The organism is Parabacteroides sp. Marseille-P3160, assembly GCF_900162725.1.
Classification (GTDB): domain Bacteria; phylum Bacteroidota; class Bacteroidia; order Bacteroidales; family Tannerellaceae; genus Marseille-P3160.
The window spans coordinates 3426260-3483930 of sequence record NZ_LT799418.1 but is presented as its reverse complement, the minus strand read 5'-3'; the positions used below and the strand labels follow the sequence as shown (position 1 = coordinate 3483930).

The following is a 57671-nucleotide window of genomic DNA, read 5'->3' as shown; positions in this document are numbered from 1 at the left end:
CAAATTCCAGCGGCAGGAATTGATCGATTCTTTCATAGAGGAAGAAAAAACGCGCCAGGAAAAGCGTACGCTTCCCGAATCGGCGGAACTGGGAAAGGAATCGTCTGATGAAGAGGACGAAACGAGCGGAGCAGGCGGCCTGGACGATTCTTTTTTCACCGAAACTTTAGCTCATATTTATGTAAAGCAGAAGAGATATGAAAAAGCGCTGCAAATTATTAAAAACTTGTATTTGAAATATCCGGAAAAAAATGTTTACTTTGCAGACCAAATAAGATTTCTTGAGAAATTGATTATTAACTCTAAAAAAACAGAATAAAATGTATGTGTTCATTTCGATCTTGATTCTGATCGCTGCGATACTTTTAATATTTATCGTACTCATCCAAAACTCTAAGGGAGGAGGATTGGCTTCCGGATTTTCTTCCTCTAACCAGATCATGGGTGTTCGCAAAACCACGGATTTTTTGGAAAAAGCGACTTGGGGATTAGCAGCTGTGGTTGTATTTTTAAGTATTATTGTTACTGTATTTATTCCTTCTTCACAAAAAACTAACCAATCGGAGATCCACCAACAAGTAAATGAGGCCGTTACTGTCGATCCGAATACTATAGCCCCTGATTTCGGCACGGCGCAACCGGCTCCTTCGCAACCAAGTACGGCAACACCTCCATCCAAGGAAGAAAAACCGGCGGAATAAGGAAATATCTATCTATATATAGATAGAATTGATGTAAAGAGAGCGAAGAAAAAAAGACTTTTCTTCGCCTTTTTTTTTATTTTTACATACTCAATAAATAACAATCATATGGAATATATACATTTGGAGGGATTGGGTATCGGCGTTATGACTTTTCTGATTATCGGTTTGTTTCATCCGCTGGTCGTGAAAGGTGAATATTACTGGGGAACAAAGTGCTGGTGGATCTTCCTGATTATGGGGATCGTAGGTCTCGTTATCTCTTTGTTCCTGGAGAACGTCTTTATCTCTTCCCTTTTCGGAGTATTCTCTTTTTCCTCTTTTTGGTCGATCAAAGAAGTTTTCGAGCAGGAGGAAAGAGTCTTGAAAGGCTGGTTCCCGAAAAATCCGAAACGGACTTATCCCGACGGGAAAGGCTGAAGTCGGGCGATTCGGAGTCATTGATTTATTTCCGCAATTCTCTTATGGGTTTGTGGATTTTATCTATCTTTGTATCGCATTTAAAACAAAGAGAATTAATGGAAGAACTTAAACACGAGTGCGGTGTTGCTATGGTGAGGCTATTAAAGCCGTTGGAATATTACCATGAGAAATACGGCACTTGGATGTATGCGCTCAATAAGCTCTATTTATTAATGGAAAAACAGCATAACCGGGGGCAGGAGGGAGCCGGTTTGGCTTGTGTTAAATTAGAAGCAAATCCGGGAGAAGAATATATGTTCCGGGAACGGGCGTTGGGGACGGATGCCATTACCGAAATATTCAATGCGGTGCATATGCTTTATAAAGACATTCCTCCCGATAAAGTATATGATCCTTTATTTGCCAAAGCGAATCTCCCTTTTGCCGGAGAATTATATATGGGGCATCTTCGCTATAGTACGACCGGTAAATCCGGCCTTTCTTATATCCATCCGTTCCTTCGGAGAAATAACTGGAGAGCTAAAAACCTCGCTCTCTGCGGGAATTTCAATCTTACCAACGTTGATGAAGTCTTTCAGGAGATTACGGCTATAGGGCAGCATCCGCGTAAATATGCCGATACTTATATCATGCTGGAACAGTTCGGACACCGGTTGGACCGGGAAGTCGAACGCCTCTACCGGGAATGTGAGACGGAAGGATTACGGGGGATGGATATTACTCATGCGATAGAAGACCGGATCAATATGGCAAATGTCATTCGCCGGACGGCGACCACATGGGACGGAGGTTATGTCATATGCGGAATCACAGGAAGCGGAGAATCGTTCTGCGTCCGCGATCCTTGGGGAATACGTCCGGCTTTCTATTATACGGACGATGAAATCATGGTGGTTGCTTCCGAACGTCCGGTCATCCAAACGGTCATGAATGTGAAGATCGGGGATGTAAAGGAGTTGAATCGGGGAGAAGCCATCTTCGTCAATAAAAAGGGGAGCGTATGGACTTCCCAGGTTCTTGAACAAAAAGAAAATAAAGCCTGTTCGTTCGAACGGATCTATTTTTCCCGCGGAAGCGATGCCGATATTTATCAAGAGCGGAAACACTTAGGGCATAACCTGGTCGAACCAATCTTGAAAACTATTGATTATGATTTAAGAAACACCGTCTTCTCCTTTATCCCAAATACCGCAGAAGTCGCTTCGTATGGAATGATCGAGGGGCTAAACGATTACCTGAACGAAATAAAGAGAAAGAAGATTTTTGAAAAAGGCGGTTCCCTGACAAAAGAGGAACTGGATGATATCTTATCGATGAGGGTACGTTCGGAGAAGGTGGCGATTAAAGATATCAAACTCAGGACATTCATTGCGGAAGGAAACCGGCGCAATGACCTGGCGGCGCATGTTTATGATATCACTTGGGGGAGTATCGTACCTTATAAGGACAACTTGGTTGTCATCGACGATAGTATCGTACGGGGGACGACGCTAAAACAAAGCATTATCGGCATCCTAGACCGGCTAAATCCCAAAAAGATCGTCATCGTATCTTCATCGCCGCAGGTGCGCTATCCGGACTGTTACGGCATAGATATGTCGCGCATGAGTGAATTCATTGCATTTAAGGCGACGATCGAGTTGTTGAAGGATAGGGGGATGCACGACGTGATCCTTCAGGCCTACCATAAGGCCAGAGCCCAAAAGGCTGCCGACGGGATAGAAATAGTTAATTATGTGAAAGAATTATATGCGCCTTTTACTCCGCAGGAGATCTCCACTAAAATGGCGGAATTACTGACACCGAAAGGAACAAAGGCAAAAGTAGAGTTGGTTTACCAGGATTTGGAAGGCCTGCACGCTTCCTGTCCGAACCATCCGGGAGACTGGTATTTTTCGGGAGATTATCCGACTCCCGGAGGTACAAGACTAGTCAATCAGTCTTTCATAAATTATATGGAAAAAGAATATTTAGCAATATGACATTCATAGATACATTATGCAATTAGAACGAACAGCAACTTTGATTTTAGATGACGGCAGTGTTTTTCAGGGGCTAAGTTTCGGATATGAAAAACCTGTGGCGGGTGAAGTCGTTTTTAATACGGCAATGACCGGTTATCCGGAAAGTCTGACCGATCCTTCTTATTCAGGACAAATAATGGTGCTAACTTATCCTTTGATTGGGAATTACGGTGTACCTCCCCGTACCTTCGAACCGAATGGCCTCTCGACTTTCCTGGAAAGCGAAAAGATCCATGTGGAGGCGATGGTAGTGAGTGATTACAGTCATGAATATAGTCATTGGAACGGTGTGGAGAGTTTGTCGGATTGGTTGAAAGATGAAAAAATACCCGGTTTGTATGGAGTCGATACCCGTGAGATAACCAAGTTGCTTCGTGAAAAGGGAAGTATGAAAGGCAAGATTGTTTTGGATGATCCGAAAGAAATCGAATTCTGTGACCCGAACGCAGTCAATCAGGTGGCTCGTGTTTCTTGCAGGGAAGTTATTACCTACGGAGCCGGAGAGGGAAAGAAAAGAGTCGTCTTACTCGATTGCGGAGTGAAGCAAAATATTATCCGCTCCTTATTGAAACGCAATCTGACGGTGATCCGGGTACCTTGGGACTATGATTTTAATGAATTGACCTATGATGGACTGTTTTTGACGAACGGGCCGGGCGACCCGGATACCTGCGATGCAGCCGTGCAGAATATCCGCAAGGCCTTGCCGGGAGATAAGCCCATCTGCGGAATATGTATGGGGAACCAACTGTTGGGCAAAGCGGGCGGAGCAAAAATCTACAAGTTGAAGTACGGGCATCGCAGCCATAACCAACCGGTTCGGATGGTTGGAACAAACCAATGCTTTATTACCTCCCAGAATCATGGTTATGCAGTAGATAACAGCACGCTTGGCGATGAGTGGGAACCTTTGTTCATCAACATGAACGATGGGACGAACGAGGGAATCAGGCATAAGACGAAACCTTTCTTTTCGACCCAGTTCCATCCGGAAGCATGCAGCGGGCCTACAGATACGGACTTTATATTCGATAAATTCGCGGAAATGCTATAATCCTCCAAACCCACAGAAAAGATGAAAGAAAACATAAAGAAAATACTGGTACTCGGTTCGGGTGCGTTAAAAATCGGAGAAGCAGGTGAATTTGATTATTCCGGTTCACAGGCCTTGAAGGCAATTAAGGAAGAAGGAATCCGGACTGTTTTGATCAATCCCAATATTGCGACGGTACAAACATCCGAAGGAGTAGCCGACCGGGTTTACTTCCTGCCGGTAACTCCTTTTTTTGTAGAGAAAGTAATCGAAAAGGAACGTCCCGACGGAATTTTACTCGCTTTCGGTGGGCAAACGGCTTTGAATTGTGGAGTTGCCTTATATAAGAAAGGAATTCTTGAGAAATACAAGGTGCGTGTACTAGGTACGCCGGTGCAAGCGATCATGGATACGGAAGACCGGGAATTGTTCGTCCGGAAACTGGATGAAATCCAGGTAAAGACCATCAAGAGCGAGGCGGTTGAAAATGTAGTCGACGCTCGCCGGGCGGCAAAGGAGCTGGGTTATCCGGTGATTGTGCGGGCGGCGTATGCCTTGGGCGGCCTGGGTTCCGGATTCTGTGACAATGAAGAGGAATTGGACGTTTTGGTGGAAAAAGCCTTTTCTTTCTCTCCCCAGGTACTTGTGGAAAAGAGTCTGAAAGGTTGGAAAGAAATAGAATACGAGGTGGTCAGGGATCGTTTCGATAACTGTATTACGGTTTGTAATATGGAGAACTTCGATCCGCTGGGGATTCATACGGGTGAAAGTATCGTCATAGCCCCTTCGCAAACGCTGACCAATTCGGAATACCACAAACTCCGTGAGCTGGCCATCCGGATCATCCGGCATATCGGGATTGTGGGCGAATGTAATGTGCAATACGCTTTCGATCCTATGAGCGAAGACTATCGGGTGATCGAGGTGAATGCCCGTTTGAGCCGCTCTTCGGCTTTAGCTTCCAAGGCGACAGGTTATCCTTTGGCTTTCGTGGCGGCTAAATTAGGCTTGGGTTACGGATTGTTCGATCTGAAGAATTCGGTGACCAAAACAACTACCGCTTTCTTCGAACCGGCATTGGACTACGTTGTCTGCAAAATACCCCGTTGGGATTTGGGTAAATTCCATGGTGTCGCCCGTGAATTGGGGAGCAGCATGAAATCGGTCGGAGAGGTCATGGCCATCGGACGTACCTTTGAGGAAGCCATTCAGAAAGGACTTCGTATGATCGGACAAGGCATGCACGGGTTTGTCGCCAATAAGGAGCTTAAAATTCCGGACATAGAGAAATCTCTGACCGAACCGACGGATCGCCGGATCTTCGTTATCAGCAAGGCTTTTAACGCCGGGTATACAATCGACCGGATCCATGACTTGACCAAGATTGATAAATGGTTCTTACAGAAATTATATAACATCATTCGTACGGCAAACGAACTGGAAACGTACGACGATTTGACGAAACTGCCGGATGAATTGTTGCGCCGGGCGAAAATACAGGGATTCTCCGACTTTCAGATCGGACGTTCGGTCTTGAAAGAGGAAGGAACGGACATGGAAAGCGCGATCCTCCTGGTTCGCCAGGAACGGAAAGCCCGTGGAATCCTGCCGGTCGTAAAACAGATCGATACGTTGGCTGCGGAATATCCCGCGCAAACTAATTATTTGTACCTGACCTATAGCGGAAGTGAAAACGACGTGCATTATCTGGGGGATCACCGTTCTGTCGTCGTATTGGGATCGGGCGCCTACCGGATCGGCAGTTCGGTGGAATTCGACTGGTCGGGCGTACAGGCTCTCAATACGATCCGAAAGGAAGGGTGGCGTTCGGTGATGATTAATTATAATCCCGAAACCGTATCCACCGATTACGATATGTGCGACCGCCTCTACTTTGACGAACTGACCTTCGAACGGGTCATGGATATCCTGGAATTGGAAAATCCCCATGGGGTGATCGTTTCCACCGGGGGGCAGATTCCCAATAACCTGGCAGTACGTCTGGACGAACAAAAAGTTAACATCTTGGGAACTTCCGCGAAAAGCATCGACAATGCGGAAGACCGCCAGAAATTTTCCGATATGTTGGACCGGATAGGCGTGGACCAACCTCGGTGGAAGGAGTTAACGAGCCTGGAAGAGATTGAATCGTTTGTGGATGAAGTCGGCTATCCGGTACTGGTCCGTCCGAGTTATGTGTTGAGCGGAGCTGCGATGAATGTCTGCTCCAACCAGGACGAACTGGTACGTTTCCTACAACTGGCCGCTAATGTGAGCCAGAAGCATCCGGTCGTTGTCAGCCAGTTTATTGAAAATGCGAAGGAAGTGGAAGTCGACGCCGTAGCGGAAAAAGGTGAGATCATCTCTTATGCCATCAGCGAACATATCGAGTTCGCCGGCGTCCATAGCGGCGATGCGACCATTCAATTCCCTGCACAGAAGCTATATGTGGAAACTTTGCGCCGCATCAAACGAGTGAGCCGCCAGATTGCCAAAGAGCTGGATATCTCCGGGCCTTTTAATATCCAGTATCTGGCTAAAGGTAATGAAATCAAAGTGATCGAATGTAATCTACGCGCTTCCCGGAGTTTCCCCTTTGTCAGCAAAGTGTTGAAAATAAACTTTATCGAGATAGCGACACGGATCATGCTCGGCTTGCCGGTTGAAAAACCGAAGAAGAGCGCTTTCGATCTGGATTATGTCGGTATCAAAGCCTCCCAGTTTTCCTTTAACCGGTTACAGAAGGCCGATCCGGTCTTGGGCGTTGATATGGCTTCGACCGGGGAAGTAGGCTGCATTGCGGATGATACCTCGGAAGCGGTACTCAAAAGTATGCTTTCGGTCGGTTATCGCATACCGGAAAAGAACATCCTGCTCTCTACCGGTTCCGCCCGCCAGAAGGTCGATATGCTGGAAGCCGCCCGTCTATTGCAGGACAAGGGCTATAAGTTGTTCGCCACCGGCGGAACACATCGTTTCCTGAAAGAGAATGGGATCGAAAGCACGTTGGTTTACTGGCCGAGCGAGGTGGGACAGGAACCGCAGGCCTTAAAGTTGTTGCACGAAAAGAAGATCGACATGGTCGTGAATGTACCGCGGGATCTGACGGTAAGTGAGTTGACGAACGGCTATAAAATCCGGAGGGCGGCCATCGACCTGAATATTCCGTTACTTACGAATGCACGTTTGGCAAGTGCCTTTATCACCGCCTTTTGTACTTTGAGCATGGATGATCTGCAAATCAAGAGTTGGGACGAATATAGATAAAAAAAGATCCCGGCTACCAATGAAACAGAGGTAGCCGGGATTTTTTTTGCTTTACTATGGGGTATTTAAAGAATACGTCCGGTCAGTCTAAGCGATACAACCGGATAAATCGGTATTTTCTCTAACGTTTCGTTAACGCCTTTCAATTCTGATTCGATCATCTTTTGTATGTTTTCGTTCGTGCTGGTCAGCTTTGCCTTGCCGTGATAGAAAACGCCTAAGTCAAATGCAACGCCGATCCGTTTTTTAGGAATAGCCCGTCCGAAGCCAATACCCAGATAAGGTTTTACTGCATTCGCTTCAAAAGAGGCATTGATGTTTCTAATGTCACTGCCTTTGAGTTCATAGTCTCCCCCTTCGCCCTCATAGAGTACCTGGTTTTCATAATTCGAATAGCCGTTAGCTTTCAGGACATCTAATATTTCGACGATCTGTTCCATTTTACCGGTCGTGGTAATCCATTTATCTCTTCCGATATATAATCCGGCGGTTAAATGGAAAGAACGATCCGCCCAAGGATGGTAATCTACCAGTATTTTCCCATTAAACATCTTTAATTTGGCCTTGATATCGACATCCGAACTGATTTCGGACGACCTGGTCGGCAAGCCTTCTTTCTCTAACTGGCTTTTAATATCCGGCTGACTCATGACATTGTCCAATTGGCTAAAGGCGTCTTCGTCGCGATTTACCGAAAACTTGTCTTTGTAATTATACGGCAATAGAGATATCCCGCCCCGCAAGGTAAAATTAGAACTTAAAGGAGTCGACAGTTCCGCTCCGATGCCGGTCGTACTTAAAAGTTCCAGGCTCACTCCCAAATGGCTAAATGCCTTTGCTCCGCCAGACGCTTTTTCAAGGGAAAGATTTTCTTGTGATATGCCATTTACATATGTCATGCCACAGCATATGAGTATAAAAAAAGCTTTTCTCATAATGGATATAATTAAAATGTGTATAATTTGCTTTACGCAAAGCCTAACTAAGAGCCTGTTTAAATTTTACCGAAATATTTCCTTATAAGATACAGAGAACATTCTTTGCTATTTTTTTAGGCTCTTTTAGGCATCTTTTTCGCGTTTTCCTCTTGATTTAGCCCGCAAATCTGCAAGTATAATGCGAAAATCTATCTCAAAATAGCTCAAAAAAAGATAAGCAATAAAATTTAAACAGGCTCTAAGCTTGGTGTAAATATATGTAATAAAAGATAAATTTCAGCTTGTATATGTAATAGATATGATTTATAGAGAAATAAATGTAATTTATATGGAAATAAATTTACTGTCCTGTCCTTTTGTGTCTGCAGAAAAAGGATGGGTCCGGAAAGATATTAAACCCGAATTGTTTCTGGCAATATTTAATAAGGTGCCGGAAATCACCGGAATCAGACTTTTATTAACCTTTTCCGACCGGGTTATACCGCTTTGAAAATTCATAACTATGAACAGTTGCATTCATAGTTATGATTGCCGGCGTTCATAACTATGAATCCGTTCACTCATAGTTATGAATTTTTATCGTCGGAAAATTAATCCCAAATGTTTGTGTGATTAAAAAAAGATGAGTACTTTTGGTGCCGAAATGAAAGACAGGTAGCAGAGAGCGGCAGGAGGTCGCCTTTTCATTATTCTGATTGCCCAGGTGGCGAAATTGGTAGACGCGCTAGTTTCAGGTACTAGTGTCTTCACGGACGTGCAGGTTCGAGTCCTGTTCTGGGCACATTCTATTTTATATTTTTTTCGCGCAGGTGGTGGAATTGGTAGACACGCTACTTTGAGGGGGTAGTGCCGGTTACGGTGTGTGAGTTCAAATCTCATCCTGCGTACATGATTTTATCGTTTTTATTTTCCGTTGTTCAATGATGCTTACGTCCAACCGGAAAAGAATTTGGCGATAATATTTTGCGCTTAAAGTTTGGATGTTGTGTTTAATATACATAACTTTGCGCCCTAATTGTTAGAAGAGTATTGATTTTTTGCATAAAAATATAACAGCGATGTCTAAGATTTGTCAAATTACCGGGAAAAAAGCAATGGTTGGCAACAACGTATCTCATTCCAATGCCAGGACGAAGCGTAAATTTAACGTGAACCTGTTCAGGAAAAAGTTCTATTGGGTAGAACAGGATTGTTGGATTAATCTGAATGTATCGGCCGCAGGCTTGCGTCTGATTAATAAAATAGGTTTGGATGCGGCCATCAAGAAAGCAGCCCAAAACGGTCATTTAAACGCATAATTGGAGGAGAGATAGAAAAATGGCAAAGAAAGCAAAAGGTAACAGAGTTCAGGTTATTCTTGAATGTACCGAACATAAAGAGAGTGGTCTTCCGGGAACTTCCAGATACATCACGACAAAAAATAGAAAAAATACGACTCAACGGTTGGAATTGAAGAAATACAATCCCATTCTGAAGAAAATGACCGTACATAAAGAAATAAAGTAATAGGAGAATTCAATCATGGCAAAAAAATCGGTTGCAACATTTAAGACAGGTGATGGACGTACCTATTCCAAAGTAATAAAGATGGTGAAGTCGCCTAAAACAGGCGCTTATATCTTTCAGGAAGAAATGGTTCCGAATGACTTGGTGAAAAATTACTTATCTAAGTAATTCAGGTAGAAGAATATAAAGGGAGCTCCCTTCCATTCAATTGGAAGGGAGTTTTTTTATGATTCTTAGCGCACAATATGATAGGGGCGTATGAAATAATTTCTTATTTTTGTTCAAATAAAAACGAACAATAACCGAAAAATATAAAGAATATGAGATTTGATGTATCCAGCTCTGCGCTGCTAACCCGTTTACAGTCCATCAGCAAGGTAATTGCTGCCAAAAACTCTTTGCCTATCCTTGATAGCTTCCTTTTTCTGTTGGAAGGGAATAAACTCACTATTACGGCTTCCGACGTGGAGACCCGTCTGGTTACATGGGTCGAAGTTATGAACGTGGAAGGCTCCGGCCTTTTCGCCATTTCCGCTAAAATCATGTTGGAACCGTTGAAGGAACTTCCGGAACAGCCGTTGACGTTTGACATTAATGATGCCAACCTGGAAGTCTTCATCCATTTCCAAAATGGAGAATACAATTTCATAGGGCAGAAAGGGGATACGTATCCGCAGCAAAAACCGCTGAAAGAGAGCGCCGTTTCATTGGCCATCGAATCGCAGCAACTGTTGAGCGGTGTGAACCGTTCTCTCTTTGCTACGGCGGACGATGAATTGCGGCCGGTAATGAACGGGGTCTATTTCGATATTCAACCGGAATACCTGACTTTTGTCGCCTCGGACGGGCATAAGCTGGTTCGCCTGAAAAACCTGTCCATTCATTCCGAAGGGCGTTCCGCCTTTATTCTTCCGAAAAAACCGGCCAATCTCCTGAAAACCTTGCTGCCGAGGACGGATGAAAAGATAACGCTTCTGTTTGACGATAATAATGCGTACCTTCGTTCCACGCAATTTGAAATGGTCTGCCGCCTGATCGAAGGGCGCTATCCGAATTATAATAGCGTGATTCCTACGGAGAACGAAAACAAAGTGATCATAGACCGGCTCTCGTTCTTGAATGCATTGAAACGGGTTTCCGTTTTTTCCAGTCCGGCAAGCAGCCTGGTAAAAATACAACTCTCGGAAAACCAGATCATCGTGTCTGCACAGGATATCGATTTCTCGACATCTGCCGAAGAAAAAATCGTATGCCAGTACACGGGATCGGAATTCAGTATCGGATTTAAGGCGACTTACCTGATTGAAATATTGAGTAATATAAATTCCGGCGAGGTGGTGCTGGAATTGGCCGATCCTTCTCGTGCGGGAGTGATTGTCCCGACGGAGAACGAAGAGGACGAAGATTTACTGATGTTGCTGATGCCGATGATGTTGAATGACTGACAATAGCAATTAACGATTAATAATTAACAGAAAATAAATGCAACTTAATTTAAAGAATCCTTTGGTGTTCTTCGATCTTGAGACGACCGGAATGAATATCATAAAGGATCGTATTGTTGAGATTTCTTACCTTAAAGTCTATCCGAACGGGAATGAGGACAGCAAAACCCGTCGGATCAATCCGGAAATGCCGATTCCGGCGGAGTCGACCAAGATTCACGGGATCACGGATGAAGATGTGAAAAATTGCCCGACCTTTAAAGAAGTTGCGAAATCACTGGCCGCCCAAATAGAGGGGTGTGACTTGGCCGGTTACAACTCCAACCGGTTCGATATTCCTTTGCTGGCGGAAGAGTTCTTGCGCGTAGGAATAGATATCGATTTGAATAAACGGAAGTTTATCGATGTGCAGACGATCTTCCATAAGATGGAACAACGGACGCTGTCGGCTGCTTATAAGTTTTACTGCAATAAGTCATTGGAAAATGCCCATTCGGCGGAAGCGGATACGAAAGCGACCTATGAGGTGCTGAAATCCCAGTTGGATCATTATTCGGATTTGCAGAATGATATCAAGTTCCTGTCCGAATTCTCCAGTTATAATAATAATGTGGATTTTGCGGGACGGATGATTTATAATGACAAAGGCGAAGAGGTGATCAACTTCGGTAAGTATAAAGGGCAATTGGTGTCGGAAGTCCTGAAAAATGATCCGGGGTATTATTCCTGGATTATGAATGGCGATTTTCCTTTGAATACGAAGAAATTGCTGACAGAGATTAAATTGCGAGGTTTCAATTCCAAGTAAGAAATGAATAATTTTGAGTTTTCTAATCCGGTAAAGATCTCTTTTGGAAAGGGAGCGATAGCCCGTTTGCCGCATCTTATTCCCAAAGGCAGTAAGGTGTTGTTTATCTATGGCGGCGGGAGTATCAGGAAGAATGGCATTTATGCACAGGTTCAGGAAGCGCTGAAGGATTTTGATGTACTGGAGTTTTCCGGAATCGAAGCTAATCCTCATTACGAAACCTGTATGAAAGCGGTTGATCTGGTAAAGAAAGAAAACCGTGACTTTCTACTTGCAGTCGGCGGCGGTTCGGTGATCGATGCTACGAAATTCATAGCTTCGGCTGTCTATTTCGAGGGGGATCCCTGGAATATCTTGCTCAAGGGAGAAGCGATAAAGAAAGCAATGCCCTTGGGGGTCGTACTGACGCTTTCCGCTACGGGTTCCGAAATGAATGAACGTGCGGTGATCTCACGCGTGGAGACCCAGGAGAAGCTGGCTTTTTCATCTCCGCTTATCTTCCCGCAATTTGCCGTGCAGGATCCGGAAATGACCTATTCGCTTCCTCCGAGGCAGGTGGCTAACGGGGTTGTCGATTCTTTCATTCATGTGATCGAGCAATATCTGACCTATCCGGTCGATGCCAAGGTGCAGGATTATACCGCGGAAGGCTTGCTGAAAACGATACATGACGAAGGGCTGAAAGTGCTGAAAGATCCTCATAATTATGATATCCGCGCCAATCTGATGTGGGCGGCTACCAATGCGTTGAACTGCTGGATCGGACAGGGAGTGCCTCAGGATTGGTCCTCCCACCGGATGGGGTATTCCCTGACTGCCTTGTTCGGATTGGATCATGCACAGACTCTGGCGATTTTGCTGCCGGGCGTCATGACTTATATGCAAAAAGAAAAATGGGCGAAGATTCTCCGCTTGGGCGAAGTCGTGTTCCGGATAACCGAAGGTACGGAAGAAGAACGGGTACGGAAAACGATCGGAGCGACTGAACATTTCTTTCGTGAGATGGGCCTGAAGACCCGGTTGAACGAATTCGGTATCGGGGAAAAGGACCTGGATGCCCTGGTCGAGCCGGTCAAGCGAATGGGCTGGAAGCTGGGAGAGCATCATAATATCGATTGGAAAGTAGCGCGTGAGATATTTACTTTGCGCCTGTAGTTAAAACTTTTGTTTATGTTGAAAGATAAGAAAATCATACTGGGGATTACGGGAAGTATTGCAGCTTATAAAGCAGCCTATCTGGTCCGCTTGCTGATTAAAAAAGGAGCGGAAGTCCAGGTTGTCATGACACCGGCCGCCAAAGAGTTTATAGCTCCGCTTACCCTCTCAACCCTGAGCCGTAAACCTGTAATCAGCGAGTTCTTTTCTGATCGGGACGGATCGTGGAACAGCCATGTGGAATTGGGGTTATGGGCGGATGCCATGCTTGTCGCTCCTGCAACGGCGTCTACGATCGGTAAGATGGCGAACGGTATTGCTGACAATATGCTTATAACGACTTATCTTTCATGTAAGGCGCCGGTCTTTGTCGCTCCGGCTATGGATCTGGATATGTACGCTCATCCGGCAACCCGGCAGAATGTAGAACGGCTCCGTTCGTTTGGAAATCATATTATTGAACCTGCGGAGGGAGAGCTTGCCAGTCAGTTGGTCGGTAAAGGAAGGATGGAGGATCCCGAGCAGATCGTGCTTGCTCTGGAAGGCTTTTTCTCTTCCGAGAAAGAACTTTCCGGAAGAAAAATCATTATCACGGCGGGGCCGACATATGAAAAGATCGATCCCGTACGTTTTATAGGTAATTACTCCTCCGGAAAGATGGGTTTTGCCTTGGCGGAAGTCTGCGCCGAAAGGGGAGCGGAGGTGACGCTGGTTACCGGGCCGGTCGCTCTGCATACGAATCATCCGGGCATTCGCCGGATCGATGTGGAGTCCGCAGACGAAATGTATTGGGAAACGATGAAGGTCTTTCCTGAAGCGGATGTCGCGATTTTATGTGCGGCTGTTGCCGATTACCGGCCTGAGTCGCAAGCGATAGAAAAGATTAAGCGGGAAAATAACGGGGATATGTTATTACCTTTGGTACGGAATATGGATATTGCGGAAGCACTCGGCAAGGAAAAGCAGGAGAATCAACTGTTGATAGGCTTTGCGCTTGAAACCAATGATGCAGTGGAACATGCAAAGGATAAACTGAAGCGGAAAAATCTGGATTTTATCGTCCTGAATTCATTGGAGAATAAGGGGGCGGGATTCCAGTATGACACTAATAAGATTTCGATTATCGACCGTCTGGGAGAGGTCGCTGACTTTCCACTGAAAAGTAAACGAGAGGTGGCATTCGATATTGTAAATAAAATGATAACGCTATTTAAATGATCATGCAAAAGAAATGGTTCCTTCTTCTGGTTTTCTGTTGTTTGTTTGCCGGCAGTATACAGGCGCAAATGCAGCAGGCGCAGGAGTTGAATGCGCGCGTGACCATTAACAGCGACAAGGTAGAGGGGACGAACAAGCAGGCGCTGACAACTTTGCAGACTGCTTTGACGGAATTCATCAATAATAAGAGATGGACGGATGCTACTTTTGCCTTGAACGAACGGATCGATTGCAATTTTACGATTATTATCAACGAAAGGTCCTCGGAAAACACCTATAAGGGAGAAATACAGATTCAGGCGCGGCGTCCGGTCTATAATTCCAGCTATACGACGACGACATTCAACTTCCGTGATACCGAGCTCGAGTTCGAATATGTGGAATTCGAGCCGTTGGACTATTCAGAAACGACTTTGAGCAATAATCTGACAGCTACAATTGTCTTTTATATTTATACCATCCTGGGACTCGATTTCGATAGTTTTGCTCCGAAAGGAGGTACTCCATTTATCCAACAGGCGCAAAAGATAGTTACCTTAGCCCAGGCACAGCCGGGATGGACGGGTTGGAAGGCGTTCGATTCGAGCCGGAACCGGCATGCGCTTGCCACGGCTTTGACGGATAATGCTTCCGATATCTTCCGGACATTATGGTATACTTATCATCGCAAAGGGTTGGATGAGATGGCTGCCAATGCGGACCGCGGAAGAACGAACATTTTGGAAGCTCTTCCCGCCCTGAAGGATTTAAAATCGGCGAAGCCGACGTCCGTACTCTTGCAATTATTTGTGGATACCAAATTGGACGAAGTCGTCAATATCTATTCAAAGGCGACTACACAGGAGAAACAAGCCGGATATAAAATGCTTTCGGAACTTTTCCCGGCCGAAACATCACGCCTGGAGGCTATTAAAAAATAAGTTTCAATCATGCTTAAATCTCTGCTGATACAAAACTTCATTCTGATCGATCATTTGGAGATTTCCTTTTCCGACGGTTTCAGTGTTATTACGGGAGAAACCGGGGCCGGTAAATCCATTATATTAGGCGCTTTAGGCTTGGTTCTGGGGCAGCGGGCCGATCAGAAAAGCATTCAGGCCGGAGCGGATAAATGTGTCATTGAGGCTGAATTCGACCTCTCCAAATACAACCTGGCTCCTTTTTTTCAGGACCATGAACTGGAATACGATGCGGACAGTTGCATCCTACGCCGCGAATTGTATAGTTCGGGAAAATCCCGCGGATTCATTAATGATTCGCCTGCACCGCTTACGCTGATGAGAGAATTGGGAAGTCACCTGATTGATATCCATTCACAGCACCAGAACCTATTGCTGGCTGATACTCATTTTCAATTGAACGTGGTGGATATAATGGCCGGGACATCCGGTCTGTTTGCTTCTTACAAAAAGTCGTACCGTTCCTGGCAGATGCTGAAAGGCCAACTGGCCGGCCTTGAGGAACGGGCCCGGCGTTCGAAAGAGGAGGAAGATTATATCCGCTTCCAATACGAAGAACTACGGGAGACAAATCTGACGGATGGAGAGCAGGAGGCGTTAGAGCAGGAACTGGAAACTTTGACGCATGCCGAAGAAATCAAATCGGGATTATATAGGATCACCGAATTACTTGACGGAGAGGAGCAAGGGGCGATTGCCTTAATCAAGGAATCGCTTCAGACGATGGAGGCGTTGGGCAAGTATTACTCGCCTTCCAACAGCTTTTCCGAGCGATTACGTTCCGCCTACCTGGATCTGAAAGACTTGGCTGCCGAGACGGATGTCCTGAAGGAGGATGTCGAGTTCAGTCCCGAAAGATTGAACTGGATTAACGAACGGTTAAACACGTTTTATTCGTTAGAGCAGAAACATCGGGTATCATCGGTCGAAGAGTTAATTATTTTGCGGAACCGCTATGAGATACAACTGAAGGAGATCGATTCATTCGACGAGTCGATTGAAGAGAAGAGAAAGGAAGTGCAAACCGCTTATCAGGACTTGCTCGGACAGGCCGGCAATCTCAGTCGCCTCCGGCGAAGTGCAAGCGAACCGATCCGAAAGCAATTGGTCGCTAACCTGGTACAATTAGGAATGCCGAATATGCGTTTTCAGGTGGATATCCATCCCAAAAGCGAGCCGGGTCCCGATGGAACGGATGAAGTTGCATTCCTTTTTTCCGCCAATAAGAACGAGCCTTTAAACGCTGTTGCCCAGACAGCTTCCGGTGGGGAAATTTCCCGCCTGATGCTTTGTGTCAAAGCGATGATAGCCGGTTCGACGGCGCTCCCTTCTATTATTTTCGATGAAATCGATACGGGAGTTTCCGGCGATATTGCCCACCGGATGGGGGAGATCATGCAGGAATTAGGGAGAAACATGCAAGTAATAACTATCACCCATCTGCCCCAGATTGCGGCCAAAGGGAAAGAGCATTTCTTCGTTTATAAAGAGGATACGGCCGACCGCACTTATACGCGTCTTCGCAAGCTGACTCCCGGTGAACGGGTGTCCGAGATTGCCGCCATGCTCAGCGGCTCGGAACTAACCGAAGCGTCTATTGCCAATGCAAAGAATTTATTAGAGAACAATTAAGAAAAAATACGTGAAAGAGAATGAAATGATATTCGGTATACGTGCCGTGATGGAAGCGGTGCAAGCCGGTAAGGAAATAGACAAAGTATTGATCAAAAGAGACCTGCAAGGGGATTTGTCCAAAGAACTGTCCGCTTTGCTAAGAGGAACGGACATCCCGGTCCAACGGGTTCCGGTGGAACGCCTGGATCGGATTACCCGGAAAAATCACCAGGGAGTCGTCGCTTTTATTTCCGCAGTTGCCTATCAGAAGCTGGAGGACATTATTCCTTTTGTTTTCGAACAGGGGAAAAGTCCTTTTATCGTACTGCTGGACGGAGTGACGGATGTGCGCAACTTCGGCGCGATAGCCCGTACCTGTGAATGTGCCGGTGTCGATGCCATTGTCCTTCCTCAGAAAGACAGCGTATCCGTCAATGCCGACGCCATGAAAACCTCCGCCGGCGCCTTGAATGTCTTGCCTGTTTGTAAGGAGAGAAGTATCAACGAAGCGATCCGTTTCTTGAAAAACAGCGGGGTTACCGTCTTGGCTGCCAGTGAAAAGGGAAGCGATGGAAAATATTATACCTCATTGGAATACGACGGTCCGGTCGCGATAGTGATGGGTGCCGAAGACAAGGGTGTGTCGATGGATAACTTACGGATATGCGACCATATCGTTACCATTCCCCAATTTGGCACGATCGGTTCCTTAAATGTATCGGTCGCCTCCTCTATCCTGATTTATGAAATCGTCCGGCAACGGATGAACAAGAAAATACTTTAAAAACAAAATGAAATGAAAAAAGTAATTGCAACAACGCAGGCTCCGGCCGCTATCGGCCCATATAGCCAAGCAATCCAGGTTGATAAATTCCTTTTTGCCTCCGGGCAACTCGGATTGATTCCGGAGACCGGAGCTTTTCCGGAAGGAGGAGTGAAAGAACAAGCCGCCCAAGCGTTTAAAAATATCCGGGCGATTCTTACGGAAGCGGATTACGGACTGGGCGATATTGTGAAAACAACCGTTTTCCTGGCGGATATCAATGATTTTGCTGTCGTAAACGAGGTGTATGCCACCCAATTCGACGGCGCTTACCCGGCGCGTTCGGCGGTCGCTGTCAAATCCTTGCCCAAAAATGGACTGGTTGAAGTCGAAGTGATAGCCTATAAAGGCTGACTTTCTTCGCTGTTTCCTATCCCTCTTTGAGGAAAAGGATGTACCTTTGCTACCTAATCTTTACGCTGAAATAAAATGGACAAAGATACGTCGAGAGAGAGAATACTCATCAAAACATCATGGATAAGTACTATCGGTAATGGTTTCTTGTCTTTGTCAAAAATAGTCATAGGGCTATTTTCCGGGAGTTTAGCGGTGTTGAGTGATGGAATTGACTCTGCGACGGATGTTGTTATATCATTGGTTATGTTATTTACTGCACATATCGTAGACCGGCCGCCGGACAGCAAATATGCCTATGGTTATGAGAAAGCGGAAGGGATTGCGACAAAGGTATTATCTTTAATTATTTTTTACGCTGGAGCGCAAATGTTCATATCCACTGTAAAGGGCATTTTTTCGGATACGCCCAAGGCATTGCCGAAAATGATCGCCATTTATGTTACGGTATTCTCCATTATCGGTAAGCTCGGCTTGGCCTTTTACCAACAGAAGCAAGGAAAAAGGGTGAATAGTTCGTTGTTGATTGCGAATGCGGTTAATATGCGGAATGATGTCCTGATTTCGATCGGCGTCCTTCTGGGCTTGACTTTCACTTTTATACTGAAACTTCCCGTTTTAGACTCGATAACGGGTTTGCTAATCAGTTTGTTTATTATTAAATCGTCGGTTTCGATTTTCCTGGATTCGAATGTCGAACTGATGGACGGGGTAAAGGATACTTCGGTTTACGATAGGATATTTGCTGCGGTGGAGCGTGTGCCGGGCGCCAGCAATCCGCATCGGGTCCGTTCCCGTCAGATCGGAACCATGTATATGATCGAACTGGATATTGAAGTGGATGGGAATATGTCTCTTCTGAAAGCGCATGACATTGCCGATGCGGTTGAGAAAAGCATCAAGGATTCGGTCGAAAATGTCTATGATATAGTGATTCACCTTGAGCCTAAAGGAAAATGTCATTCGGTCGAAAAATTCGGTGTAAATAAAGACATGATCCAAGGAAAATAATTCTTATAACAAGTAGGTGCGTCAAAAGCTCATTGTGGGGTGTGTAGGGGCGAATTTAATTCGCCCCTATAGAATTCCTTTACGGCCCTTTGACACACCTACTTGTCTTTTGCTATTAATTCTTTTTCCTAAATAAAGATAGGATCCATAATAATACAATAGCTCCTATGGTTGACATGACCAACGTTCCCAATATCCCGTTGACACTTAATCCCAATAAGGAGAAAATCCATCCGCCTATTAACCCGCCGATCACTCCTACAATCAGATTGACAATAAGGCCGAATCCGCTACCTTTCATTATTTTACCGGCAGCGAAACCCGCTACGATTCCAATAATAATTGACCAAAGTAGTCCCATAATAAACTGTGTTTAATTGATTAATTCAGATACCTTTTTCACATAAAAATAATTGATGCTAATTTAATCTTTTTATTGAGAAAAAAGAGTCCTTTATGATGAAAAAATCAGTTAACTGAATGAATCCAAACAATTAACTGGATTTTTCAGTCAGTTAACCGAATTCAGACAACTTGTAGTTCCCTTTCCTGTCTTATATATCAGATTATTAATGGCAATTGTACGGATAATAATTAGAATCCGAAGTCATCGATAACGACCTCCTTTTTCTTTTCTTCTTTGAATTCTTTCCGTTGCTGATGGACGTCATTCCCTTCTACATGGATTGCACGGTAGGGACGGACAGGGCAAATATATTCGCAACCTCCGCAGCCGACACAAATTTCCGGATTGATAAACGGGATGGTCAGCCCTTCCTTTTTTGCATAGGGAATCATGGTAACCGCTTGAGTAGGGCAGTGTTCAGCACAGGCTCCGCAATTTGTCCCTTCGGTATGTACCACACAGATTTCTTCATGAAAAGTAACCCTTCCGATCTGCGTCTTGTGTTTTTCTTCTTGGGTGAGGGGAGACAATGCTTTGCTGGGGCAGACTTCCGAGCAAATGGTACAGTTGTAATTGCAAAATCCCTTCTCGTAGGTCATGGTTGGTTGCATGAACCCTTTGAGGCCATATTCCAAAAAGGCCGGCTTAATGACTTTTGAAGGACAGCGGCTGATGCAGAGATGGCAGGCAGTGCAATGCTTCGACAGGTGTTCCATGCTTTGGGCCCCCGGCGGGCAGATCGGATTTTTCCGGATATGATTGCTGTCTCCTGTCGCTGCAGCCAACTTGTCCTTGGCTAATGCGGCTGGAATGGTAAATGCGGTCGCCAAGCCGGTGAGAAGAAACCGTCTTTTTTGCGGATCCGGTTGGGATTTCGTCGGGTTTTCTTTCGAACCTACAGGCAGACGATAGCCTAAGGCATGGGTCGAGCAACTCTCCAGGCAATTAAAGCAGTCGACGCACCGGCTGTAATCGATCTGATGGTTTTTTACGTCGATACAGGATGCTTTGCAGACCATTGCGCAAGAACCGCAATTGGTACAGGCGCTCAGGTTTATCTTTACCTTGAAGAGAGAAAAACGGCTGAGGAATCCGAGGACTGTTCCTACCGGACAGATCGTGTTACAGTAGGTACGCCCTTGCTTCCAAGCCAGATAGCCGATAATCAGGAGGGTAGCTGCGCCTACAATCAATGCACTGAGGCTCAGAAGAACAATTTCCACTTTGTAGAAAGAATAATTATTGAACCGGGTGAAAATGGATTCCAACAGATTATTCCCTTCCATATAAACCGGGCGAAATAAGGCGGTAACCGCACGCCCGTAGGCGCTGTAAGGATCGATTAAGCCCAAGAGTACGGTGAAACCTCCGATGAAGGCCAGGACGGTTATCCCCAGTACGCTCCAGCGGAGGATATTTTTCGCCGGATGGTATTTGTATCTTTTCTTCCTCTTTTTATGGAAAATTTTCCGTCTGGAGAACCAGGCGACTATATCCTGAAAGATTCCCATCGGGCATACGCTCGAGCAGTAAATACGGCCGAAAAGGACGGTCAATATTATAATGACCGCCACTACGACTCCGTTGAGCGCCAGCAGCGCAGGCACAAATTGTATCTTTGCCAGCCAACCGAACGAATGATCCGGGAGCAGGCTTGCAAAATCGAGAAAATAGAAGGTGACTAAACCCAAAAGTAAAGTCGAAATAGCTATGCGAAGCTTCTTCAACATGTTGAGATGACTTATATTTTAATTCGTTTGATATTTAATTTGTCAACATCCATCGTTCCTAATTTCAATTTTTGTCCGTTGGCAAGATGACCGACATGGTCTAAGGGCATATCCCTGACCTGGCTGAAGAATTTGGTGGCCACCGTATCTACTGCGACTATATCCTGTGAAACGAAAAGACCTTTGGTGAGGACTACGTCGGAAGCGGAGCGCCCCTGCGGGCCGTTGGTCTTCACAATCCGATAGGCATCCACTACGTTCAGTACCGGCTTCTTTGAATAGGTACAGATGTCGGCGATACATTGCTGAAGCCCGCTGCTGTGAAAGATGCGCCTGTCCCATACGATCCCCATATAGTTCTTCATAGAGATGCTCATGTTGGCCCCTCCGTGGTGTTTCAATACGGGAACGTTAATCCATGCGTCGCAGTTCACGATGGCCTCATGTATTTTGGCGCTCTTTAGGGTGACGCCTTGCGGAAGTGAAACTTCTTTATAATAAGACTCTTCATGTGCCGGAACGACTGTGGCTCCAGCTGCTTTGGCCGCAGTCTCGATACCGCTGTTCTTGTAACATTTCACCCAATCGTCGCAGGTATGGTCAAAGACCGTGACTTCTTTGGCTCCGGCGGCGAAGCATTGGCGAATGATTTCGGTTATTAACTTCGGATTGGTATTTCCGGCCAGAGAGGGAACCTTATCCCAACCGATATTGGGCTTTACGACCACGCGTGCTCCCTTTTTGATGAACTTCCCCATTCCACCCATTTCGGTGATGGCGCGTTTAAACATGACTTCGGGTTCTCCTCCCAAAACGGCAACGATGTCTATCGGACTTGCTGTAACACTGTCGAGCGTTTGGGAAAGGATTTCCAGACCGTCACTGGCTTTTGCCGTAACGGTTGCGCCTGTAAGAACGAGCGCTCTTAAGAAAAATCGTCTATCCATATAAATAATTTATTAGAATTTTAAGTTGACTCCTCCGAAAACTGTTGCACGGGGCATAGGATAGCCGCTGTTGATTTCATACTTTTGCGCCAGCAGGTTCTCCCCCCGGACATACAGTTCCAATAAGTTTACCGGTCTATAGGCTGCTCTGATATTCCATAAGGTATATGTTTCCTTCATTTCCGCAGCTGGAGCAACGGAAGTATATAGGTCGCGTATGTATTGTATTCCTGTGGATACATCCCATTTGCTTTGCGAGTAGCTGATGTCGGCATAGAATTTATGCCCGGGTGAGGCAACTACTTTGCGCTCCATATGTAGCCAACTGTAATTGGCCGACAAGCGGAGGTGCGGATTGATATGATAACGGCTGGCGAACTCCACTCCGTAGTTCTCGATCTCCCCCGTATTAATATTGAATGGCTTTCCATCCATCATGACGGTTTGGATACTGTTTTCGCCTTTGATGTAATAAAGACTCAGATCGAAAGTCAAGGCCCGGTTCAATAGCCCCTGGGAAGCGGACAGCTCGTAATTCATCAATCGCTCCGGTTTTAGATCCGGGTTGTTCATCGGCGGAAACATGTACATTTCACGGATTGTCGGATTACGGAATCCTTTGCTGACAATTCCTTTCAATACGGTATGATCCGCCGCAAAATAGCTTAGTCCTATTTGAGGCACCCATTCCGTACCCGTTACCGAGTGGTGGTCGATACGAATTCCCCCGTTGAAGGTCAGCTTTTCCAGCAGGCTCTGTTGGAAGTTCAGGTAGCCGGCCACTTCATTCAGGCTTTTCTTTACAGGGTCTGTGTTCGGGCTGTTATCTATGTAGGTATTCCAGGCGTGTCCGCCGAAATGCTGGAAATCAACGCCTGCAGTGGTCTGGTTCCCCTCGAACAGGCGGTAGGTCTGATACAGGGATACGCCCAACATGCGGTCGTCGGAACGGAAGCGTTTGTTCAAAGGAGAAGCTTCCGGAGAGTAGCCGTCATTTATTTTGTGCGAACCGAAGTTGTAAAAGAATTTTAATCCTCCCGAAATATTTTCGTAGTTATTCTCCAGGGAGAAAGAGGTAACGCCTCGCGTAATATCCGCATCGTTGTCGATCAAAGGAGCACTAACCATCCCCGGATTGGAGGCCTTGAAATTTGTCAGGTTAAGATCGGCAAATACATTCCAATAAGAAGACAAATCATAACCTATCTTGGTATATCCGCTGTATTGCTCAAAGTCCATGTCTTTCCGGTGTCCGTCGCTCCGGCTATAGCCCAGAGAAACAAAACTGCTGAATTTACCCGAGCGGACGGCGTTGTTGACTTCTCCGTTAAAAGTCCGGTAAGAACCATACAGAGTGCGGATTCCAGTTTGTATCCCGTCTTGCTTTTGTTTTTTTGTAATAATATTGACAACCCCGCCCATCGCATTCGAACCGTATAATACGGAGGCCGGGCCACGGACAACTTCCACCCGCTCGGTCATCAGCGATTGATAGGAGTCTGCCAGCGGGTGCCCCATCAATCCCATATATTGCGGATGCCCGTCGATCAGGATCAGCAGTTGGGCGGTAGGACTTCCTCCGACTCCCCGAATGGTCATGCCTCCGGCCGCACCGGTGGACACGCCGTATCCCATAATTCCGCGTGACGTAACAAAAAGCCCCGGTACTTCTTCCGTAATAACGGGTAGGATAGAGGGGTTCCGTCTGTTTTCTATTTGTCCTGATTCCACGACGGAAACGCTCATTGGTAGATTGTTAAGGCTTACGGCCGGCCGGCTTCCGGTAACGATTACTTCTTCCAGGCGGACAGAATCCCGTATAGCTGTGTCATTTCCACTGGCATAAATGAAATGTACGGTTACTAAAAGTGCCACAGTTATATGTATTCTTCTTTTCATTAATTTCTTTATTATAAGATCCAGGGAAAGGGAAAGCAAGCTTCGTCATATAGTGAATAGTCCGCTTTCCCGTTTACGGCAAAAGTTTTTATCCGTTTGGCTCCTTCAAGCAATTTACAGGCGAAGGCAAGGGAAGCGCCTGTCTTTACCCGGTCATCGACCAGCAGAATCGTTTTCCCTCTGAATTCAAAATCTACCGGAGCCACCAGCTGGGGGTGTTCGTATTTGGGGCGTTGCTCGCTATCCCGCAAGTTGATTTTCAATAACCGGATGTCTACATTCAACCGTTGGTTCAACAGTGCGGCAGGGATGATCCCTCCGTTGGCAATGGCGACAATCAGATCGAACCTTTCCGCAAATGTCTGTTGAAGGAAACGTTCCGATACCTCCTCCCATGTCTTTCCAACCATCGTTTTCCCGATTATAATTTAGAGATGAGTTTCAAGACAAGATAACCGCCGCCGATTTGTACAAGCATACCGGGTATTCCTATGCGGAAATCTTGTATGGCTATCATCCAGTCTTTTACTATCGCCCATTCGATCAGGGTTCCTGCCAGTTGATAAGTAAGAACGGCACCTGCAATTGCCCAGACGGATACTTTCTGAAAGCGATAGGCAGCATAGGCCGCGGCTCCGGCCAAGAGGACGGATTTTACTAATATGGCCGGTAGTATAGCTGTGGGCGGCATTCCAAACAGAAGGCTGTTTATGACAGGCGATAAGACCGCCGTAAGCAACCCGACTCCCAATCCGTATTTATAGGCAGCAATCAGGGTAAAGAAATAAATAGGCAACCACATCAAACCTCCGCCTGGAATCAGGTGACATAATTGGGGAAGGATAATATTTCCTGCGACAAAAAGAAGTGCAAACAGGTAAGTTTTAACCTCCTTATAAGTCAAAGAATAAAGTTTCGCTATTGTCTCCATAGTATATAAATGAAATGATTATTATTCAATGCCTGCCAATACCTTTACTTGCTTCCCGATTTCGTCATATCTACGGTTTGCAAGTCTGGATGATAAACTGATAAACTGATGCAATACTACCTAATATTCGGTTAATTTGCAAATGAATATTCTTTTTTGTGGAATTTTAATCTTTTTGATTGATCTAACTTTACCCTAAGAAGATAGTGACTAGAAGTCTTCCTATACTATGTAAATCATAGATGCCAATCCGTTTCTATACCCTGATTACGTATCTTTTGTTGAAAATCGGCCAATAGATCTTTTTTCTCCCGGACAGCGCGTGGCAATGTTTTCTTTAGCATAGCATAATGCACTAATAAACCGACAGCTTCTCCGATTCCCCATTCAACCGGATGCACACGGTAGCAACCATTCGTAAGATGTGTCGTTCCTATATTCTTATTGGCAGGCAGTAGATTTTCTATACGCTGTGGAATCAGGGCTCCCAAAGGAACTTGGAATGGTAATGAATCAATATCAATATAGTTATTTCCTCTACTACTTGGGTGTAAATCAATACGATAATAACCAATCCCTACGCTATCATAAAAATCAGCCGCATTATTTTTACCAGAAACTTCCAACCGATTCTCTTTACCTATATGCTCCTCTAAGATTGTAAAAAGAGCCTTTATCCTGCGTGATTCGCGAACATAAGGATATTTAGCCATACCATCTTCGGTTCCCATGACGTCACCGCGCAGACGTAACCCTGGCCACCCTTGACCACCATCAGGACGAGGTACTTCGGTTTGCAACCAATATAAAAGAGATAAATTCAACTGTTTTGCCTGTGCTACATGATGCTTAAATTCCTTCTCGGATTGATCCAGATTTCCCAACATATAATCATTTTGGGGCCAGTTGATAATTGAGATATCACTATGGTAACTATCCGGGTTAAAGTTACCTTTATGGATTATTCGGCGGTAATTCCACAGATTAAGTATATCTCCGGTCGGTATGCCTTCGGGATGAAAACCTAACGATTGAGGAATCAATGTTGACGCTTGCCCATAGGTAAGGCTCAGCAAAGGCCCTGGCCAAGCAGGAGTTAGCGCAGGAATATAATGACGCCAGAAATCATACTTCTCCGGTTTATCAATAATGTGATCGACTCCTTTCTCATAATCCAGCGCAAAACAGACAGTAAATGCTTGCTGATTTTGAGGATCCGCTTTTTCAGGTGCATGCATTTCCTTTGTTTCCGATTTGGATTCTGTTCCCGTTTGATATTCAACCTTTGCCAGAGGTAACAAATCGCCCAGTTCGGTAGCGTCTATGAAATATGGAGCTGTTAATACCACTTCATTTTTACAGCGGGTATCGATTACTTTTAATGCCCGAACCTTATCACCCTCTACGTCGGCAGCAATAGCTTTATGTTCTAATAGAAGCGTCAGTTTCCCCGAACTAATATAAGGATTCAGCATTTCGTACAGAACAGCCAAAGCCACCCGGGGCTCATGACACAAACGAGAGACCCAACCGTCGCCGGGATTCAAATACTTCCGGTTACGAGCTTCCTCTGTCAACGGATAGTTACGAATATAATAATTGCGTACAGCGGTCCGGAAATCCCGGTAAAGTTGTGTCGCACCGTGTGTCTCGATCCATTGATGTTCGTCTGGAGGAACACCCTGTTGGGTTATTTGTCCTCCGATCCAATCGGTTTCTTCAGTAAGTACAACGGTTAATCCGTTTCGCAAAGCGGCCAAAGCCGCTGCACACCCACCTAATCCTCCACCAGTAATAACTACATCGGCAGATAATTCCTTCCCTTTTTTTGTCTTCTGTACAGCCGAAAAGGAACTTCCAGAGGTCAGAAATAGGGGAAGAGTAGACAAACATCCTCCGGCCGCGGTAACTTTAAAAAAATCTCTACGTGTTATCATAATTTGTCTATTTATGTACTTTTTTATAGATCTAAATAGTTTATAAGGAAAAACAACTGAACCGAAAAGGTTATGTCCCTCTATCGGTTCAGATCATTTTTCCGATCTTACATCGATTCATTAATACTTTTAATACCCTTCATTCTGGGTAATATTTGGATTACGATCTATTTCTAATTGTGGGATAGGCCATAAATTAAACTTCTTATCCCAGAAACGATTTCTATCACGAACCTTTAATTTATCTTTGTATGCATCATATGTAGCTATATTATTCAAATCATGACGTTCCGACTTTTTGAAATTAGGTATATTACTGGAAGTCATGCCTTCATAACGAATATCAGATAAAGGAAGCCCGTAGCTCGGTTGTCCATTTTCCAAATCACCGATATCCCACCTTCTCATATCCACTTGGTGAAGCCCTTCAAGTGCAAATTCAACTTTACGTTCATTACGAACTAGCTGGCGCATTTTTACTTGATTCCCAATTCTGTCGTCTGAAACATTGGGCATACCGGAACGATTACGCACTTGATTGATTGCATCATAAACGGAATTGTCCAATTCATTCAGTTCTATTTTTGCTTCTGCATAAGTCAATAGCACTTCTGCATAACGCATTATAGGGACATTACACGTTTGAGCACTTATATTTTCAGCAATTTCATTGCTGAATTTAGCCCAAATATATCCTGAACCAGCATTACAAAAGCTGGCCCAAGCTGCGGCACTATTAATATCTGCATTGTTTTTTAAGACCCACTGTCCTGAAGAGAAATCATAAAACTGAGTCTCGTTATCATATGCATTCAAAACCTGCCGTACAATAGATCCATTGTTTACAGAGACCGTATCGCCATGCATCCACAGCGTTGAATGGAAACGCGGATCCCTGTTCCTTTGAGGATGTTTCGGATCATAAAGAGAGGATTCATCTATTCGTTTTCCATCAATACATTCATAGGCATCGGCTAACAGCATAGCCGGATGTCTCCCTGTTTGTCCTGTGTTTCTGGAAACTTGTCCGAATGCAATCATATGAATTTGTCGTGAACCTTGATTTGAATACATTAATTCAAACAACATCTCATTACGGACATCTGCTTTCGCCTGGCCTGTAATGTTAAACAAATCATCAAATGACTGAGCTAATCCTCTTTGTCCGATTACTTGTTTCGCAGCCTCTGATGAAATACGGAAATATTCACTTCCTTTACCTCCGTAATCCAAACTTCCCGCTAATAAGGCTGCACGTGCTTTTAATCCATATGCAACTGCCTTATCGACACGTCCTCTTTCTGTGGCCGTCCAAGGCAAATTTGTTGCAGCTTCTTCCAAATCACTTAGTATAAAATCAAGAATATCCACTTTTGAGGTTTTAGGATCTTTATATTGATCGACAGTGATAGGAGAAATAAAGAATGGAACATCACCGTAAGTTGCAATCAGGTTATAATAAGCAAAGGCTCTTAATACCCGTACCTCCGCAATATATTGGAGTGCCTTACCTCCTATGCCATCGACATATTCACTTGATCCATATATTACAGAATTCGCCCTGGCTACTAAAACATATAGCATACTCCAAAATGATTGAACGCTCGAGTTATCAGGATTTAAAGCACCTCCTGCACCGATAGTTGTATTCTCGGCCCGTTCCATGGCTAATCCCGTATAATGGTCCAGATAGACATTAAACGGAACCATATAAGCAAGACTCATGTATAAATAGTTATATACACCTGAAGTTCCGTTTTCAATAGCTGCTTCTGATTTGTAAAAACCTGAAGAAGAGTAATCAGAAGGTTCTCTATCCAGAAAATCAGAACAAGACACTAAGATTAATCCTAAGGTTATCCATAGGGCTATATTATATAAAAACTTTTTCATATCCATATTTTTTAGAAACGAAGATCCACACCAAAAGTAAAAGTCTGCATTACAGGGTAAAAATTCCCATTGTTTACATAATTTTCAGGATCATATCCTTTATACGCACTACATAGCGTAAATAGATTTTGCCCACTGACATAAAAACGCAAATTCTCTATTTTCAATTTGTTTAAGGAGCTTTTAGGTAAACTATAGCCTAAAACGACATTCTTCAAACGCATATAAGCACCACTTTTTATCCAAAAGTCAGAAACTATATTATTCGGATTATTCCCCGAACCATCAATTAAGAGAAGCGGAAACTCTGCATCTCTATTATCCGGAGTCCACGTATCCAATTGATTTTTGAAAATAGTACGCCCTACATAGAAAGGACGAGCCCCTGATCCTGTATATAAAATATCTTTTTTACCTACTCCCTGCAAGAAAATGGAGAAATCAAACCCTTTCCATTCGGCTCCCATATTTAAACTGAACTCATAACGTGGATAAGGATTCCCTATTACCTGACGGTCATCATCGGTTATCGAACCGTCGGGTACTCCATCCGGTCCACTTATGTCTTTATATCTTATATAACCTGGTTTTACATTATCTTTATTCCCTCCATAAACCGGTGAGTCATCAATCTCTTGTTGATTTTGAAAATATCCATCCGAAACATAGCCATACCATGAATTAAGCGGCAAACCTTCTTTTGTAATCTGTGTGCCAATATATTCATTTCCATACAGATTAGTAACCTTATTTTTTACATCCGACAGGTTACCTGTAATATAATAAGATACATCGCCTGTACGATCTCTCCATGTAACAGACAGATCCCAACCATTATTCCTCATAGATCCGGCATTTTCCCATGGAGACGATAAGCCCACAAACATAGGGATTGGAAATTGCTGTAACATATTGTTTATATTACGAACATAATAATCGAAATTAAAACTTAATCGGGAATTAAGTATGCTTCCGTCAACTCCTATGTTTAACTGCGTAGATTTTTCCCATGAAATTTTTTCGTTCGCGACCTGTGTTTGGGCAACACCCGTACCTAAAATCTTATCAAACCAATATCCATATCCTGAACTAATAGAGGCAGCATACGGAAAATAAATTGCATTACCATTGATCACAATATCTTGATTTCCTAATGTTCCGTAGGATGCCCTTAGTTTCAAATCATTTACAGCAGTCTTTATTGGCTCAAAAAGGGATTCTTCCGAAATTCTCCATCCTGCAGATACGGAAGGGAAAAAGCCCCAACGATGACCTTCCATAAAACGTGAAGAAGCATCCCATCTTCCATTCAATTCCAAAAGATATTTATCTGCAAATGTATAGTTCATACGAGCAAAATAAGATAACATAGCCCATTCCGAACTTCCTCCGGAGTTTGTTGCTGTTGATATATCACCATGGTTTAGCTCCTCAAAACCCTCAAATTCATATCCCTTACGACTTGCTCCAAAACTGCGGATTTTTCGTTCTTCTGTTTGCATACCTCCCAATACCTTAAAATAGTGCCGGGATAATGTTTTTTCATAAGATGCTTGCAAGTTAAACTGATTGGTTATCGTCTGACTCCATGATTCATTTTTATAGGTCCCTGTGGCAGGATAAGAAGTTTTAAATACTCCATTTTCATAGGTATCATAAGGTTTAATGAAATAATCAGACTTATATTCTACCTTCCGGCTACTGTAACTCGCCAATGTTTCGAAACCGGCAAAAGGATTTATCAACGCAAATCCTTTAATACCCAATTCGGGGGTTATACCGGTATGAACGCCACCCGCTTTTGATACGGCAATTGGATTATCACCATTTTGTCCAAACCCCCATGTTCCATCATCATGCAGACCGGAAAAAACCGGGGTAAATGTCAGCGCCTTACTAATAATTCCTTCTGGTTCCTCCATGCTGGGACGCTTAGCTTCAGATTGGCGTATATTAACATCGACTCCAACCTTCATCCATTTAGTGACTTGTGCATCCGTATTTAAACGAAGGGTCATACGGGAATAATCGTTATTAGAAATTTGACCGTCTTGGTAATAATATCCGGCATTTGCAAAAATACGAAATACATCTGATCCTCCACTTAAGCTCACCGAATGATTATGAACGAGGGAAATATCTTTTATTACCTCTTTACGCCAATTTGTATCATAATAATTGAGGTTATCTGCTCCTTGTGTTTTGTAGATATTAATAATTTCGGCTGAATACTGAGGGTCTATGTCTGCATTTGCTCGGGCTACATTTACAGCCTCCATATATTCAATTGCATTTACCGGGTCAGGCATAGATGTCGGAGTATTAAATCCGACATATCCATTGTAAGAGACCTTCACACCTCCTTCTTTTGCCCGCTTTGTGGTTACAAGAATAACACCATTGGAAGCACGTGATCCATAAATAGAAGCAGAAGCAGCATCTTTCAATATAGAAATAGATTCAATCGCATTCAGATCTATATTGTTGATGTCTCCTTCGACACCGTCAATTAAGATTAACGGGCTAGTTGATGAATTCATGGAACCTGTCCCACGGATAGTGATGGAAGAACCGTCGCCTCCCGGTCGACCGGATGATTGTACGACAGAAACGCCCGGCACCAATCCCTGCAAGGCGGTAGAAGTATTCGATAAACTGCGTCTCGTCAAATCCCTACTCGTGACATTTTGCACGGCCCCCGTTAGGTTAACTTTTTTCTGTGTTCCGTATCCTACTACGACCACCTCATCCAATTTCTGCATATCTTCTTTTAAAGTCACAGGAATCGAAGATTTATTTTCCACCTTTATCTCCTGTGTGAGATACCCAACATATGAAAAAACAAGTACAGCATCTTCGGGGATATTGGTTATTGTATATGATCCGTCTGCATCGGTAATAGTCCCAAGAGAAGTCCCCTTGACATAAACATTTACTCCGACAAGAGGTTCACCTTGCTGGTCTACCACCGTTCCAACAATCTGCTTTTTTTGCTGTAAACTATGGCTTTTAGTGACAGTTTTATTGGTTAATACAATATGATCACCCACTATTTTGTAAGTGATTGAAGTTCCGGCAAAAAGTTTATCCAAGACTTCTTCGACGGTCTTCTCGGATATCTTCACATTGACCAAATCATTCAGATCAACTTGATCGCTGTTATAAAAAAAACGATAAGTACTCTGTCTTTCTATCTCCCGGAATACCTCAGTAATACGTCCTTTACTGATGTTAAGGGAAATCATCTGGACAGCAGCGTAGACAATCTGCAACTGGAAAACTGTCAAATACAAACAGACAAAAATGAGTTTTTTCCAATGATTTTTCATGATTTACTAATTTAAGATTACAATATAAAGCTGTTAAAAATAGAGAGGCATTCGTAATACTTCATACATTTATCATAGGCAGTTCTGTTTTTTAATATTGTCATTTTATGAAAATAGTATCTTTCTTTATCTGATAATTTATAGACGTATTTGTCTTTATCACTTTCATTATTTCCTGAATAGTTTCGTGATCCCGAAAGCCTCCACTAAAACGTAAATCCTTTGCCGTATGGCTTTTATAGCAAAATATAACATCATAGTTTCGCTCCAGTATCTTTGTTATATCCTGTAAGGACATCATTTCGAAAGTCAGACTTCCTTTATGCCATTGAGTATTCAGACATTCATTACAAAACCTTTTTTCTATTAAGCTTCGTCTCTTGTCATAGACGGCTATTTGATTAGGTTCCAAAAAGGTCTCTTCTTGTGTTGATGTCGACCGAACTACTACTTGCCCACTATATAGGGTCGTCACGAGTTGTGTATCTTCGGAATAAGCCGAAACATTGAAAGAAGTCCCCACTGCCTTGATTTCTACACCGTCGGCCTTTACGAGAAAAGGTAAGTCTTTATCTTTCGCCACGTCAAAATAGGCTTCCCCTTTCAGGTAGACCGTCCGGTTATCAATTCCGTAGGAAGGGTTATATTCCACCGTGGTATAAGAATTTAACCTGATCCTTGTGCCATCCGGTAGTTCGATAGAACTTTTTTCTCCTTTATCGGTATGTAATTTGTAATGAACGGATGTCCGTTCAGGTTCTTCTCCTTTAATCAACCCTCGTATAGGAAAAGAAAGAAGTATCCCGCTCACGATTGCGGCACCATACTTTAGAAAAGTTATAAACCGGCTTTTCCGGTAGGATAAATAGGGTTGCGTCTTTACGTTTATTTTTTGTAAAAGGCGTTTCCATTCAATTTCGGGGTCAACCTCGTCTTCAAAACATGCCATAGCAATCCGCTTAATCTTTTCTTTCTCTTTCGATTCCACGTTTTCTTATTTTTCATCTTTTATATGAGACACACTTTGAGATAAGATTACTTACATAAGAAATAAAATTATCAATCCTATCAGATTTATTGCAAGATGATTTTTTAATTTGGTTTTGAATATTTTCAATGCACGATAAATCTGGGTATCTACCGTTCTTACGGAAATAGCAAGGATTTTGGCTATCTCTTTATTTTTCAAGCCCTTTAGTCGGCTCATAATGAATATCTTTTTGCATTGGAGAGGAAGTTCTTCAAGAATAGAATAAATGACATGCTCTAATTCACGGTTTTCTATTTCTACATCGGGAGTACAAGAAGAATCCGGGCAATCTACTTTCCCATTCTCTGTCTCGAAATACGACACATTCAAGTGAGCGGAACGAAGATAATTCAAACATTCATTCTGTACCGAACGGAATAAATAGGCTTTTACAGAGACCTCAATGGAAATTTCCTCCTTTTTATCCCAAAAACGAAGAAAAACATTTTGTATTAAATCTTTGGCATCTTCCGGACTGGATATATACTTACGACAATAGAAATATAAGGGAAAATAAAGGGTATTAAACACTTGGTTGAATGTTGTTAGATTACCCTCTTTGAGGAGTTGTATTATCTCTTTCTCTGCTTGTTGTGGCATATACCTATTGCTTTAAAAAGGAATATACACGAACCGGGAAAGATTTCACTTGCTTCCGATCCGTGTAAATTCATGATAGCTCTATTCTAAATTATCAAAATAACTCATCGACAATTTGATTAAAATATTCTATACACTTTTTTATATCAGGCACGGAATTGTCCCAATTATATTCATATTCAATAGAGAATACACCTTTGAATTCTTGCCTTTTGAGTTCTTTCAACATCCCTTTTACATCCAAAATACCTGTCCCCCAGATCACATCATGCTGTTCTTGCTCTCCGTCTTTCTTATCGGCTATATCCTTAAAATGCAGAGACAACACACGCCCTTCCAGTTTTTTCAGGCAGTCGATTTGGTTGAGTCCTTCACGGCGCCAATGCCCCACATCAGCACAAGAACCTATTAACTTGCTCCGTCCTTGGATCGCCTTTAGCAAATAATCCGGATTCCAATACGTAGAAGGTTGAGGATGGTTATGAACTGTCACCTTTATATTATATTGCTTGGCTAGGCGTTCTACCAAATCCCAGTCTTCCATCGCAGGCTCACAGGAAATAAACTCCAGGTCCATCGACTTGGCAAACCGGAACATTTTCTCCCAATCCGAAGACTTGTCGGCAACATAAACCCCACAGCCCACAATTTTAATTCCTTTGGACGACGCCAGTTTTTTGATCTCTTTCTGCGTAGCTACATCCAAATTAAAATCAAACACTTTATCGCCCCATTTACCGCCTAATTTATGTCCCGGATAAATCTCAATGTTCTTAACTCCCAACTCTTGTGTCTTATCCAAAGCTTCTACTAACGAAAATTTATGAAAGGAATAGGACTGTATTCCTAAGCGCCAACCGTTTTTCTCCGCTTTTGTTTGTGCAGCAGCCGGCAATACAAACAAAAAAGACAGGAGCAAGATTCCGATTTTATATAAATACTTTTCCATAATTAATTTATTATTTAGGCATTTCTGGTAATGAAAATCCATTCTGATAGGTATGTTTAATCCATTCGGCAGCCATTTCAGCCGCATTAAATTCGGCAAAACGGCGATCAAAACGTGGATCCCCGTCGATGACCTTAAAATCATCTACCGTCACGATCTTTATCTTGTCGGTAGGTGAAATATTGGTGAAACGCATATTTTCACCATCCCATTGCAATTCGCGGTGTAATCCTTGGAGGCCGGATAAGCGAACCGCCAGTACTCCCATGACTACCATTTCATTAAATGGCCCCGAGAATTGGAAATTGGAGGATGCTTCCACTCTGTTTTCGGGAGATTCCTTACAGGCGCGGATCCAATCCTGCTCATGGGCATTCGTGTCCCAGATATTCCCGTTACCTCCTTTTATACGCGGAATAGAAGGTTTGGGCTGATTAAAATGTTCCATATCGGAGAAAGGAAGTAAAGTCGGATTCATTCCATAACATCCCGTCATCAGTTTGCCCTTGGTCCCGATAAAGATAATTCCTCCGTTTTCATCTCCCATCATTTGTCCATCTTTTAATTCTTCCGGGCGAGGAGGCATCAAGCCACCGTCATACCAATAGACCTTTACTTCCGGCATCTTTACATTTCCTTTGGGGGGACGGGATGGGAATGTGTATGTAACAATCTGTGCATGAGGAGGTGAATATAGATTACTCAACGTGGAACTTCCGATAACACTCGTTGGATATTTCAGATCGAGCGCCCAATATAGAGGATCCATAATATGGCATGCCATGTCGCCTAAGGCGCCGGTACCGAAATCCCACCAGCCCCGCCAATTCCAAGGCGTATATGCCGGGTGATAAGCCCGCTTGGCGGCCGGTCCTATAAAAAGATCCCAATCCAGCGTACCGGGTATCTTATCTTTTTCTTTAGGTTCTTGTAACCCTTGCGGCCAAATCGGCCGGTCTGTCCAGCAATGTACTTCGTAGACTTCACCAATTACCCCCGATTGAATCCACTCGGCAATCTGTCGGCACCAATCAAAAGAATTACCTTGATTTCCCATCTGGGTGGCGACTTTGTATTTCTTCGCCAACTTCGCCAACAAACGGGATTCATACACCGAATGTGCTAATGGTTTCTGCGTATAACAATGTTTGCCGAGAGTGATGGCATGGGAGGTTACGCCAGCATGCGTGTGGTCGGGAGTAGCTACCATAATCGCATCAATCGATTTTTCCATCTCGTCAAACATTACTCGCCAGTCTTTAAAACGCTTTGCTTTTGGAAAATCCTTAAATGTTTTATCCGCATAATGCCAATCTACATCACAAAGCGCTACGATATTTTCCGTCTTCATATTCGCCAGATTACGACGCCCCATACCTCCTATACCTATTCCGGCAATATTCAGTTTGTCACTCGGAGCCGTATAGCCAAAAGATTTGCCCAAAACCGATCCCGGAACGATCGTAAGTCCTGCGGCTGCAACGGCCCCTGTTTTTAAAAAATTTCTTCTTGAAATGTTTCTCATAATTCAATTATTTAAGCGTTAATAACGATTACTATATTGTTTAAAATATATTGAAGCCTTCGCTATCATGGATTTATAACGGGATGTATTTTTTGAAATAGTGATTTAAAAGGGAATCATCATATTTATAGATAATTCCATCTTTTACCCCTATCCTTAAGTTAGTACTCCATTATTACTTTACAAGGTACAATGATTAATATATGACACGTCAAAAATAAAAATTACTTACAATAATAGAGTATATTTTAAATTAATTAATTGAAATCAAGTAATAAACTTAAACTTATTTTGTATATTTAATCACTGCTGTCCCATTAAAATCGCAAAATACTCTTTGAAATATTTGAAATTTAGTCAGCTACAGATCGAGATTTAATTTTGCTCTGATGCTCACCACTCCAAGTATGATCACTTAGGAATGGTAAGAATGTGTCAAAATTATCTTTGGCAAGAGCCAATCAAGATAGAGATTATTGCATCTTTGAAGAGTATGCTTATTTCCTGGTAAGTGGAGCACGGCAAAAACGAAAAACAGGTATCTTCAAACTTGGAGGAAATGTCTATATCTATGGTATAACGTCTGATACCATTATCAAGCAGGTGATGGTACTATCCTTTATGTGGGTTCGGTACTATCCCGCCGGCTGAAGAAAGATATCTTTGACTAGTTAGTCCTGAACGGAGGTATAGGTAGTCCTATCGTTGTTTTTAAATTGGCTTTTATGTAGTTACGAAATGCATAATGTACAATCTTTGGTTGTCGGACAATAGGTGATGAGACCCGGATAGTCCCATCCTTTGCATCTATTATTGCATTGGCCGGATAAAAAACACTATCTACCCCGGCTATCTCGAATCCATATATATCCGGTTCCGAACAATCAAAGGAATATAGATCCGGAGGGTATATAATATGTTTTTTACAATTAAAATACAAGATGGCCTCATTTTTCGTAAATACGGTTTCTTTCAGTGTCGGTAATTTTCCGGACAACATCTTCGCATCGTATGTTTCACCCATAACCAATAAAGCGAGACGTTCTCCTACTTCTTGTTTTTTAGGGGGATGAATCTGGGTAGGAGAGCCCAGATCCGTAGTAGGTACCATATAATACCGGGGTATTGTTTTTAAACAGGCATATTGCGCTTCAACAGTCAAAGGGAGTGATCTTTTATCAACTCCTTCGTGAGCATAGGGGCATAACTGGATGGAATAGAAAGGCATATTTTCGTCTTCCCATTTTGTCCGCCAGCTTTTTACCAAAGCCGTTAACAAAACCTGATAATCGTAGTAATTATGCCGGTTTGACTCCCCTTGATACCAGACAAACCCTTTGGCTGTATATCCTTCGATCGGCGCGATCATGCCATTGTACAGACCCGCTTGTTTTTTACGTTCATTCGTCTTATACTGATTGAGTACTGCTTTGTCAATACCATTTAATCCATTATATACCTCTTCCGGCATCCAGGCCTCGATGGTGGAACTGCCCCAATTGCTTGTTATAATGCCGACAGGCACTTGTAAAGATTGATGTAGTGACCGGGCAAAGAAGTAAGCTACCGCACTGAATGCTGCGACAGCAGAAGCAGAAGAGGGAGTCCAGCTAGCTTCGCAATCCTTCAAAGGAATATCCGAAGCAACTTTTGCCACGTCAAATACATGGATATGGGGATATTGGGCGGCTTCCAATATAGCGCTCAGCGAATTCTCAACAGGCTGGTTGGTAAACCCAGACAAAGGCATTTGCATATTCGATTGTCCGGAACAAATCCAGACTTCGCCGATATAAACATTTTGAATAACTATCTTGTTTTTTCCCTCCAACACTATTTCATAAGGGCCTCCCGCCTGGGGAGTCCCTATGAAACAGTTCCATTTCCCGTCCTGACCGGCTACTGTCTGATAACTTTCCTTGTTCCATCCCATATGAATCGTAATAAGTTCTTCCGCTTCAGCATTTCCCCAAAAGCGGACATCCGTATTCTGCTGCAAAACCATATTGTCGCTAAATAGTGAAGGTAAAACAATGGCGGCTTTTAGCGGTATAAAACAACAATGAGTCAGGATCAGGATATGAAAAACAATCTTTGCCATAACTAATTGTCTTAAAACAATGTAATCCGATCCTTAAACGCATCCAAATCCGTAACAACAAGCGGATAATCCGTTAGTGGTACATGTTGGAACGCGTTACCTTTTTGCCAATCACCAGCCTTGTCTGTAATGGAAAAAACCCGTCCGCTTAACAAATCGATCAAAACCGGTTTTTTAATGCTTTTAGGGGCATCGGCTAAGATTTGAATATCAATTCCCGTCATTCCCGGATATTGCATTTGTACATCTTCCGGGAGATAATACAAATAAACGGGATATCCCTCTTTTTCATAACTGTTGGTCACAACAGCCACCTCTTGCAAACGGGAGACACGGGCATCCGACGGATTGCGACGGCTCCAATTTATATCCAAATACAGATTTTTGGCTTGTACTTTGTTGTCAAAGAGCGCCGCAAAATAGCTAATGGCATAATAGGATTCCTTGGGCTCATACGTTTTACCATGCAGGATACCGTGTAAACAAGGATCCTGAGGCCCTTGGCTCGTCCGATATTCTTTAGCATTCATATCCACCATCTGGAAAAACGAACTGAGCTTCAAACCCTCGGACAAGTCCACTGCGTATCGCCGAAGCAACCATTTGGCCTGTAATGTTTCACTACCTTTTGTCCATGTCCGAAGAAAATGTTTGGGAGGAAAATAAGAACCAAATCCCACTTCCCCCTGCCATAATTCGACGTGTTTCCCATTATTGGAGTCAAACAGGCGGCGTAAAGACTTTATTTCACTCCCATATCCTTTTTCCGGAATAATCCGGTAAGGATGGACAGCGAAAAAGTCGATATATTCTGATACATTCAGTTGAATCAAGTCGATAACAAAACCGGAAAGGGAACCCGAAACGCATGCCCCTACTTTGGCTTTCTTATCTGTTTTTTTAATAATATCAGATGTATAGGAAATTAGTTTATAGTAATCAGGGGCATTGGCCTTTCCGGGTTGCCAGAAATTATTAATATTGGGTTCATTCCACAATTCATAGTGAATTACCCGCCCTTTAAAATGCTCCGTCAATGCTTTGATATAATTTCCCCATGCCTTCAATACCTCATCTCCAAAATAAAGAGGAACCCAGCCGACAGCCTGATCATACGCCTCCGGCATATACAATCTATTTCCAAAACCGACATTAAACCAAGGTTGTATTCCTCTTTGCAGTAAGTTATCAACGACCTCATCCAGCCATTTGAAGTCATATTGCCCCTTGACTGTTTCACACCGGTTCCACCCGGTTTGGCAACGCGCCCATTTTACTCCGGTGGCGCCCAACTTATCATAACACTTTTCCGGATCAAAGATTTCCCGGTCTAAGCATTCAAAACCGATACTTAAAAAGGACGATTCAATCTCATGGGAAGGGATCATGTTAAGTTGCCCGATTTGTTTAATGCTTAATGCCGGATCTGCGAAAATAGTCGGATCTTTCCGTTGTTGTTCTGACAGGGACTTATCCCTTGTGGTAAGGGATAAGTCTTGATGCTGAGCCAACATGTTAACGCTAAAAAGAAAAATAAACAAGAATATGCTATTTAATTTGTTCATGATCTTTTATGCTTATTTTTATTGAATGGCCGACTGATTGGCTTGTGTCGGCCAGTATGGATTTTGATAAATGGTTGATTGGTCTCCTCCGGTAATTTGGAAGTGACGCTGGGCAATAGGATAAAAATAGTAGGCATCCATCCAGGTATAGCCGTTGTATACCTCCGATTTGGCAGTTTTTTCGTAGGGGCGCAAATAGATGCTTCGTCCTTTGGAAGAAACATTGGAACCATCGGCGCCGGTATCTTTCAACAAAGTATTTCCATTTGAATCGACATACCAATGCTCCATAACACCACCCCACAATTTGATGCCTTCAATATGATACGGCGTAGCCTTCATCTGATCCATGGAACGCCAACGTTTCACATCATTCCAGCGCATTCCTTCGGCAATCAATTCACAACGGCGTTCCCTGCGGATATTGTATAGAACAGGATCATCTAATAATACTCCCCGGGAATAAGCGCCCCAATCGTTAGGCGCTTCTTTGGCCATTTGCGTACTGCTTATTGTTATATCAACTGTCCCGTCCGGGAATCCGGCACGTTGGCGAATCTTTTCCCAATAGGGCTTAATTTTTCCTAAATCTTTATCTAATTCGTATGAAGCTTCCATATAATTCAGATAGGCTTCGGTCGCCCGAAAGATGATGCAACCTATATATCCGGTCCCCGAACCGGTGGTGGAGCCATCGAAGTTCAGTCCTTTACGGCAAGCATAACCGGTGGAATATCCATTAGTATTGTCTCCGTTCAAAATTTGTGGGTAAGGTTCAATCGGGACAACATGAGTTCCCTGGGTACTGGTATAATACAGAACGTTTCTGTCACCTGGTTTCTTCAGAAACAGGAACAGGCGGTTATCCCTGTTTACAACCACAGAATGGACCGAATCATCACCATGATAATATTCCCCAACCGGATAATTATATATCGGCTTCCCATCCTGCATCAGAAAAGCATCGACAAAACCGCGGGTTAGCCCTGTACTTTCTCCTCCCTTATTGGCCATACCGGAAACGGTATTTGTAATACCCAACGACTGGCTATATTCTCTCCATAACATGACTTCCGGATAACTCGACATATCCACTGCGCTAAACATATCAAAATAAGGATTAGACGGTTCTGATACATCCTGTTGCAGTTTGGTTGTATTTGTTGTTAATGTAGGATACCGGTTAATAACTTCCTGTGCCGCATCCCGGGCTATCTGGAAGAAATACTTCGACTCATTTTCCAGGCTGCCGGAAGGAAATTGATAATTGGGATGTATATCTTTGCCTGGCCATTCCGGCCCGTTGGGAACAAAAGCCGTGTTGGCATGATACTTCAGCCAGCTACCCTCATAAAGGGCTACCCTCGACTTTAATAAATAAGCGCAAGCCTTGGATATCCGGTTCTTTCTTCCGTCGGGAGCCGTTTCTTTCAACAACACAATGGCGGAATCCAGATCTGAAACAATAAACCGCGCCACTTCATTTTGCGGATCCCGTATGCTGGCTTTAGTCAAAACTTCTTCATCTTGCGGTAACAGGTTCCGTACGATAGGGAAATCACCAAAAAGTTGTAAGCGGTTATAATATTCGAATGCCCGTAAGAAATAGACCTCTCCTATATAATGGTTGACATTCTCTTGATTTCCAGAGATCGTACCGGCATGATAGAGCGGTAAAACCTTGTCCATAAAATAATTAGTCCGACGGATTTGTGTAAAATCCCAACTTCCACCACTCTCTGTTACTTTCCAAAGGTCTTTTACATATCTTGAAGCATAGTCCTTTGAAGCCATATTATCTGTATTTTTATCTACTCCAAAAACACCATAGGGAGTACTATGTGAAGGCAAAATATTAGCATACATGTTGATCGCATAAGATGACAGTTGCGATTCCTCTTTTAAGTAAATTTCCGGTGTGATATGGGCAAGTGGCGCCCGGTCTAAATAGTCATCGCAGGAACAGAGTATAATACCGAATAACATCAGTATACTTGTTGTTATATAATTATGTTTCATTATAAATTGAATTTATATGTTATTACACGTTTATCTTTTATTTAAAAAGTAACATTGATACCTGTTGCTATCACTTTTGTCAAGGGATAATTAGCACCTTGGACACTATATGAAACGTTATCAATTTGTTCAGGATCTAATGTCTTAAATAATTTCGTCCCTGTCCATAGATTATCCCCTGTCACATAGATCCTCACATTGGATAATCCTATTCTGTTTACGATTGTTTTCGGAAAGTTATATCCTATCTGTATGTTTTTCAATCGGATATACGCCGCACTTTGCAGATATTGGCTCTGTGTATTGAGGTTCTTTCCGTTATCCTTTATCGGACGAGGGAAATAAGAATCCAGATTAGGACCTAATGGATTCTCCGTATCTTCCGGGCGGAAATAATCGGATTGACCTTTCAGATAAGAAGAAAACCAGCGGGATTCTGTCATTCCCCAAAAGAGAACATTTTGTTTATTTGGCATAAAGTCACGTTTCATAATCCCCTGGAAAAAGACTCGGAAATTAAAACCATTATAACTGCCAGTAAGGTCTAAGCCAAAACGGTAACGGGGAGTAGTACTTCCTATTTTTACCAAATCGCCATGATCGGACAGAAGATTCTTACCATTATTTACCTTGCCATCTCCATCCAGGTCAGCATACATGATATCCCCTGCGCTCCACATACTTCCTAAGCTGCTTTGATCGGCTACAGCCAGATGGGCATTCATTTCTTCCTGTGTTTTCGCAACACCGATGGTTTGATATCCCCAGATTTCGCCGAGTATCTGTCCTTCCCGGTAGGTAGTAAGTGCTCCTGTCGAATTGGGATAGTTGGTGATCTCCGTCTGGGAATCGTTTAATGATAACGTCACGCCGTAATTGAGCTTATCGGCAATCCGGTCTTTCCATGAAAGAGATAATTCCCATCCATACGTTTTTAAGTCCGTATTATTCATTTTAGGAACGGATGTACCTAAAATAACGGGAAGCTCGGGCGCCGGGCCTACCATGTCTTCTGTTTTTCTTATGTAATAGTCGAAAGAACCACTTAAACGGTTTTTCAACAAACCAAAATCAATTCCCATATTCCAAGTGGAAACGGTTTCCCATGTCAGATCGGAATAGATCAGAGACGGTGCATTTGAAATATTAGGTTTAACGCCATTGACAAGCCAGGAACCAGCAGAGGTATTAACGCTCATCAGTTCATACGTCGGATACCAAAGGGAAGTATTTTGGTTACCTAACATGCCATAAGAAGCTCTCAATTTCAAAAGGTTGACAATGTCGGGTTTGTTTTCCATAAACTTCTCCCGTGCGATATTCCATCCGGCAGAGACGGAGGGAAAGACGCCCCAGCGAGAATCCGCGCGGAAACGGGAGGTACCGTCGTAGCGCAAATTAACTTCCAGCAAATAGCGCTCTTTATAGTCATAATTGAGACGTCCGAAAAAGCCTGCCGTCGCCCATTCCCTTTTATCCTGGTTTAAAGTGGGAGTTACAGCATTCCCATCATAATCAAACCCTGTTGTCAGATTCAGTTCCGGAAGATCATCCAATATAACGCCAACCCTGCTGCCGTTGAATGATTTCTGTTTCAATAGTTCCGTCTGGAATCCGGCCATTACTTTAAAGGTATGTCCTTTTTCGAAGGATTTTGTGTAGTCGGAGTAAATATTTATGTTCCAATAATGTTGTTTTTGATATCCTTCATATACAGAATTATCTTTAGTATGTACATAGGGATCTCCATTCACGTCATGTTTGTAGATCATCAGTTGATGCGAATGCTCGTCATAATTTTTCGTCCGGTAGTTTACATCACCGTATATTTTCCAGTCTTTGATAAATTCGGCAGTTAGCCTAAGTTGCTGGTAGAGCCAGTCGGTTTTTTTCTGGTTTCGTCCCCCTTCTTTCAGTGCTAAAACACGGGTCAAGCCATCCCATAAATAGCCATTCGGATCATATAAAGGTACAATCGGAGCCGAATAGGCTGTTCTTCTTAAAAGATCATCTGTAAGAGCGGAAGGTTGTTCTTCTTCTTCTCGTATAAAGCGGTTGCTATAAGCTAATTCGATATATTTACCCAATTGAGTATTGACTTTGGCAGTAGTGGTATAGCGTCTGTATTTATCTTGGCCGTAAGTCAATAGTCCGTTTTGCCCTAAATAATTGGCGGAGAAATAATAGTTGGCTTCTTTTGTTCCACCGGAAGCACTTAAATTATGCTCCTGTGTCGGTACCCAACTACGGTAGGTGATATCGTACCATTCATTATTATCATTTCCATATTGAAAAGGGCTTAATGTTTCCCATTTCGTGCCATTAGCCGGTTTCGGCATGGTGGTTGTAATCTTTCCTTGTTGGAAGTCCAGGATACGCTGCATGGTTTCATCATTATAGTAGGTACCCGCTCCGGCATTCATATAGGCCTCATTAAAATACCAGGCATACGAATAAGAATCTTCAAAAGTAGGGAGATTAATCGGATCAGACCAACGGAAACTGTTATTATAGTTAATAGATAGTTTGCCTGCTGTTCCTTTCTTTGTTGTCACCAAAATCACACCAAAAGGGGCTCTTGATCCGTAAATAGAAGAAGCTGCCGCATCTTTTAAAACAGATATATTTTCGATATCTTGCGGATTAATGGCGTTCAAATCACCTTCCATACCGTCTATCAGGATTAAAGGATTGCCGGTCGAGCCATCGCTAATCGTCGTCGTACCCCGTATATTGATACTGGCACGATCTCCTACTTTACCACTGCTTTGGCTGATAATCAAACCAGGAACCAGCCCTTGCAAAGCTTGTGCTGCTGTCATTACCGGACGTTGTTCCAGCGCTTTGGCATCAGCCACACCTACCGCTCCGGTCAGATTGACTTTTTTCTGGGTAGCAAATCCCACAACCACAACTTCCTCCAATACCTGAGAGTCTTCTTTTAGCTGTATAGATAGAGTTGTTTGATTACCGACTCTGATCTCCTGTGCTATATATCCGATATACGAAATTTGCAATACCGCATTGTCATTTACAGAAAGAGCAAACTTTCCATCCATATCTGTAATTATACCATTTGTCGTCCCTTTTTCCACCACGTTAGTGCCGATGATGGGGTCGCCGTTTTCATCGGTTACTGTGCCGGTGATGAGGCGGTGTGTCTGTTGAGCGATAGCCGGGATCCGGGTGATCACAATATGCTTGCCGGTGACTTTATAAGCCAGATTGTTGTTTTTGATGATTTCGTTCAGGATATCTGTAACCAATTGATCTTTGGCCTGGATGCTGATATGCTGGTTATTGTCGATGTCGTTGCTGTTGTAGAAGAACATAAAATCGGATTGTTTTTCTATTTGTGAGATAACATCATAGAAAGTCCCATTTTTGATTTCCACCGAAATGCGCTGACTTTGCGCATAGGCGCTGGCCGAGACATGAAGAATGCCGATCAAAAGTAAAAGGGTTGTAATTTTCATGATACGTAGTACTTTAAGAGGCACTAAAAAGTGGTCTTCTGATTTTTTTTTCATATTTTTGAATGTTTTTATTAGTGACTTTGCCTCTTCCCGTAGTTTACCAGACTGAATGAAGAGGTGGTTAACAAAATAATAAAATACTTTTGTTGAACCGGAAAATGTATCCAGCATCTTCCGGTTCTTTTTTTACACGAGGGTTTTTACATAGGCAATTAGATTTAATAGTGAAACAAAATTGTTATCGCTTTCTTATGATGATCTCTTTTCCGTTGCGCCGGATTGTATATCGTTTTTCCTGATCCATGACTTGCAGGATTTCCTGTATCTCCTGATCCAGCGAGAAGGTACCGGTGTAATTCATCCGTTTCAGGGTTTCGTCTTCGATCTTGATCTTTACATCATAATATTTTTCCAACCGGCGGGCAATAGCAGATAAGGGTTCGTCTTTGAATTTGTATTTGCCTTTTGTCCAGGCTTCAGCCAATAACTGATCGGATTGTTGTATGGTGACCGATCCGGAAAGGTTATCGGAAATGACTCGTTGATTGGGTTTGATGAATATACGGCTCATGGGTTCACCTACTTCATTATATGCATCTAAAGATACGGAACCACTTAGCAGAGTGACCACAGTATAGGCATCATCTCCGTAAGCTTCTACATTGAATGAAGTACCCAATACGGTGATATCCTGATGTTCCAATTTGACCACAAAAGGACTTTCTTCATCTTTGGCCACTTCAAAGTAGGCTTCACCTTCCAACCAGACCATTCGGCTGCCTTTCTGGAAATGGGAAGGATACCGAAAAGATGTTGCTGCGTTCAGGATCACTTTGGTCCCGTCGGATAAGATCAAGGTATTACTCCGTCCTCCCTTTTTTGTTTGTAATTCGTTATATACAAGCTCTATATCTTCACTTGTTTTTGATCGGACAAACAGATGGGCACCCCATCCTAAGCAGAGTGCGAGAATAAACAGAGCCACGTATTTCATTCCGGAGAAAATCCAGGAACGGTGAGAAGATTGTCGAACAGGTGGAGTTGACGTTTCCGGCAGTTTGATCATACGAGCATACATCCGTTGCCAGCTTTCTTCCTTCTCGGTTTCCGACCAGATCGGACGCCGGCTTGCGTCGGATAATTGTTTAAATTCAAAGAAGTAAGATTTATTATCCGATGAAGCCATGATCCAGACTTCCAGTTCGGCTAATTCCTCTTTGGTAATCTCTTCGTGAAAGTAACGGATGATCAGTTCTTCTATGTGACTGTTTCCTGACATTTTGATTGTTGTTTATATATGAAACGATCGGATTTCCGGATTTACTTACGCGAGTAATAAAAAAATGAAGAATGAAGAGTGAAAAATGAAGCATGTAAGAAGGGAGGTTCTCAATAGTTTCAAGGCCTTGTATAATTGAACCTCAACAGTGCGTTTAGAGATGTTTAGTAAGATGGCGATATCATCACTTTTCCGTTCTTCGAGATAGGACATAATGAATATTTCCCTGCATTTGGGAGGAAGCTTTTCCATTTCTTCGTAGATGCGTATCAGACGTTCGTCTTCTTCATAAAGCCATTGGGCCTCTTCGTAATAATGGATTTCTTCTATTTTCAGACGGTTAGTCACCTGTTTGACAAAATTGTCTTTCACCTCTTCGTGTTTCAACACATCGAGACAGGCATGGCGGACAGAGCGGTAAAGATAGGTTTTCAATCCTTCTTTTAGCAATAGAGGGGTTTGTTTTTGCCATATACACAGAAAGACATCCTGTACCAGATCTTCCGCAGTGGTTTGATCCACATATTTTCCGGCATAGAAAATCAAAAGAGGAGCCAACTCCTTATACAATGTTTTGAAAGCTGAAAAATCCCTGTCTTCTTCCAACGAAACTACCTCCTGTTCACAAGTTAACAAAGTAATGTCTACAATATAAACGATTCAAAGGAGATATTTACTTATTTGGGCAGATTTTTTTTGAACATTTAATGCAATCCCTTCAGTAGATTCTCAACGGATTTTATTACGGCGTTTGCCCCGTATCGTCCAATAGAAGGAGTTACAGTCAAATCGACGATCAGTATAATTACCACAAATTCCGACGTTAATATCCATAATTGAAATTACGCTGAAGAATCGAGTATACTCAAATGAACATTCGAGTATACTCGATTGATCCATCCAGTGCACTCAATTTTGTTCACTCTAAATTTCGTATCTATAACGATATTAATGACCCCGTTTTATTTTAACGGGTTGTTTTTAATGATCCGTATTTTGCCAATTCCTGATACAATATCCGAGAGTCCGGATGACCGGCAAGGGCCAGGCTATTCGGTTTATTCAACAATCCGGTATATTGATAAATAAATATTTTCTCCACAAACGGTGAAACAGCCTCCAACTGTCGAATTACCCGTTCGGCAGGAGCAGGTAGCAAGGCGCTTTGATAGACTTTTCCTTCAAATTGAAATATTTCTACATCAGCCCACAAATGTGCTCGTGATGCTTTTTGATGCAGCCGGTATAAACGCTCAAAATATTCTGCGCTTTCTTCCACCTTTGTTTTTTCTACCCCTATTTCATCTTGGTAGGCAATGTAACTCACATTCAATGATTCCAACTGTCGGGCATATTTATCGTCAGCCTTTACATTTCTGGTTCCATAGGGTGCAATGAGTGTTTTAGCCTTAGGGGTGAGTTTTGCCACTTCAGCTGATAAAGTATTAACGTAATTGATAAAGAAGTCTTCATAATACCCTGAGATTCCTGTTTCGTTTGGGAAATACCATCCGTAAAAGCTTTTATGATGAGCATATTTTTCAGTGATCTCATTCATTGCATCCAATCGCAGTTTATTGATTTTAGGATCTGTCATCAGAAAATAGGGGTTGGTCCAGTCACCGAAAAAATCATTACCGACAAAAAAATTTATTCCATATTTATCTGCCGCACTTAATACTGTTTCTAACGGGTCTTCGCACCCCATATCATGTTGAGGCAACAATGAGGAAGGATAAAAGGCCTTATCATAAATAGCTACGTCGAGTAATACCAGATAACGGATACCGCTCTCGGCAATTTCTTTTACTTTCGTTTCCCATTGTGCTGCGGAAAAGGTTTGCAGAGTTTCATTCCAATATTTTCCTTCGGCAAGGTTATGGTGTTGAAATTCAAACCATGTTCCTTCGATAGGCTTTGTTTTTTTCGAATGATCCCGGAGTCCTGCCTGAATGTCTTGAAAAAAACTTTCCGCAAATAAAGCGGCTCCACATGTTAATAAAAAATTTCGTCGTTTCATGGAGTAAAAGTATCATTTTATTTATTAATTATGGAGGTAAAATGTTCAATAAAAACAAAACGAACATCTCCGTGCTTGTCTCCCGCATAGCCTTGAACATTTGATTAATGCATAGGATTATGTCAGAAATAAGTTCTATGTTATAATAGAAGAATATGGGGCTGTGTCATAAGAAAATCCTGCAAGAAATTCATAACTATCAATGTGCGCATTCATAGTTATGAATCCAATCGTTCATAGTTATGACTGTACTTATTCATTACTATCATTTTTTCATACTACTTTCATACGCATCAATACCGGCCTTTAGTTCATCCCATAAGTCAAAATCAATTACTTGCACTATGTCAAAGACCATCAAACCGTCCGAATTTCTCAAGCATAAATAGGATGCATCTTTCACATTATCCTTATTATTAGCATAAATGCTACCATACATTTTACAATCCCCATATAGGATTCGGCGGCCATTAGCCAATCCATATTCTATCGATTCCGGATCACTCATCCCATATACGGTTTCCAGATAAGTTCCGATAATGAAGACATCCAAATGTTCCGCAAATCCGGTGTTTTTATACTCGGGAGTTGCCCAAGCCGGATACTCCAATGAGGTATTATACTTTTTGCTGGCCCAATTCTGGCCTTTGGTATACAATGCTCCGTACCATGAAGCCGCCCAATATTGCAGTTGAACTTCCGGCTTAATCGCTTTAATCGTTTCTTTTGCTTTTTTTACAAAGTCATGTATTATTTTAGAACGAAATTCATACCATTTTTTTGCATATTTTCCCTCAATGCGTTGTCCGCCTGACCATGTCATAATATCTTGCGGAAAGTTCGTAATCCTTGTCCCGATATATTCTTCAAATGCTTTCCGGGAAGCTTCTGAAAAGTCAGAAGTCTCATCACAATAACGGCAATAATCAAGAGCATAACCATCAATATCGTAATTAGTAACAATCTCTTTAATAAAGGTTAATGCATACTCTTGAACCTCCGGCAATAACGGGTTTAGGAAAACGGCAACTTGGGAAGGATCGTTCTTTATATCGATCATTCCTGTAGACTTATACAGTAGAGTCGTTTTACCGTCCCATGCGGAAGATTCATAGGCAGGACCTTCCCGGGTGGAAGAACGGCCAATGGTAAAAGTTGTTGTGGAAGCTATTATTTTCAAATCCCGTTTATGAGCCTCGTCAATAAAAAACTGTAGATAATCCCAGTCAGCATCCCTTCTTATATTTCCGATTTGTGTCAATCGAGGCATACTTTTCGTTTTATTATATAGCACCTTACCATACAGAGGCCTGACATCCACTACAATTTCATTAAATCCGGTCTCTTTCGCTTTGTCCAAGTAAAATGTAATATTTTCTTTCTTCAAGAAACGTTCGAAATTTGCTTCTGCATCGATCCAAAGCTGTTTTGGTTTATTCAGATCCATATCCACTGTTTTCGCAGTAAGGGTGTAGGTCGTTTCAAGCCCATTATATTCTACTCTGATTTTATTTGTTTTTGAAAAGTTAAATAATGCCGGATTAGATTCCGGATCCATTAGTATCACTCCGTTTAACAGGTTAAAGCGGACATTTATAGCCGTTAGATTTGTTCCGGAGGGAAATGTCAATTCAATTTTATGAATTTCATAATCAATCTTTATGTCAGTAGGGGAGATCGCAATTTCTTCCCCGTTGACGATCTTAAAAACCTCAACTGATGTTATATGTTGTACGGAAGCAAAAATGTTCTTATTTTCATTCTTCCCACAAGCTGTTAATGAAATAATTAAAGTTAGAAACAAGATGTATAAACTTCTTCTGTTTCGCATAATCATATTTTTTTGACAGATGAAAAGCATTTCTATTATTAAAAATCCCGATTAGATTTGGATTTTGATTTACTATCTATATTAAATTACCGATTAAAACCAGTCCTTTTATGAGACTTTTCAGTTTTTTCCTTGGATATCCAAACCTAATCAGGACTAATATACTATAAATTATTTACTTGACGATCCAATATTTGTCAATTCATATCCCATAATTCCCTTATTCGTTTCCAATACATAAACATAAGCCGTTTTACCATCTTCAGCTATTTGAACTGCAACATTTCCACTACCGTTGTCATTCGCATAGGTTAAATTATTTATAGTCGACTCACTCAATGGATTAAGAATTGCATATTTCTCAACATCGGTATTAGGTGTAGGGATTAAAGTAGGATCATCCACATTAAATATTAACAATCTCACTACACCAGGCCAACTGACCGTACTAACGGCAATATAACCGGCATTGTTAAATTCAAAATATTTTGCACCTGAGGCAAGGATTTTATTCAAAAAGTTAGATTTATCCGCTGCTAATTCAAAAGAATACGACCCTGTCTTACCAACATAAATAAATCCTCTTTGATTGCCCGAAACATTAAAATAGGGTATTTTCCCGGTTGTTGACGCAGGAACAGCTAAACCGCTCCAAACACAACCTAACGGAGCCTCGAAGCATTCTGTTTCGGAAACCGCACCATTTACAACCGAGATGCGTACAACTCCGTTATAGGCACTCCCTCTGCCATCCATCGCCAACATAATTTGTGCTTTACCGGACATCGATCCGCAGACCCCAATATTAGCACCAATCGCGGTAGATGACGTACGGTTTACAATGGTAGTACTCAATTCGTAGAATGTTTCAGGAGCCTGGTCAATGCCGTTTTTCCAGTAATATATCCGGATCGGAGTTATTTTATTACTGGCATCCCCGAATGAAACTGCAATCATTTTATCATCATCATCGTTAGCAATGGCTAATAACCGTTCCCCAAAGGTTGGCATTACGACATTTTTGTCTATTTTGAGACCCGTCTTCTTGTCATATACCAAAAACGCACCGTTATTATAATGGTTAACAATCAGGTCATTTCCCACGACTGCCATAGAGGTTTGTGCGTTTGTAGACCAACCGCCTAATTCGTCTCCGGTCTTCTCAAATAATTTATTATAACGACCAAAACCATGTTCTATTTCACCATAGGGAACTTCATAAATTTTAGTTATTAATGTCACCTGGGAAGTACTTCCATCAGGTGCAGTAATTGTAAAATCAATTGGTTCGGATAAGTCTTTGATCCCTCCTATGGCAGGAGATACTTTTGCTCCATGAAATACTGTTGCCTGAAGCTGCCAATCCTGATAAGTCGGAGCTGTTTCATCCGGAAAATAGGTGATGTCCAAATTGATCGTTTTTTTATCTTCCGAATATTGGGCCTGATAAATTTTCCCAACTCCTATTTTAGAGGTATAATCAAATTTTTGCGCTTGAAGGGCTGTAAACAAACTGTTTGAACTGAACTCCACTTTATCCTCTTCACAAGCGGAAATAAGAGTCACCAACAGAAAGCTTAACATTATATATTTAATTTGTTTCATATCTGTATCGTTTTAAAATTACCAAAGTTCCGTTTGTATGCATGCTGAATTGTTATTTATTTCAGATGTCGGAATAGGAATATAATAATATTTTTCAGGAAAATACCGATCGTCGTCATCGCAAACCACTTTTGTGTAAGTCAAACTATTATCGGAATTTTTTGTAATCTTAATTCCATGTGCCCGTTGTCCGTCAATTACCGCAACAGCTCTTCTCCAACGCCTTAAATCCCAATAACGTAATCCCTCAAATGCAAATTCCACCATTTTCTCCTTCTCCAAACAGTTCATAAATATCTGTAAATTAGAACCGACCGAATATCCGCTCAATTCGTTTCCACGTGTCCGTACCTTATTTAAATATTCGTAGCCGGTTTGAACATCCCCACTTTGAGCATATGCTTCCGCCATATTCATTAACACTTCCGCATAACGTAATTCCACCCAATAGGAATCACTACCCGTTTCATCGTAAGTCGTATTTTTTTCCTGTAAGAACTTTTTCATGAAATATCCCGTTACACAAGCCGAGTTATTAGAACTAAAATCAAAATCCGTATAGCCGTCTTTTCCACCTACGAATGTCTCAATTTCCCGTCCGTTCCAAGGAGCTCCATTATACAAAATAGAGGTGTAGAATCGAGGTTCACGGCCTACATACGGATTTGCCTTATGAACAGGATTATTCCAATCAAAGTCCACGTAGACGCCGTTCTCTTTAATCTGAAACAGACTTACCAATTCTTCCGTAGGACAAGCCCAGCCTCCTCTACTGGCCTTATCGCCTATCGGACGGAAATAACGATCATGAAAATGAACATAGGTCGGAACCTTAAAGGTGACCGGTAAAATAATTTCCCTATTCGCCAGATTTTTGAATACATCCTCATACTTAGGTTCGATGATGTATCCCAGTTTTTCAACCTCTTGTCCGGCTGAAATCACTTTATCATATTTTTTGGCATACAAGGCACATCTGGTTATCAATGCATAAGCTGCCCCGGCAGTAATACGCCCATAATTATCAGCATCCCATGTCTGACCTGTCAGGTCTGCAGCAACCTCTTCCAATTCCTTAATCACAAAATCCCAGGATTCTTCTTCTGAAATTCTGGCTTTAACCGCATCTTTGTCATTATCCAATCCCCCGTCAACGCCGGTGTTATGTAATCTTAAGATAATGCCACCATGGTTCCGTATCATTTTATAATAAAGATACGCCCGTAAAAAACGGACTTCCGCTTTACGAATCTTTACAAATTCAGGATCCATATGGGCTGCTTTTACATCAACATCATATAAGAATTCATTTTCCAGCTTAATTCTATCATAATTTCCCCATGTACTCAAAGCGCCATTACTGGGAGTGATATAATTCTTCGATAGTAAAATTTTATTCTGATCGGTTTTATCATTCAAATTAGAAATACAATACTTCAAAATATCCGAACAACCGTCAAAAAATTTATCCGTATAAATTTCAGCATTATCACGTAAGGCTGCATAGAAACCTTTTACATAAAGATCCAGATATTCTTCGTCTTTCCAAGCCACGACATCAGAATACTTGTCAGTCGGTTCCACTTCCAATTCACAAGAAGTCAATATAAATGCAGCAAAAAAAAGATATATTATATTTTTCATATCATATAATTTATTTCCCGAGTTTTTCATTTCTCCATTTATTTAAAATGTTAAATCAAGACCCATACTGAAAGTCCTCTGCTGTGGATAATACCCATTATTATTACTCGGCATTTCCGGGTCCATATAGTCAAGAGCATCAATCGTAAACAGATTAGTTCCCGCAACATATATTCTCAACCTTTGGGCATTTATTTTAGAAGCAATCTGTTTGGGTAAAGTATAACCAATCTGAGCACTCTTCAATCTCAAATAAGATCCGTCTACTACCCACCAGTCACTTGCCCAACCGTTATTCCCATTCCAATCCACGCCCAATCTGGGATATTTAGCATTTGTATGTTCGGGAGTCCACGAATTTTCCACCAAATAGTAAGGAGAATTACCTCCGGCATAAAAAGCACGGGCAAATTCGGTCTGGTCCATCACTCCACTGGGATATAAACCACTGGTTATTACGTCGCAAATAGCAGCTCCTTGTAATTGGAAATTAGCATCAAAACCTTTATAGGTAACATTTCCCGATAAAGAGAAAACCATTTCAGGGGTATGGGAACGGGCTATCCGTATTAGGTCATCCCAATCGACTTTTCCATCCTGATTATAGTCCTGATACATCAGATCACCCAAGCGTTGCACCCCTCCGGGTCCTGTCGGACGATTATTCAACTGTTCTTCCGTCTGGTATAAACCTATCGCATGGAGACCATAAACACCTCCCAAGGGCTGACCTATTTGATTCATCCATGGTTGAATATTTTCCTCCTGAGCCCTTGCCAATAATTTATTTCGAGCCCAAGTTAAATTTCCATTTAGAGAATACGACACTTGACCAATTTTATTTTGATGACCCAATTCTAACTCAAATCCACGGACATCTACTTTTCCTGAATTTTCAATGGTCGGATAATTATTTGAAATAGAAGGAGGGTATATTCCGGAAACTCCTTGAAGAATATCGTAGGTATACTTATAGAATACGTCAAGTGAAGCTGAAATCAACCCGTCATAGGCCATAAATTCGGCCCCAACATTCATTGTTCTCGTTTTTTCCCAAGTCAAATCGTACGAGGGAACTGAATTCGAAGAATAAAAGGCATAACTGGGAGTAGGGGTTGTACCGAATGCATAGGCAGGCTCTGTAGTTAAATTAAAATATCGTTTATACAAAAACGCATCGATGTTATCGCGGCCCAATTCTCCCACGGAAGCACGTAATTTCAATTTGTTGATTTTCGTATATTTTTCTTTAAAGAATTCTTCTTCAGAAATGATCCAACCCAAGGATAAAGAAGGGAAGAATCCCCAACGATAATCTTTATGGAATTTATATGATCCATCATAACGGAAAGCAAATTCGGCCAGGTACTTTTGGTCAAACATATAATTCAAACGCCCAACATAACCTGCTATCTTCGTTTTACTGCTACTCCCTTTAATCGAATTAGGAGTATCTTCCTGGGCAAAAGTTAATTCCGGGATGGCGTTTAAAATATAATTCTGTCGTTGGGCCTGGAATGACGAGCCTTTAGTTTCCTCGTATTCATATAAGAACAATGCACCTACGGTATGCTTACCGAAGACATTATTATACTCGATAGACGGACGGCCCATCATTAGGGAACCGTTAGAAGCGGCTTGCCATAAAGAAGATGTACCTGTTCCCTCCGCTTTAGTTACTGTATAGATTTTTGTGGCAGGATCAAATTTAGAAACATTATAGGTATCCAGAAAGTTTCTATCTTCCGTAAAGTTTCTATCATAACTGAAAAACATTTTTAATGTTAATCCCCTCAAGAAAGGAGCTTTATACTCCAATGTTCCGGAACTTTCAAATACATTACGGTCGTTTTTATTAAAACCGCTTTGATTTACAGCCGCTAATGGGCTCCACGTTCTAGCTCCATCTCCGGTTGCAGCAGGTAATCCGTCATATTCTTTTGGAATAATCGGTAATGCGCGAATCGCTTGGGTAATGGGATTATAACCATTATTGGGGTCAATAGCAAATCCCGGATTATCTCTTTCTTCTTTCCGACCTGCAATATCAACTGATAATTTTATTTCATCGGTTACCTGGACATCCAAATTAGAACGTACATTATAGCGTTTAAATTCTGAATTCGGTAAAATACCATCCTGATCCATAAAACCGGCACTTACAAAATATTGTACCCGATCACTGCCCCCAATTACAGAAATATTATGCTGTTGGGTTCCCCCGTAATCTTTAAACAATTCACCGAGCCAATCCGTATTGCCCCAAATACCGTCAGGATCTCCATTCTCAATTTTTGCAATATCTTCTGCCGTATAAAACCCTTCATAACCGTCTAATTCACGAGCTTTATTATGCCAACGGGCATAATCCGGTCCGTTTAAGAATTCAGGAAACCGGGTATTCATAGTAAAAGTATAGGAACCATTATAGGTGATCTCAGGCTTCCGATTGGCGATTCCTCTTTTTGTCTTTACCAGAATAACGCCATGGGCTGCACGCACCCCATACACGGCAGCCGCAGCCGCATCTTTCAATATGGTTACACTTTCCACGTCATTCGGATCAATTGTATTAAAACTACGCTCTACTCCATCAACAAGTAGCAGAGGCGACCAATCGTTAAAAGTACCGGCTCCGCGGATTATCATAGAGGCTTGATCATTTCCGGGTTGCCCTGAATTTTGTGTGGTAATTAAACCGGGCAATTTGCCGGCAAGCATATTCGTTACGCTAGACATCGGAGCTACTAATAACTCTTTTGAAGATAATTGGGCAACAGATCCTGTTACATGTATTTTTTTCTGCATACCGTAACCTACCACCACAACTTCACTCAAGCTTGAAGCATCTTCATTTAACACAATATTTAATGGGGCTCCGTTTCCTACGGGTATTTCCCTTGTTTTAAAACCAATATACGATACTAATAATACAGCCTCCGGAGAAGAAACATCAACTGCAAATTTTCCGTCCATATCACTAACGACAACCATATTAGTTCCTTTTACGCGGATATTGGCACCGACAATCATTTCACCTTTGTTATCTTTAACAACGCCGGCAACCCGTATGCTTTTATTATCCGAAGTCGCCATGTTTTTTTCTTTTGCAAGAATCACGATGTATTTATCTACGATTCCAAAAGTCAGCCCTTTAGGATTTAAAAGCCCCGTCAACACATCGTTTAATGAAACGTTCGTAACAGAAATAGATGCATTTTCCGTTTTATCTATAACAACATCCCTGTAAACAACCGAATAAGCTGTTTGCCTCTCTATCTGTTTAAGTATCTCTACCAAGGGCACATTTTTCAGATTCAAGGTTACCTTGGATAACGAATTTTGGCCCTGCAACGAGCCACACATAAGAAATAGTAATGTAATAAGCAGCATTTTACAAAAAAACTGAGGATATACTGCTCCTTTATGCATAAAAACATGTAACTTTGTATACATAATATTTTTTTTAAGGTTTGAACTATAATGATTTATCGTCATTGCTTCGGACTTTAAGCCGAGCCAAAGAATCTTGTCCATTCTTTGGCTTCTGTTTGTATTCGGATCTAATTCATAGGCATTTTTATTTGGTTATTATTATTGTATGATTATTCTTTATCGTATACTTAAACTTATATTGCATACGCAATGCCTCTAATGCAAAATATACCTGTCCATT

46 protein-coding genes and 2 tRNA genes (2 of these 48 running past the window's edge) are annotated in these 57671 nt (G+C 42.4%); 22 read left to right on the top strand and 26 right to left on the bottom strand.

What is annotated here, in order from left to right; translation table 11 throughout:
- From BQ8014_RS13970 to carB, 6 genes are all read left to right on the top strand, one after another.
- Window positions 1-319 carry the final stretch of a hypothetical protein gene (locus BQ8014_RS13970; RefSeq protein WP_080904883.1) on the top strand. Its footprint begins 437 nt before the window's first position, so 319 of the gene's 756 nt are visible here — the last part of the coding sequence; the start codon falls outside the window, past its left edge; its stop codon occupies window positions 317-319.
- Between the two features lies 1 nt (window position 320).
- The gene (secG, locus tag BQ8014_RS13965; RefSeq protein ID WP_080904882.1) at window positions 321-701 is read left to right on the top strand and encodes a preprotein translocase subunit SecG; all 381 of its coding nucleotides are present in this window, start codon (window positions 321-323) and stop codon (window positions 699-701) included.
- Between the two features lie 108 nt (window positions 702-809).
- Complete coding sequence (locus BQ8014_RS13960; protein WP_080904881.1) at window positions 810-1121, top strand: DUF4491 family protein; 312 nt, start codon at window positions 810-812, stop codon at window positions 1119-1121.
- Between the two features lie 98 nt (window positions 1122-1219).
- A complete protein-coding gene (locus BQ8014_RS13955) occupies window positions 1220-3106 on the top strand; it encodes an amidophosphoribosyltransferase (RefSeq protein ID WP_080904880.1) in 1887 nt (628 codons plus the stop codon).
- A 16-nt stretch (window positions 3107-3122) separates the two neighbouring features.
- Window positions 3123-4202 carry a glutamine-hydrolyzing carbamoyl-phosphate synthase small subunit gene (gene carA, locus BQ8014_RS13950; protein ID WP_080904879.1) on the top strand — a complete coding sequence of 360 codons (1080 nt, stop codon included), beginning with the start codon at window positions 3123-3125 and terminating at the stop codon, window positions 4200-4202.
- A gap of 21 nt (window positions 4203-4223) precedes the next feature.
- Window positions 4224-7448, top strand: coding sequence for a carbamoyl-phosphate synthase (glutamine-hydrolyzing) large subunit (carB, locus tag BQ8014_RS13945; protein ID WP_080904878.1), 3225 nt, complete (start codon window positions 4224-4226; stop codon window positions 7446-7448).
- Window positions 7449-7513: 65 nt separating this feature from the next.
- Here carB and BQ8014_RS13940 read toward each other — a convergent pair whose 3' ends face one another.
- On the bottom strand, window positions 7514-8347 hold the full coding sequence (locus BQ8014_RS13940) for a hypothetical protein (protein WP_080904877.1): 834 nt from the start codon (window positions 8345-8347) through the stop codon (window positions 7514-7516).
- A gap of 367 nt (window positions 8348-8714) precedes the next feature.
- Here BQ8014_RS13940 and BQ8014_RS19420 point away from each other — a divergent pair, with 367 nt between their 5' ends.
- From BQ8014_RS19420 to BQ8014_RS13865, 15 genes are all read left to right on the top strand, one after another.
- Window positions 8715-8876 (top strand): hypothetical protein, encoded by a 162-nt coding sequence (locus BQ8014_RS19420; RefSeq protein ID WP_160150095.1) that lies wholly within the window; start codon window positions 8715-8717, stop codon window positions 8874-8876.
- Window positions 8877-9083: 207 nt separating this feature from the next.
- Window positions 9084-9167, top strand: a tRNA-Leu gene (locus tag BQ8014_RS13930).
- 22 nt (window positions 9168-9189) lie between these two features.
- Window positions 9190-9273: transfer RNA gene (locus tag BQ8014_RS13925), tRNA-Leu, on the top strand.
- A 171-nt stretch (window positions 9274-9444) separates the two neighbouring features.
- Window positions 9445-9684, top strand: coding sequence for a 50S ribosomal protein L28 (gene rpmB / locus BQ8014_RS13920; RefSeq protein ID WP_080904875.1), 240 nt, complete (start codon window positions 9445-9447; stop codon window positions 9682-9684).
- A gap of 19 nt (window positions 9685-9703) precedes the next feature.
- Complete coding sequence (gene rpmG, locus BQ8014_RS13915) at window positions 9704-9892, top strand: 50S ribosomal protein L33 (protein ID WP_080904874.1); 189 nt, start codon at window positions 9704-9706, stop codon at window positions 9890-9892.
- 15 nt (window positions 9893-9907) lie between these two features.
- The gene (locus BQ8014_RS13910) at window positions 9908-10060 is read left to right on the top strand and encodes a DUF4295 domain-containing protein (protein WP_080904873.1); all 153 of its coding nucleotides are present in this window, start codon (window positions 9908-9910) and stop codon (window positions 10058-10060) included.
- 152 nt (window positions 10061-10212) lie between these two features.
- On the top strand, window positions 10213-11337 hold the full coding sequence (gene dnaN, locus BQ8014_RS13905; protein WP_080904872.1) for a DNA polymerase III subunit beta: 1125 nt from the start codon (window positions 10213-10215) through the stop codon (window positions 11335-11337).
- A 37-nt stretch (window positions 11338-11374) separates the two neighbouring features.
- A complete protein-coding gene (locus tag BQ8014_RS13900) occupies window positions 11375-12145 on the top strand; it encodes a 3'-5' exonuclease (protein ID WP_080904871.1) in 771 nt (256 codons plus the stop codon).
- 3 nt (window positions 12146-12148) lie between these two features.
- Entirely contained in the window at window positions 12149-13300 is a 1152-nt protein-coding gene (locus BQ8014_RS13895; RefSeq protein ID WP_080904870.1) for an iron-containing alcohol dehydrogenase, read from the top strand.
- A gap of 15 nt (window positions 13301-13315) precedes the next feature.
- Entirely contained in the window at window positions 13316-14518 is a 1203-nt protein-coding gene (coaBC, locus tag BQ8014_RS13890) for a bifunctional phosphopantothenoylcysteine decarboxylase/phosphopantothenate--cysteine ligase CoaBC (protein WP_080904869.1), read from the top strand.
- Window positions 14515-15438 (top strand): type IX secretion system protein PorD, encoded by a 924-nt coding sequence (locus BQ8014_RS13885; RefSeq protein WP_080904868.1) that lies wholly within the window; start codon window positions 14515-14517, stop codon window positions 15436-15438. Before coaBC ends, BQ8014_RS13885 begins: the two co-directional genes overlap by 4 nt.
- 9 nt (window positions 15439-15447) lie before the next feature.
- Entirely contained in the window at window positions 15448-17109 is a 1662-nt protein-coding gene (gene recN, locus BQ8014_RS13880; RefSeq protein WP_080904867.1) for a DNA repair protein RecN, read from the top strand.
- Window positions 17110-17119: 10 nt separating this feature from the next.
- Window positions 17120-17875 carry a 23S rRNA (guanosine(2251)-2'-O)-methyltransferase RlmB gene (gene rlmB, locus BQ8014_RS13875; protein WP_080904866.1) on the top strand — a complete coding sequence of 252 codons (756 nt, stop codon included), beginning with the start codon at window positions 17120-17122 and terminating at the stop codon, window positions 17873-17875.
- Between the two features lie 12 nt (window positions 17876-17887).
- Entirely contained in the window at window positions 17888-18268 is a 381-nt protein-coding gene (locus BQ8014_RS13870; RefSeq protein ID WP_080904865.1) for a RidA family protein, read from the top strand.
- Between the two features lie 75 nt (window positions 18269-18343).
- The gene (locus tag BQ8014_RS13865) at window positions 18344-19279 is read left to right on the top strand and encodes a cation diffusion facilitator family transporter (protein ID WP_080904864.1); all 936 of its coding nucleotides are present in this window, start codon (window positions 18344-18346) and stop codon (window positions 19277-19279) included.
- A 115-nt stretch (window positions 19280-19394) separates the two neighbouring features.
- Here BQ8014_RS13865 and BQ8014_RS13860 read toward each other — a convergent pair whose 3' ends face one another.
- The 13 genes from BQ8014_RS13860 to BQ8014_RS13800 form a co-directional block, all read right to left on the bottom strand.
- The gene (locus BQ8014_RS13860; RefSeq protein WP_080904863.1) at window positions 19395-19640 is read right to left on the bottom strand and encodes a GlsB/YeaQ/YmgE family stress response membrane protein; all 246 of its coding nucleotides are present in this window, start codon (window positions 19638-19640) and stop codon (window positions 19395-19397) included.
- A gap of 233 nt (window positions 19641-19873) precedes the next feature.
- Window positions 19874-21415, bottom strand: a complete 1542-nt coding sequence (locus tag BQ8014_RS13855; RefSeq protein ID WP_080904862.1) for a 4Fe-4S dicluster domain-containing protein — start codon at window positions 21413-21415, stop codon at window positions 19874-19876.
- A gap of 11 nt (window positions 21416-21426) precedes the next feature.
- A complete protein-coding gene (locus BQ8014_RS13850; RefSeq protein ID WP_080904861.1) occupies window positions 21427-22362 on the bottom strand; it encodes a DUF362 domain-containing protein in 936 nt (311 codons plus the stop codon).
- 12 nt (window positions 22363-22374) lie between these two features.
- Window positions 22375-24261, bottom strand: a complete 1887-nt coding sequence (locus tag BQ8014_RS13845) for a TonB-dependent receptor plug domain-containing protein (RefSeq protein WP_080904860.1) — start codon at window positions 24259-24261, stop codon at window positions 22375-22377.
- Between the two features lie 11 nt (window positions 24262-24272).
- Complete coding sequence (locus BQ8014_RS13840) at window positions 24273-24671, bottom strand: phosphoribosyltransferase (protein WP_080904859.1); 399 nt, start codon at window positions 24669-24671, stop codon at window positions 24273-24275.
- A gap of 11 nt (window positions 24672-24682) precedes the next feature.
- Window positions 24683-25192 (bottom strand): ECF transporter S component, encoded by a 510-nt coding sequence (locus BQ8014_RS13835; protein WP_080904858.1) that lies wholly within the window; start codon window positions 25190-25192, stop codon window positions 24683-24685.
- A gap of 236 nt (window positions 25193-25428) precedes the next feature.
- Window positions 25429-27129, bottom strand: a complete 1701-nt coding sequence (locus BQ8014_RS13830) for an FAD-dependent oxidoreductase (protein ID WP_080904857.1) — start codon at window positions 27127-27129, stop codon at window positions 25429-25431.
- A 129-nt stretch (window positions 27130-27258) separates the two neighbouring features.
- Window positions 27259-29022 (bottom strand): RagB/SusD family nutrient uptake outer membrane protein, encoded by a 1764-nt coding sequence (locus BQ8014_RS13825; protein ID WP_080905977.1) that lies wholly within the window; start codon window positions 29020-29022, stop codon window positions 27259-27261.
- Between the two features lie 11 nt (window positions 29023-29033).
- The gene (locus BQ8014_RS13820; protein ID WP_080904856.1) at window positions 29034-32351 is read right to left on the bottom strand and encodes a TonB-dependent receptor; all 3318 of its coding nucleotides are present in this window, start codon (window positions 32349-32351) and stop codon (window positions 29034-29036) included.
- A gap of 100 nt (window positions 32352-32451) precedes the next feature.
- A complete protein-coding gene (locus BQ8014_RS13815) occupies window positions 32452-33339 on the bottom strand; it encodes a FecR family protein (protein ID WP_234998051.1) in 888 nt (295 codons plus the stop codon).
- A 51-nt stretch (window positions 33340-33390) separates the two neighbouring features.
- On the bottom strand, window positions 33391-33981 hold the full coding sequence (locus BQ8014_RS13810; RefSeq protein ID WP_080904855.1) for an RNA polymerase sigma-70 factor: 591 nt from the start codon (window positions 33979-33981) through the stop codon (window positions 33391-33393).
- A gap of 94 nt (window positions 33982-34075) precedes the next feature.
- Window positions 34076-34930 (bottom strand): sugar phosphate isomerase/epimerase family protein, encoded by an 855-nt coding sequence (locus BQ8014_RS13805; RefSeq protein WP_080904854.1) that lies wholly within the window; start codon window positions 34928-34930, stop codon window positions 34076-34078.
- A gap of 10 nt (window positions 34931-34940) precedes the next feature.
- Complete coding sequence (locus BQ8014_RS13800) at window positions 34941-36455, bottom strand: Gfo/Idh/MocA family oxidoreductase (RefSeq protein WP_080904853.1); 1515 nt, start codon at window positions 36453-36455, stop codon at window positions 34941-34943.
- A 432-nt stretch (window positions 36456-36887) separates the two neighbouring features.
- Here BQ8014_RS13800 and BQ8014_RS19235 point away from each other — a divergent pair, with 432 nt between their 5' ends.
- The gene (locus tag BQ8014_RS19235) at window positions 36888-37106 is read left to right on the top strand and encodes a hypothetical protein (RefSeq protein ID WP_139785132.1); all 219 of its coding nucleotides are present in this window, start codon (window positions 36888-36890) and stop codon (window positions 37104-37106) included.
- A 16-nt stretch (window positions 37107-37122) separates the two neighbouring features.
- Here BQ8014_RS19235 and BQ8014_RS13795 read toward each other — a convergent pair whose 3' ends face one another.
- The 12 genes from BQ8014_RS13795 to BQ8014_RS13740 all read right to left on the bottom strand — a co-directional run.
- Window positions 37123-38556: a sialate O-acetylesterase gene (locus BQ8014_RS13795; protein ID WP_080904852.1), complete on the bottom strand. Its 1434-nt coding sequence runs from the start codon at window positions 38554-38556 to the stop codon at window positions 37123-37125.
- A gap of 11 nt (window positions 38557-38567) precedes the next feature.
- On the bottom strand, window positions 38568-40121 hold the full coding sequence (locus BQ8014_RS13790) for a GH39 family glycosyl hydrolase (RefSeq protein WP_080904851.1): 1554 nt from the start codon (window positions 40119-40121) through the stop codon (window positions 38568-38570).
- Window positions 40122-40139: 18 nt separating this feature from the next.
- On the bottom strand, window positions 40140-42140 hold the full coding sequence (locus BQ8014_RS13785; protein WP_080904850.1) for a RagB/SusD family nutrient uptake outer membrane protein: 2001 nt from the start codon (window positions 42138-42140) through the stop codon (window positions 40140-40142).
- A 41-nt stretch (window positions 42141-42181) separates the two neighbouring features.
- Window positions 42182-45670 carry a TonB-dependent receptor gene (locus BQ8014_RS13780; protein WP_234998050.1) on the bottom strand — a complete coding sequence of 1163 codons (3489 nt, stop codon included), beginning with the start codon at window positions 45668-45670 and terminating at the stop codon, window positions 42182-42184.
- 184 nt (window positions 45671-45854) lie between these two features.
- The gene (locus tag BQ8014_RS13775) at window positions 45855-46895 is read right to left on the bottom strand and encodes a FecR family protein (protein ID WP_080904849.1); all 1041 of its coding nucleotides are present in this window, start codon (window positions 46893-46895) and stop codon (window positions 45855-45857) included.
- A gap of 45 nt (window positions 46896-46940) precedes the next feature.
- Complete coding sequence (locus BQ8014_RS13770) at window positions 46941-47531, bottom strand: RNA polymerase sigma-70 factor (RefSeq protein WP_234998049.1); 591 nt, start codon at window positions 47529-47531, stop codon at window positions 46941-46943.
- Between the two features lie 331 nt (window positions 47532-47862).
- Window positions 47863-48915, bottom strand: coding sequence for a DUF4434 domain-containing protein (locus tag BQ8014_RS13765; protein ID WP_080904847.1), 1053 nt, complete (start codon window positions 48913-48915; stop codon window positions 47863-47865).
- Window positions 48916-49180: 265 nt separating this feature from the next.
- Window positions 49181-50746, bottom strand: a complete 1566-nt coding sequence (locus BQ8014_RS13760; RefSeq protein ID WP_234998048.1) for a family 10 glycosylhydrolase — start codon at window positions 50744-50746, stop codon at window positions 49181-49183.
- Window positions 50747-50917: 171 nt separating this feature from the next.
- Window positions 50918-52351, bottom strand: a complete 1434-nt coding sequence (locus tag BQ8014_RS13755; protein ID WP_080904846.1) for a DUF5018 domain-containing protein — start codon at window positions 52349-52351, stop codon at window positions 50918-50920.
- Window positions 52352-52369: 18 nt separating this feature from the next.
- Window positions 52370-53995, bottom strand: a complete 1626-nt coding sequence (locus tag BQ8014_RS13750) for a RagB/SusD family nutrient uptake outer membrane protein (protein ID WP_160150094.1) — start codon at window positions 53993-53995, stop codon at window positions 52370-52372.
- A 42-nt stretch (window positions 53996-54037) separates the two neighbouring features.
- Entirely contained in the window at window positions 54038-57451 is a 3414-nt protein-coding gene (locus tag BQ8014_RS13745) for a TonB-dependent receptor (protein ID WP_160150093.1), read from the bottom strand.
- A gap of 124 nt (window positions 57452-57575) precedes the next feature.
- A protein-coding gene (locus BQ8014_RS13740; RefSeq protein ID WP_080904843.1) for a FecR family protein crosses the window boundary here: on the bottom strand, window positions 57576-57671 show its 3' portion. 924 nt of this gene lie beyond the right edge of the window; only the last 96 of its 1020 coding nucleotides appear in the window; its start codon lies off the right edge, out of view; it ends in the stop codon at window positions 57576-57578.

What these genes read in the sequence shown, in the direction of transcription:
- secG (WP_080904882.1), top strand. Translation starts at nt 321, where the DNA reads ATGTATGTGTTCATTTCGATCTTGATTCTGATCGCTGCGATACTTTTA.
- BQ8014_RS13960 (WP_080904881.1), top strand. Translation starts at nt 810, where the DNA reads ATGGAATATATACATTTGGAGGGATTGGGTATCGGCGTTATGACTTTT.
- BQ8014_RS13955 (WP_080904880.1), top strand. Translation starts at nt 1,220, where the DNA reads ATGGAAGAACTTAAACACGAGTGCGGTGTTGCTATGGTGAGGCTATTA.
- carA (WP_080904879.1), top strand. Translation starts at nt 3,123, where the DNA reads ATGCAATTAGAACGAACAGCAACTTTGATTTTAGATGACGGCAGTGTT.
- carB (WP_080904878.1), top strand. Translation starts at nt 4,224, where the DNA reads ATGAAAGAAAACATAAAGAAAATACTGGTACTCGGTTCGGGTGCGTTA.
- BQ8014_RS13940 (WP_080904877.1), bottom strand. Translation starts at nt 8,347, where the DNA reads ATGACATATGTAAATGGCATATCACAAGAAAATCTTTCCCTTGAAAAA.
- BQ8014_RS19420 (WP_160150095.1), top strand. Translation starts at nt 8,715, where the DNA reads ATGGAAATAAATTTACTGTCCTGTCCTTTTGTGTCTGCAGAAAAAGGA.
- rpmB (WP_080904875.1), top strand. Translation starts at nt 9,445, where the DNA reads ATGTCTAAGATTTGTCAAATTACCGGGAAAAAAGCAATGGTTGGCAAC.
- rpmG (WP_080904874.1), top strand. Translation starts at nt 9,704, where the DNA reads ATGGCAAAGAAAGCAAAAGGTAACAGAGTTCAGGTTATTCTTGAATGT.
- BQ8014_RS13910 (WP_080904873.1), top strand. Translation starts at nt 9,908, where the DNA reads ATGGCAAAAAAATCGGTTGCAACATTTAAGACAGGTGATGGACGTACC.
- dnaN (WP_080904872.1), top strand. Translation starts at nt 10,213, where the DNA reads ATGAGATTTGATGTATCCAGCTCTGCGCTGCTAACCCGTTTACAGTCC.
- BQ8014_RS13900 (WP_080904871.1), top strand. Translation starts at nt 11,375, where the DNA reads ATGCAACTTAATTTAAAGAATCCTTTGGTGTTCTTCGATCTTGAGACG.
- BQ8014_RS13895 (WP_080904870.1), top strand. Translation starts at nt 12,149, where the DNA reads ATGAATAATTTTGAGTTTTCTAATCCGGTAAAGATCTCTTTTGGAAAG.
- coaBC (WP_080904869.1), top strand. Translation starts at nt 13,316, where the DNA reads ATGTTGAAAGATAAGAAAATCATACTGGGGATTACGGGAAGTATTGCA.
- BQ8014_RS13885 (WP_080904868.1), top strand. Translation starts at nt 14,515, where the DNA reads ATGATCATGCAAAAGAAATGGTTCCTTCTTCTGGTTTTCTGTTGTTTG.
- recN (WP_080904867.1), top strand. Translation starts at nt 15,448, where the DNA reads ATGCTTAAATCTCTGCTGATACAAAACTTCATTCTGATCGATCATTTG.
- BQ8014_RS13870 (WP_080904865.1), top strand. Translation starts at nt 17,888, where the DNA reads ATGAAAAAAGTAATTGCAACAACGCAGGCTCCGGCCGCTATCGGCCCA.
- BQ8014_RS13865 (WP_080904864.1), top strand. Translation starts at nt 18,344, where the DNA reads ATGGACAAAGATACGTCGAGAGAGAGAATACTCATCAAAACATCATGG.
- BQ8014_RS13860 (WP_080904863.1), bottom strand. Translation starts at nt 19,640, where the DNA reads ATGGGACTACTTTGGTCAATTATTATTGGAATCGTAGCGGGTTTCGCT.
- BQ8014_RS13855 (WP_080904862.1), bottom strand. Translation starts at nt 21,415, where the DNA reads ATGTTGAAGAAGCTTCGCATAGCTATTTCGACTTTACTTTTGGGTTTA.
- BQ8014_RS13850 (WP_080904861.1), bottom strand. Translation starts at nt 22,362, where the DNA reads ATGGATAGACGATTTTTCTTAAGAGCGCTCGTTCTTACAGGCGCAACC.
- BQ8014_RS13845 (WP_080904860.1), bottom strand. Translation starts at nt 24,261, where the DNA reads ATGAAAAGAAGAATACATATAACTGTGGCACTTTTAGTAACCGTACAT.
- BQ8014_RS13840 (WP_080904859.1), bottom strand. Translation starts at nt 24,671, where the DNA reads ATGGTTGGAAAGACATGGGAGGAGGTATCGGAACGTTTCCTTCAACAG.
- BQ8014_RS13835 (WP_080904858.1), bottom strand. Translation starts at nt 25,192, where the DNA reads ATGGAGACAATAGCGAAACTTTATTCTTTGACTTATAAGGAGGTTAAA.
- BQ8014_RS13830 (WP_080904857.1), bottom strand. Translation starts at nt 27,129, where the DNA reads ATGATAACACGTAGAGATTTTTTTAAAGTTACCGCGGCCGGAGGATGT.
- BQ8014_RS13825 (WP_080905977.1), bottom strand. Translation starts at nt 29,022, where the DNA reads ATGAAAAAGTTTTTATATAATATAGCCCTATGGATAACCTTAGGATTA.
- BQ8014_RS13820 (WP_080904856.1), bottom strand. Translation starts at nt 32,351, where the DNA reads ATGAAAAATCATTGGAAAAAACTCATTTTTGTCTGTTTGTATTTGACA.
- BQ8014_RS13810 (WP_080904855.1), bottom strand. Translation starts at nt 33,981, where the DNA reads ATGCCACAACAAGCAGAGAAAGAGATAATACAACTCCTCAAAGAGGGT.
- BQ8014_RS13805 (WP_080904854.1), bottom strand. Translation starts at nt 34,930, where the DNA reads ATGGAAAAGTATTTATATAAAATCGGAATCTTGCTCCTGTCTTTTTTG.
- BQ8014_RS13800 (WP_080904853.1), bottom strand. Translation starts at nt 36,455, where the DNA reads ATGAGAAACATTTCAAGAAGAAATTTTTTAAAAACAGGGGCCGTTGCA.
- BQ8014_RS13795 (WP_080904852.1), bottom strand. Translation starts at nt 38,556, where the DNA reads ATGGCAAAGATTGTTTTTCATATCCTGATCCTGACTCATTGTTGTTTT.
- BQ8014_RS13790 (WP_080904851.1), bottom strand. Translation starts at nt 40,121, where the DNA reads ATGAACAAATTAAATAGCATATTCTTGTTTATTTTTCTTTTTAGCGTT.
- BQ8014_RS13785 (WP_080904850.1), bottom strand. Translation starts at nt 42,140, where the DNA reads ATGAAACATAATTATATAACAACAAGTATACTGATGTTATTCGGTATT.
- BQ8014_RS13780 (WP_234998050.1), bottom strand. Translation starts at nt 45,670, where the DNA reads ATGAAAAAAAAATCAGAAGACCACTTTTTAGTGCCTCTTAAAGTACTA.
- BQ8014_RS13775 (WP_080904849.1), bottom strand. Translation starts at nt 46,895, where the DNA reads ATGTCAGGAAACAGTCACATAGAAGAACTGATCATCCGTTACTTTCAC.
- BQ8014_RS13765 (WP_080904847.1), bottom strand. Translation starts at nt 48,915, where the DNA reads ATGAAACGACGAAATTTTTTATTAACATGTGGAGCCGCTTTATTTGCG.
- BQ8014_RS13760 (WP_234998048.1), bottom strand. Translation starts at nt 50,746, where the DNA reads ATGCGAAACAGAAGAAGTTTATACATCTTGTTTCTAACTTTAATTATT.
- BQ8014_RS13755 (WP_080904846.1), bottom strand. Translation starts at nt 52,351, where the DNA reads ATGAAACAAATTAAATATATAATGTTAAGCTTTCTGTTGGTGACTCTT.
- BQ8014_RS13750 (WP_160150094.1), bottom strand. Translation starts at nt 53,995, where the DNA reads ATGAAAAATATAATATATCTTTTTTTTGCTGCATTTATATTGACTTCT.
- BQ8014_RS13745 (WP_160150093.1), bottom strand. Translation starts at nt 57,451, where the DNA reads ATGTATACAAAGTTACATGTTTTTATGCATAAAGGAGCAGTATATCCT.